At 44.9% G+C, this 57671-nt stretch carries 58 protein-coding genes, 4 pseudogenes and 1 other annotated feature (2 of these 63 cut by a window edge); of the genes and pseudogenes, 49 read left to right on the forward strand and 13 right to left on the reverse strand.

The genetic code is table 11. The annotated features are described in order from the left end of the window. From ACIFQN_RS00965 to ACIFQN_RS00975, 3 genes are all read right to left on the reverse strand, one after another. Positions 1 to 631: the beginning of an SLC13 family permease gene (locus ACIFQN_RS00965; RefSeq protein WP_429831149.1), read on the reverse strand. Its footprint begins 671 nt before the window's first position; the window shows 631 of its 1302 coding nt (coding positions 1-631); its start codon is at positions 629 to 631; its stop codon lies off the left edge, out of view. Between the two features lie 46 nt (positions 632 to 677). Then, on the reverse strand, positions 678 to 1091 hold the full coding sequence (gene mce / locus ACIFQN_RS00970) for a methylmalonyl-CoA epimerase (RefSeq protein WP_429831150.1): 414 nt from the start codon (positions 1089 to 1091) through the stop codon (positions 678 to 680). Between the two features lie 129 nt (positions 1092 to 1220). Beyond that, the gene (locus ACIFQN_RS00975) at positions 1221 to 2441 is read right to left on the reverse strand and encodes a CaiB/BaiF CoA transferase family protein (RefSeq protein WP_429831151.1); all 1221 of its coding nucleotides are present in this window, start codon (positions 2439 to 2441) and stop codon (positions 1221 to 1223) included. Between the two features lie 217 nt (positions 2442 to 2658). Between ACIFQN_RS00975 and ACIFQN_RS00980 the strand changes: the two genes are divergently transcribed. From ACIFQN_RS00980 to meaB, 4 genes are all read left to right on the forward strand, one after another. Next, the gene (locus tag ACIFQN_RS00980; protein WP_429831152.1) at positions 2659 to 3312 is read left to right on the forward strand and encodes a GntR family transcriptional regulator; all 654 of its coding nucleotides are present in this window, start codon (positions 2659 to 2661) and stop codon (positions 3310 to 3312) included. A 183-nt stretch (positions 3313 to 3495) separates the two neighbouring features. After that, positions 3496 to 5667, forward strand: a complete 2172-nt coding sequence (locus ACIFQN_RS00985; protein WP_429831153.1) for a methylmalonyl-CoA mutase family protein — start codon at positions 3496 to 3498, stop codon at positions 5665 to 5667. Beyond that, positions 5664 to 7856, forward strand: a complete 2193-nt coding sequence (gene scpA, locus ACIFQN_RS00990) for a methylmalonyl-CoA mutase (RefSeq protein ID WP_429831154.1) — start codon at positions 5664 to 5666, stop codon at positions 7854 to 7856. Before ACIFQN_RS00985 ends, scpA begins: the two co-directional genes overlap by 4 nt. After that, positions 7849 to 8850, forward strand: a complete 1002-nt coding sequence (meaB, locus tag ACIFQN_RS00995) for a methylmalonyl Co-A mutase-associated GTPase MeaB (RefSeq protein WP_429831155.1) — start codon at positions 7849 to 7851, stop codon at positions 8848 to 8850. Before scpA ends, meaB begins: the two co-directional genes overlap by 8 nt. Positions 8851 to 8919: 69 nt before the next feature. Here meaB and ACIFQN_RS01000 read toward each other — a convergent pair whose 3' ends face one another. After that, positions 8920 to 9450: an ECF transporter S component gene (locus ACIFQN_RS01000; RefSeq protein ID WP_429831156.1), complete on the reverse strand. Its 531-nt coding sequence runs from the start codon at positions 9448 to 9450 to the stop codon at positions 8920 to 8922. A 343-nt stretch (positions 9451 to 9793) separates the two neighbouring features. On the opposite strand from ACIFQN_RS01000, the gene ACIFQN_RS01005 reads away from it, so the two are divergent. The 4 genes from ACIFQN_RS01005 (at position 9794) to ACIFQN_RS01020 (ending at position 12437) form a co-directional block, all read left to right on the forward strand. Further along, positions 9794 to 10150, forward strand: a complete 357-nt coding sequence (locus ACIFQN_RS01005) for an SET domain-containing protein (RefSeq protein ID WP_429831157.1) — start codon at positions 9794 to 9796, stop codon at positions 10148 to 10150. A gap of 130 nt (positions 10151 to 10280) precedes the next feature. After that, positions 10281 to 10937, forward strand: coding sequence for a hypothetical protein (locus tag ACIFQN_RS01010; RefSeq protein WP_429831158.1), 657 nt, complete (start codon positions 10281 to 10283; stop codon positions 10935 to 10937). A 427-nt stretch (positions 10938 to 11364) separates the two neighbouring features. Then, positions 11365 to 11733: a DUF4180 domain-containing protein gene (locus tag ACIFQN_RS01015; RefSeq protein ID WP_429831159.1), complete on the forward strand. Its 369-nt coding sequence runs from the start codon at positions 11365 to 11367 to the stop codon at positions 11731 to 11733. Between the two features lie 59 nt (positions 11734 to 11792). Next, positions 11793 to 12437, forward strand: a complete 645-nt coding sequence (locus tag ACIFQN_RS01020) for a formylglycine-generating enzyme family protein (RefSeq protein WP_429831401.1) — start codon at positions 11793 to 11795, stop codon at positions 12435 to 12437. Between the two features lie 46 nt (positions 12438 to 12483). On the opposite strand, the gene ACIFQN_RS01025 is transcribed toward ACIFQN_RS01020, so the two are convergent. Continuing rightward, complete coding sequence (locus ACIFQN_RS01025) at positions 12484 to 12810, reverse strand: hypothetical protein (RefSeq protein ID WP_429831160.1); 327 nt, start codon at positions 12808 to 12810, stop codon at positions 12484 to 12486. 297 nt (positions 12811 to 13107) lie between these two features. After that, positions 13108 to 13539: pseudogene (locus tag ACIFQN_RS01030) on the reverse strand (exosporium protein C). Positions 13540 to 14201: 662 nt separating this feature from the next. Here ACIFQN_RS01030 and tyrS point away from each other — a divergent pair. After that, positions 14202 to 15461: a tyrosine--tRNA ligase gene (gene tyrS / locus ACIFQN_RS01035; RefSeq protein WP_429831161.1), complete on the forward strand. Its 1260-nt coding sequence runs from the start codon at positions 14202 to 14204 to the stop codon at positions 15459 to 15461. Positions 15462 to 15532: 71 nt separating this feature from the next. On the opposite strand, the gene ACIFQN_RS01040 is transcribed toward tyrS, so the two are convergent. After that, on the reverse strand, positions 15533 to 16744 hold the full coding sequence (locus ACIFQN_RS01040) for an MFS transporter (RefSeq protein WP_429831162.1): 1212 nt from the start codon (positions 16742 to 16744) through the stop codon (positions 15533 to 15535). Positions 16745 to 16854: 110 nt separating this feature from the next. Between ACIFQN_RS01040 and ACIFQN_RS01045 the strand changes: the two genes are divergently transcribed. The 13 genes and pseudogenes from ACIFQN_RS01045 to ACIFQN_RS01105 all read left to right on the forward strand — a co-directional run bounded on the left by ACIFQN_RS01045 (position 16855) and on the right by ACIFQN_RS01105 (position 28849). Next, entirely contained in the window at positions 16855 to 17208 is a 354-nt protein-coding gene (locus ACIFQN_RS01045; protein ID WP_429831163.1) for a winged helix-turn-helix transcriptional regulator, read from the forward strand. A 108-nt stretch (positions 17209 to 17316) separates the two neighbouring features. Next, on the forward strand, positions 17317 to 18081 hold the full coding sequence (locus ACIFQN_RS01050) for a DUF4253 domain-containing protein (RefSeq protein WP_429831164.1): 765 nt from the start codon (positions 17317 to 17319) through the stop codon (positions 18079 to 18081). A gap of 74 nt (positions 18082 to 18155) precedes the next feature. Then, positions 18156 to 18926 (forward strand): SDR family NAD(P)-dependent oxidoreductase, encoded by a 771-nt coding sequence (locus ACIFQN_RS01055; RefSeq protein WP_429831165.1) that lies wholly within the window; start codon positions 18156 to 18158, stop codon positions 18924 to 18926. Then, entirely contained in the window at positions 18923 to 20464 is a 1542-nt protein-coding gene (locus ACIFQN_RS01060; protein WP_429831166.1) for an AMP-binding protein, read from the forward strand. The genes ACIFQN_RS01055 and ACIFQN_RS01060 overlap by 4 nt, the downstream gene beginning before the upstream one ends. 46 nt (positions 20465 to 20510) lie before the next feature. Continuing rightward, a pseudogene (locus tag ACIFQN_RS01065) lies at positions 20511 to 21438 on the forward strand (NAD(P)-dependent alcohol dehydrogenase). Positions 21439 to 22023: 585 nt separating this feature from the next. Next, on the forward strand, positions 22024 to 23469 hold the full coding sequence (locus ACIFQN_RS01070) for an MFS transporter (RefSeq protein WP_429831167.1): 1446 nt from the start codon (positions 22024 to 22026) through the stop codon (positions 23467 to 23469). Between the two features lie 133 nt (positions 23470 to 23602). After that, positions 23603 to 23932: a metal-sensitive transcriptional regulator gene (locus ACIFQN_RS01075; RefSeq protein ID WP_429831402.1), complete on the forward strand. Its 330-nt coding sequence runs from the start codon at positions 23603 to 23605 to the stop codon at positions 23930 to 23932. A 134-nt stretch (positions 23933 to 24066) separates the two neighbouring features. Then, complete coding sequence (locus tag ACIFQN_RS01080; protein WP_429831168.1) at positions 24067 to 24375, forward strand: metal-sensitive transcriptional regulator; 309 nt, start codon at positions 24067 to 24069, stop codon at positions 24373 to 24375. Positions 24376 to 24385: 10 nt separating this feature from the next. Further along, on the forward strand, positions 24386 to 24589 hold the full coding sequence (locus ACIFQN_RS01085; RefSeq protein ID WP_429831169.1) for a cation transporter: 204 nt from the start codon (positions 24386 to 24388) through the stop codon (positions 24587 to 24589). Between the two features lie 33 nt (positions 24590 to 24622). Continuing rightward, positions 24623 to 27061, forward strand: coding sequence for a heavy metal translocating P-type ATPase (locus tag ACIFQN_RS01090; RefSeq protein WP_429831170.1), 2439 nt, complete (start codon positions 24623 to 24625; stop codon positions 27059 to 27061). 15 nt (positions 27062 to 27076) lie between these two features. Beyond that, a complete protein-coding gene (locus tag ACIFQN_RS01095; RefSeq protein WP_429831171.1) occupies positions 27077 to 27967 on the forward strand; it encodes a hypothetical protein in 891 nt (296 codons plus the stop codon). A gap of 27 nt (positions 27968 to 27994) precedes the next feature. Further along, positions 27995 to 28615 (forward strand): nitrite reductase, encoded by a 621-nt coding sequence (locus ACIFQN_RS01100; protein ID WP_429831172.1) that lies wholly within the window; start codon positions 27995 to 27997, stop codon positions 28613 to 28615. Between the two features lie 30 nt (positions 28616 to 28645). Next, positions 28646 to 28849 (forward strand): cation transporter, encoded by a 204-nt coding sequence (locus ACIFQN_RS01105; RefSeq protein ID WP_429831173.1) that lies wholly within the window; start codon positions 28646 to 28648, stop codon positions 28847 to 28849. A gap of 94 nt (positions 28850 to 28943) precedes the next feature. On the opposite strand, the pseudogene ACIFQN_RS01110 reads toward ACIFQN_RS01105, so the two are convergent. From ACIFQN_RS01110 to ACIFQN_RS01130, 5 genes and pseudogenes are all read right to left on the reverse strand, one after another. Further along, positions 28944 to 29069, reverse strand: a pseudogene (locus tag ACIFQN_RS01110) (aminopeptidase); the annotation flags it as partial. Between the two features lie 2 nt (positions 29070 to 29071). Then, positions 29072 to 29290: pseudogene (locus ACIFQN_RS01115) on the reverse strand (aminopeptidase); the annotation flags it as partial. Positions 29291 to 29398: 108 nt separating this feature from the next. Beyond that, the gene (locus ACIFQN_RS01120; RefSeq protein ID WP_429831174.1) at positions 29399 to 30256 is read right to left on the reverse strand and encodes an amidohydrolase family protein; all 858 of its coding nucleotides are present in this window, start codon (positions 30254 to 30256) and stop codon (positions 29399 to 29401) included. Then, positions 30243 to 33362 carry an N-acetyltransferase family protein gene (locus ACIFQN_RS01125; RefSeq protein ID WP_429831175.1) on the reverse strand — a complete coding sequence of 1040 codons (3120 nt, stop codon included), beginning with the start codon at positions 33360 to 33362 and terminating at the stop codon, positions 30243 to 30245. The genes ACIFQN_RS01120 and ACIFQN_RS01125 overlap by 14 nt, the downstream gene beginning before the upstream one ends. A gap of 311 nt (positions 33363 to 33673) precedes the next feature. Next, complete coding sequence (locus tag ACIFQN_RS01130) at positions 33674 to 34309, reverse strand: cysteine hydrolase family protein (RefSeq protein WP_429831176.1); 636 nt, start codon at positions 34307 to 34309, stop codon at positions 33674 to 33676. Between the two features lie 656 nt (positions 34310 to 34965). Here ACIFQN_RS01130 and ACIFQN_RS01135 point away from each other — a divergent pair. From ACIFQN_RS01135 to ACIFQN_RS01225, 19 genes are all read left to right on the forward strand, one after another. Beyond that, positions 34966 to 35742 carry a DeoR/GlpR family DNA-binding transcription regulator gene (locus tag ACIFQN_RS01135; protein WP_429831177.1) on the forward strand — a complete coding sequence of 259 codons (777 nt, stop codon included), beginning with the start codon at positions 34966 to 34968 and terminating at the stop codon, positions 35740 to 35742. A 51-nt stretch (positions 35743 to 35793) separates the two neighbouring features. Beyond that, positions 35794 to 37047 carry an aspartate aminotransferase family protein gene (locus ACIFQN_RS01140; protein WP_429831178.1) on the forward strand — a complete coding sequence of 418 codons (1254 nt, stop codon included), beginning with the start codon at positions 35794 to 35796 and terminating at the stop codon, positions 37045 to 37047. A 47-nt stretch (positions 37048 to 37094) separates the two neighbouring features. Then, entirely contained in the window at positions 37095 to 38120 is a 1026-nt protein-coding gene (locus ACIFQN_RS01145) for a phosphotransferase enzyme family protein (protein ID WP_429831179.1), read from the forward strand. A 61-nt stretch (positions 38121 to 38181) separates the two neighbouring features. Next, a complete protein-coding gene (gene eat / locus ACIFQN_RS01150; protein WP_429831180.1) occupies positions 38182 to 39555 on the forward strand; it encodes an ethanolamine permease in 1374 nt (457 codons plus the stop codon). Positions 39556 to 39597: 42 nt separating this feature from the next. Beyond that, on the forward strand, positions 39598 to 40344 hold the full coding sequence (locus ACIFQN_RS01155) for an HAD family hydrolase (protein WP_429831181.1): 747 nt from the start codon (positions 39598 to 39600) through the stop codon (positions 40342 to 40344). A gap of 4 nt (positions 40345 to 40348) precedes the next feature. Further along, entirely contained in the window at positions 40349 to 40612 is a 264-nt protein-coding gene (locus ACIFQN_RS01160) for a hypothetical protein (protein ID WP_429831182.1), read from the forward strand. A gap of 80 nt (positions 40613 to 40692) precedes the next feature. Then, positions 40693 to 42147 carry an aldehyde dehydrogenase family protein gene (locus ACIFQN_RS01165; RefSeq protein ID WP_429831403.1) on the forward strand — a complete coding sequence of 485 codons (1455 nt, stop codon included), beginning with the start codon at positions 40693 to 40695 and terminating at the stop codon, positions 42145 to 42147. A gap of 16 nt (positions 42148 to 42163) precedes the next feature. Continuing rightward, entirely contained in the window at positions 42164 to 42442 is a 279-nt protein-coding gene (locus ACIFQN_RS01170; RefSeq protein ID WP_429831183.1) for a BMC domain-containing protein, read from the forward strand. A 42-nt stretch (positions 42443 to 42484) separates the two neighbouring features. Further along, a complete protein-coding gene (locus tag ACIFQN_RS01175; protein WP_429831184.1) occupies positions 42485 to 42772 on the forward strand; it encodes a EutN/CcmL family microcompartment protein in 288 nt (95 codons plus the stop codon). Then, a complete protein-coding gene (locus ACIFQN_RS01180; RefSeq protein ID WP_429831185.1) occupies positions 42765 to 43061 on the forward strand; it encodes a BMC domain-containing protein in 297 nt (98 codons plus the stop codon). Before ACIFQN_RS01175 ends, ACIFQN_RS01180 begins: the two co-directional genes overlap by 8 nt. Positions 43062 to 43108: 47 nt before the next feature. Further along, positions 43109 to 43402 (forward strand): BMC domain-containing protein, encoded by a 294-nt coding sequence (locus ACIFQN_RS01185; protein ID WP_429831186.1) that lies wholly within the window; start codon positions 43109 to 43111, stop codon positions 43400 to 43402. Positions 43403 to 43433: 31 nt separating this feature from the next. Beyond that, a complete protein-coding gene (gene pduL / locus ACIFQN_RS01190; protein ID WP_429831187.1) occupies positions 43434 to 44087 on the forward strand; it encodes a phosphate propanoyltransferase in 654 nt (217 codons plus the stop codon). Next, positions 44084 to 44701: a hypothetical protein gene (locus ACIFQN_RS01195; RefSeq protein WP_429831188.1), complete on the forward strand. Its 618-nt coding sequence runs from the start codon at positions 44084 to 44086 to the stop codon at positions 44699 to 44701. The genes pduL and ACIFQN_RS01195 overlap by 4 nt, the downstream gene beginning before the upstream one ends. 25 nt (positions 44702 to 44726) lie before the next feature. After that, a complete protein-coding gene (locus ACIFQN_RS01200) occupies positions 44727 to 45134 on the forward strand; it encodes a BMC domain-containing protein (protein WP_429831189.1) in 408 nt (135 codons plus the stop codon). Between the two features lie 38 nt (positions 45135 to 45172). Then, positions 45173 to 46117, forward strand: a complete 945-nt coding sequence (gene mdh, locus ACIFQN_RS01205) for a malate dehydrogenase (RefSeq protein ID WP_429831190.1) — start codon at positions 45173 to 45175, stop codon at positions 46115 to 46117. A 194-nt stretch (positions 46118 to 46311) separates the two neighbouring features. Beyond that, a complete protein-coding gene (locus tag ACIFQN_RS01210) occupies positions 46312 to 46776 on the forward strand; it encodes a CoxG family protein (RefSeq protein WP_429831191.1) in 465 nt (154 codons plus the stop codon). A 98-nt stretch (positions 46777 to 46874) separates the two neighbouring features. Then, positions 46875 to 48223, forward strand: a protein-coding gene (locus tag ACIFQN_RS01215) for an IS3 family transposase (protein ID WP_429831192.1) whose coding sequence is annotated in 2 segments (ribosomal slippage) — positions 46875 to 47319 and positions 47319 to 48223 — 1350 coding nt in all. Because the reading frame shifts where the segments join, the coding sequence is not laid out codon by codon here. Between the two features lie 150 nt (positions 48224 to 48373). After that, complete coding sequence (locus ACIFQN_RS01220) at positions 48374 to 48610, forward strand: DUF2798 domain-containing protein (protein ID WP_429831193.1); 237 nt, start codon at positions 48374 to 48376, stop codon at positions 48608 to 48610. Positions 48611 to 48805: 195 nt separating this feature from the next. Further along, complete coding sequence (locus ACIFQN_RS01225) at positions 48806 to 49228, forward strand: VOC family protein (RefSeq protein WP_429831194.1); 423 nt, start codon at positions 48806 to 48808, stop codon at positions 49226 to 49228. Positions 49229 to 49296: 68 nt separating this feature from the next. Here the strand turns inward: ACIFQN_RS01225 and ACIFQN_RS01230 are convergent, their stop codons facing one another. Next, on the reverse strand, positions 49297 to 49497 hold the full coding sequence (locus tag ACIFQN_RS01230) for a cold-shock protein (protein ID WP_429831195.1): 201 nt from the start codon (positions 49495 to 49497) through the stop codon (positions 49297 to 49299). A gap of 347 nt (positions 49498 to 49844) precedes the next feature. Between ACIFQN_RS01230 and ACIFQN_RS01235 the strand changes: the two genes are divergently transcribed. From ACIFQN_RS01235 to ACIFQN_RS01270, 8 genes are all read left to right on the forward strand, one after another. Further along, complete coding sequence (locus ACIFQN_RS01235; RefSeq protein WP_429831196.1) at positions 49845 to 50411, forward strand: DUF1697 domain-containing protein; 567 nt, start codon at positions 49845 to 49847, stop codon at positions 50409 to 50411. Between the two features lie 30 nt (positions 50412 to 50441). After that, positions 50442 to 51338, forward strand: coding sequence for an aminoglycoside 6-adenylyltransferase (locus tag ACIFQN_RS01240; RefSeq protein WP_429831197.1), 897 nt, complete (start codon positions 50442 to 50444; stop codon positions 51336 to 51338). Positions 51339 to 51676: 338 nt separating this feature from the next. After that, a complete protein-coding gene (locus ACIFQN_RS01245) occupies positions 51677 to 51964 on the forward strand; it encodes a VOC family protein (protein WP_429831198.1) in 288 nt (95 codons plus the stop codon). Between the two features lie 43 nt (positions 51965 to 52007). Next, positions 52008 to 52237 (forward strand) — a binding site (T-box leader). Positions 52238 to 52330: 93 nt separating this feature from the next. Beyond that, complete coding sequence (locus ACIFQN_RS01250) at positions 52331 to 53884, forward strand: 2-isopropylmalate synthase (RefSeq protein ID WP_429831199.1); 1554 nt, start codon at positions 52331 to 52333, stop codon at positions 53882 to 53884. 226 nt (positions 53885 to 54110) lie between these two features. Continuing rightward, the gene (locus ACIFQN_RS01255; RefSeq protein WP_429831200.1) at positions 54111 to 54950 is read left to right on the forward strand and encodes a MurR/RpiR family transcriptional regulator; all 840 of its coding nucleotides are present in this window, start codon (positions 54111 to 54113) and stop codon (positions 54948 to 54950) included. 12 nt (positions 54951 to 54962) lie between these two features. Next, positions 54963 to 56081 carry an o-succinylbenzoate synthase gene (menC, locus tag ACIFQN_RS01260; RefSeq protein ID WP_429831201.1) on the forward strand — a complete coding sequence of 373 codons (1119 nt, stop codon included), beginning with the start codon at positions 54963 to 54965 and terminating at the stop codon, positions 56079 to 56081. Positions 56082 to 56141: 60 nt separating this feature from the next. Then, on the forward strand, positions 56142 to 57005 hold the full coding sequence (locus tag ACIFQN_RS01265; protein WP_429831202.1) for a transporter substrate-binding domain-containing protein: 864 nt from the start codon (positions 56142 to 56144) through the stop codon (positions 57003 to 57005). A gap of 21 nt (positions 57006 to 57026) precedes the next feature. After that, positions 57027 to 57671, forward strand: the 5' portion of a protein-coding gene (locus tag ACIFQN_RS01270) for an amino acid ABC transporter permease (protein WP_429831203.1). Its footprint extends 15 nt past the window's final position; only the first 645 of its 660 coding nucleotides appear in the window; it begins with the start codon at positions 57027 to 57029; the stop codon falls past the right edge of the window.

Here is a 57671-nt window from a genome sequence, read left to right on the forward strand (position 1 = left end):
TCTGCTGTTGCACCGAATGTTTTCCCGCAAAATGACGAAGTCCGCCAAAAACAATGAATAGGATAACCGCAACGATTACACAGAGGATAAAGGTGTTGAGGAAAAGTAAGCCTGGCGCATGCGGGATATGCTGTGAATTCATCATGCCATTCACAATTACGCCAAAAAGATTAAGTGGCGAGAAAGCACCCGAAGTCACTCCTACAAGAAGCATTAGGCCCATCATAAGCGGATTAATCCTGTACTCATACGCAATCCGTAAGGCAATCGGAATTAATATAGAGGCAGCAGCAATTGCAGATGTACCTATACTTGTCAAAATAAAGCCCAATACAAAAATAACCCAGGGGATAAAGCCGGTATTACCTCTAACCATGAGGAGTCCCCATCTACTAATTAAGTCGATCGTTCCATTTTTTTGAACAATAGCGAATAAAAATGTGACCCCTGCAAGTAGGATAAATAGATCTGCAGGAAAAGCACTAAAGATGTCGTTAACGCTCAGTCCACTGATAGCCACCCCCATGATAAAAGCAGCAACAAAACCAAATATACCGATGTTTATTGGAAGAATAGCTCCAACGACAAACATGAGTAAAAGTACAATAATAGCTCCAATTTCTATGCTCATAGATTACTCCTCCTAAGAGATGTTCATAGTAACGGTTCATTATTTTTTACTGAGGTTGACAAAATTCTACTAATACTCCATTGGCAGATTTAGGATGCAGGAAAGCAACTAAATTACCATGGGCTCCGTCTTTTGGTATTTCATTGATTAATTGAATGCCATATGCTTTCAAATAGGCTAAACGCTCCCCTATATTATCTACTTGAAATGCGATATGATGGATTCCTTCTCCTCTTCTTTCTATAAAAGAGTGGATCGAACTATCCAAACTTGTTGCCTCTAAGAGCTCCAACCGGGTTTCTCCTATTTCTAAAAAAGCAATCCTGACTTTTTCACTTTCTACCCGTTCGATGCCCAGCAATTCTAATCCCAGGCAATGGGTATAAAACTCAACCGATTGATTTAAGTTTTTCACTGCAATTCCAATATGCGCAATTTGTTTTGGAGGTTTTACCGACAATGTAAGTACTCCTTCCTATGCAAACGAATCCAATAATATTAAGTCGATTGTCGACAATAAAATTCTACAATCCGTTTTCTGAAAAGTCAATAAGTATGAATAGGTTAGAAACAGCATCTATCCTTTTATCTACGAATACCTTTTTGTACTTTGTAAAATCGAATCATTTCCACTAGAAACGCCATTGTGAAAAAGCTTTACAATATCCTCTTCCCTGTATCCAAGCCTTTGTAAAATTTCGCAGGAATGTTCTCCGAGTAAAGGAGGAGGAGTTTTTAATTCTCCGGGAGTTTCAGAAAGTTTAATTGGTATACCTACCTGTTTAATCTCACCAATGGTTGGATGATGTAGCGAAAGCAGCATCTCTCGCTCTGATACATGAGGGTCGGCATATAAATCAGAAAGCTGATACACAGGACCGGTTGGAATACCAGCTTCATCTAAAGCTTCAACCCAATATTTAGAGGGTTCTTTTTTAAATAAATTTTCTAGCATGGGAATCAATTGATCACGATTCTCTACTCTTTCTGAATTTGTAGAAAAACGGGGATCATTTGCTATATTTAGGTTCATAATTTCGCATAGCTTTTTCCATTGAGCTTCATTACCGACACCAACATTAAAGTAACCATCATTTGCCTGAAAAACTTGATAAGGACAAATACTAGGGTGAGCATTTCCCATAGGTTGTGGATTTTTTCCGGTTGCAAAGAAACCGGTTGCTAAATATGTTTGCCAGGAAATCATTGTATCCAATAGTGATGCATCAACCCATTGTCCCTTTCCTGTATGATTCCTTGCCTGCAATGCCATTAATATACCGATTAATGCCCACATTCCTGATCCTAAATCAGCAAATGAAAACCCTGCTTTAATAGGAGGACCACCAGGCTCACCGTTTACCGACATCAATCCTCCCATTCCTTGAGCGATGACATCATATCCAGGGCGTTTCGCATAAGGTCCATACTGTCCGAATCCAGAAATAGAGGCGAGGATAATCCGTTCGTTAATCTGTTTCAATACATCATAGTGAATCCCTAATTTATCGAGTGTACCTGGCCGGAAATTTTCTACTACGATGTCGGCTGACTTTACAAGATCTAGGAAAATTTTCTTTCCTTCCGAAGTTTTTAGGTTTAGTACGAGGCTTTTTTTGTTCCGATTCACACTAAGAAAATAACAACTTTCTGTTCCGATAAAAGGGGGACCCCAAGCACGGGTATCGTCACCTTGTGGAGATTCAATTTTAATGACCTCTGCGCCCATATCAGCAAGAATCATTGTACAGTAAGGGCCGCTCAATATACGTGATAAATCTAGGACCTGCAAGCCTTGAAGTGGTTTCATTTTTTTTAACCTCCTTGTTTTAGTTAGGAACGATAAAGTCGATTGTGGATTGTCGACAATTATTCTTTTTGTTATTTTAATTAAAGACAAAAAATTATGTCAATAACTTTTTTGAATTTTTATATTTTTCCTCTAGGCAAGCGTGCTAATTTTGTTTCGAATCATTACTAATTAGGCTATAATAAATACAAATAAATCGTAAAAGGAGAATTATATAGTGGTTGAAAAGAGAACGTTGGATAATGCTCTTCCCAAATTAATAAAAGATAGCATAATGGAAGATATCTTAAAAGGAAAACTTGAGGCTGGAGATAAATTAGTAGAATCAGAGTACTCTCAGCTTTTTGGTACGAGTAGGGCTCCCGTGCGAGAGGCTTTCTATCTTTTAACATTGGAAGGAATTGCAAAAAAAATTCCGAGAAAAGGAACAGTCGTTAGAGGCTTTTCGAGAGAAGAAATGTCTGATATATTGAAAATTAGAAATTTTCTTGAACAATTAGCGATTGATAAGCTAACGGTAAACATGAGAGAAAAATGTGTGCAGGAGATGAGTAAGATCATTTCCGAAATGGAAAATAATGAACAAGACGTAAGAGAGTATGCAAAACTTAATTTTGAATTTCATTTTCAGCTAATTGTGGCAAGCGAGAGTGAGATTTTGCGAAACATCTACTCAAATTTAGGATATTCGTTAATCTCATTGCAAACCTTTTCTTTAATGGGAAAAGAGAAGGTAGTTAAAAAGTCATTAGAGGAACACAAAGAATTTGTAAAATTTCTCTCATCAGGTGAGATCGAGAAAGCGAAGTTATTACTAAATTCCCATAATGATGCCGTATTTCCACGAGTGGAAGAATCACTTAAAGAATGATTTTTATTCTTGACTTTTAGTCGACAATCGACTTATTTTATTCAAAAGGAGGTGTTACCTTTCTTTAAAATACAATAAGATAATCAAAATCATAAGGCTTTTATATACTCGTATTTTGTCGACAATCGACCGTTTGTTATCGTGTCTTGTAAACAAAATATTTTAAAAAGGAGTAAGACGGCTATGGCAGATCAAAAAGAAGGCGTCAACATGATTGACGAGGAAACTTGCTTATTCAACGAGTTTCCGATTCCAACTTATCAACAGTGGAGACAAATCGTAGAGAAATCTCTCAAAGGAGCTTCATTCAACGAAAGGCTCGTAACACAAACCTATGAGGGAATAGAATTACAACCTATTTATCGGGAAGAAGACGCTGCGGACATTCCCCATCTTTCTTCTTTACCAGGTTTTTTTCCCTATGTTCGTGGAACAGAATTTCTCGGATATGTAAAAAAACCATGGGAAGTATGTCAGGAAATGATTTATCGTGATCCAGTGGAGTTTAATAAGGCCATCCGACAAGAGTTAGAACGAGGCCAGACGATGATCAATCTTCGGTTGGACAGGGCAGGATTACGAGGGGTAGATCCACATGAAGCCAAAAAGGAAGATATTGGTCAGGGCGGAGTATCTATTTCTTCGGTAAAGGATTTTGACGAAGCATTAAAAGGGATTTGTTTGGAAAAAACACCCGTATTCCTTCAAGTAGGCTCGGTTGGGTTACCTATCTATGCTTTCCTAATAGCGGCAATCCATAAACAGAATCAGGATATAAACGAACTTCGTGGTTGTATAGGGATGGACCCACTCGGAGAATTAGCGAAGGAAGGGACACTTCCATTTTCATTGAAAAAGGCTTATGGACACATGGCTCATATCCTGTCATGGGCGAAAGAGCATACGCCACGATTACAAACCATTTTGGTAAAAAGCGATCCCTATCATGATGCAGGTGGAAGTGCGGTTCATGAGTTAGCATTTGCACTATCAACAGGGGTTGAATATGTGAGAGAAATGCAGAAGCACGGATTTACCATTGAAGATATTGCATCGCGTATTCGATTTTCTTTTTCTATCGGCTCTCATGTATTCATGGAAATTGCCAAACTCCGGGCAGCACGAATGCTCTGGGCGACTATCGTAAAATCGTTTGGCGGGAGTGAGTCAGCTCAGAAAATGACCATACATGCCAGAACATCAGCCTGGAGCAAAACGGTTTACGATCCTTATGTAAACATGTTGCGCAGTACGGCAGAGGCTTTTGCTGCAATCATTGGTGGAGTAGACAGTCTTCACGTGACACCTTTCGATGAGTCGATCCGTCCGCCTGATGAGTTTTCCCGTCGTATTGCTCGAAATTCGCAGCTGATTTTACAACAAGAGGCCCATTTGTCGAAGGTAATTGATCCGGCTGGAGGATCTTGGTATGTAGAAGTTTTAACGGACTCCCTCGCTCAAAAGGTTTGGACTTTATTTCAGGAAGTTGAAAGGAATGGCGGTATGTTGAAAGCTTTGGAAAAAAGTTTTCCACAGACCCAGGTTGCTCAAGTCGCAGCACAGCGAGCTGAAAATATAAGCTATCGAAAAGATAAAATAGTAGGAACCAATATGTATACTAACAACGAAGAAACATCATTATCTGACTTACAGGCGGAAACAAGGTTGCTACAAGAAAAACGAATTGCCGATGCCAATGCTGACCGTTCATCAAGGGACGAAAATAACTGTCGGAAAATTATAAATGATCTCGGCGAGGTGTTTCACTCAGAATCCAACCATGCTGTGAATATAGCAATCCGTGCAGCAATGGCTGGTGTGACGATTGGAGAATTTGTAAAAACCATTGGTCAAAAAGAGGAGGGGCTTCCGTCAATAAAAGCTGTACCTGTTCATCGTGGAGCTGAGCTATTTGAGTCACTGCGAAAAGCAATGGAGCGACATAAAGAGAAAACAGGCAAAAAGCTGCAAGTTTTCTTGGCAAATCTGGGTCCAATTGCTGAGTATAAACGGCGTGTCGATTTCACAAAGGGATTTTTTGAGGTAGGAGGTTTTGAAGTTATCCAAAACCAAGGCTATGAAACAGTGGACGAAGCAGCACAATCGGCCATTGATTCTAGAGCCTCAATCGTGGTGATCTGTTCTACAGATGAAGCCTATATGACAAATGTACCGTTAGTAACCAAAAGAATCAAAGAAACGAATTCCGATACCACCATCATGTTAGCCGGTTATCCAACCGCTGAGAAACAGGAAATGTATAAGCGGGCAGGAGTAGATGATTTTCTGCATATCCAGACAAATTGTTATGAGATGCTTTTCAAACTGCAGAAAGAGAAGGGGATTTGGAAATGAGGATGCATCCGGATTTTACCAGAATACCTTATCATACAGAAAATCCTAGGGTGGATTTCAATGATTGGAAAGAGCGAGTTGAGCAAGAAACAGGGAAATCATGTAACGAATGGGTCTGGCACACGATGGAACAAATCGATGTACATCCATTATATGTAAGGGATCATATTCAAGGATTACAACATATCCCTTATCTTTCCGGAATCCCTCCCTATTTGAGGGGGCCCTATCCAGCTATGTATGTAACGCAGCCATGGACTGTTAGACAATATGCAGGCTTTTCAACAGCGGAAGAAAGTAATGCGTTTTATCGCCGAAATCTTGCTTCCGGACAAAAAGGTTTATCGATTGCTTTCGATTTAGCCACTCACCGGGGATATGATTCCGATCATCCACGGGTGGAAGGGGACGTCGGCAAAGCGGGGGTTGCGGTTGATTCCGTTCTTGACATGAGAACGTTATTTAACGGAATTCCACTTGATCAGATGTCGGTATCTATGACGATGAACGGAGCAGTTCTGCCCATTATGGCGTTCTATATCGTAGCAGCTGAAGAACAAGGAGTAAAGCAATCTCAACTAACTGGTACGATTCAGAATGATATTTTAAAGGAGTATATGGTTCGTAATACTTATATTTATCCGCCAGCAGCTTCTATGCGAATTATCGCTGATATTTTTTCCTACACCTCGCAGTATATGCCGAAATTCAATAGCATTAGTATTTCCGGTTATCATATGCAGGAGGCAGGGGCTAGTGCAGATATCGAGCTCGGTTATACGTTAGCAGATGGTCTTGAATATGTACGTACAGGTCTTAAAGCCGGGATTGATATCGATTCTTTTGCACCAAGGTTGTCCTTCTTCTGGGGGATAGGGATGAACTATTTTATGGAAGTGGCGAAAATGCGAGCGGGGCGGTTACTATGGGCGAAATTGATTAAACAATTTAACCCGAAAGATGAGAAATCGATGTCCTTGCGTACCCATTGTCAGACTTCTGGATGGAGTCTTACCGAACAAGATCCATTTAACAATGTCACCCGAACATGTATGGAAGCGATGGCAGCTGTACTTGGGCACACCCAATCCCTTCATACGAATGCCTTAGATGAAGCAATCGCATTGCCAACCGACTTCTCCGCAAGAATTGCCCGTAATACGCAACTATTTCTCCAAGATGAAACGGGGATTTGCAATGTAGTTGACCCGTGGGGCGGTTCTTATTATGTAGAATCATTAACCGATGAATTGTTGCGACGGGCATGGGGACATGTCCAAGAAATCGAATCACTTGGAGGTATGGCAAAAGCTATTGAGACTGGATTGCCAAAAATGCGGATTGAAGAAGCGGCAGCACGCCGTCAAGCGCATATCGATTCCTACAAGGAAACGATTATCGGCGTAAATAAGTATCGTCTGGACAAAGAAGATCCGTTGGAAATTTTAGAGGTAGATAACACTGTCGTTCGTGAAGCTCAGATCAGGCGTTTGGCTGAACTGCGTGCTAACCGTGATGAAGCCCGTGTCCAAGCCGCGCTGAATGCCATTACCAAAGCAGCTGAGACTGGTGAAGGAAACCTGTTATCTTTGGCAGTTGAAGCGGCAAGGGCAAGAGCAAGCCTTGGTGAGGTTTCTGATGCGTACGAAAAGGTTGTAGGGAGACACAAAGCAGTCATTCGTTCGATCTCTGGCGTATATAGCTCCGAATTTGGCAACGAAGAACAGGTCGTTCATATGCATAAGATCACGAATGAATTTGAACAGCGAGAAGGACGGCGTCCACGGATTATGATTGCCAAGATGGGTCAGGACGGACACGACCGAGGGGCCAAAGTGATTGCTACCGCTTTTGCTGATTTGGGTTTTGATGTCGATATCGGACCATTATTTCAAACGCCAGAGGAAACAGCGATGCAGGCTGTAGAAAATGATGTGCATGTCGTTGGCATAAGTTCTCTGGCTGCCGGACACAAAACACTTCTGCCTAAACTCGTTTCTGAATTAAAGCGACTTGGCCGCGAAGATATTATCGTTGTAGCGGGTGGTGTCATTCCTGCCCAAGATTATGAATTTCTTAGGCAAAATGGCGCTGCCGCTATATTTGGGCCCGGTACAGCAATCCCGTTTGCCGCAGAAAAAGTTCTGGAAGAGATCAACCGTCGTATGGGTGTGCCTACTCATGTGTAAAGAGGTAAACCGGAGGAATCGACTTCCCGTGGACGATTATGTGCAAGGAGTGTTAAAAAGAAATCGAGCGATATTTGCTCAAACCATTACTTTAGTAGAAAGTAATTCTTCAGCAGATATGGAAACGGCACAGGCTGTATTGAAGCAATTGCATCCTTATACGGGAAAGTCTATCCGAATTGGAATTACTGGGGTACCTGGTGTAGGAAAGAGCACTTTTATCGAAGGTTTCGGCAGTTTGCTATGTGAGCGAGGTCATCGTGTAGCAGTTCTTGCCATAGACCCAAGCAGTACCATTACACGCGGGAGTATTCTAGGAGACAAAACGCGGATGGAGAATTTATCAAAAAATCCGAATGCTTTTATCCGCCCTTCTGCTTCAGGTGGAATGTTAGGTGGTGTTGCCCGAAAGACACGAGAAACCATTTTCGTCTGTGAGGCGGCTGGATTTGACGTCATCCTTGTTGAAACGGTTGGTGTTGGACAAAGTGAGGTTACGGTTCGATCCATGGTCGATTTCTTTTTATTACTGCAAATTACTGGGGCGGGGGACGAACTTCAGGGAATGAAGAAGGGGGTTATGGAGCTAGTAGATGCCATCTTGATCAATAAAGCAGACGGGGTGAATAAACAGAAAGCATTAATAGCCCAATCTGAATATAATGGTATTCTCCATTATTTACAGCCTGCAACGAAAGGCTGGGAAACAAAAGCTTATACCTGCTCTTCTTTGACGGGAGAAGGCCTTGATGAAGTCTGGTCAATGATTCAGCTATTCCACAAAAAAACGAATGAGTCAGGCGTCTTTTCTAAACGACGTCAAAAACAAAACTTGGATTGGCTGCATTACATGGTGGAAGATTACTTGCGAATGAACTTCTATACTCATCCCAAAGTAACAAAAGTTCTACCGCAGATTGAACAGGCAGTTACTGAAGGGACATTATCTGCTACGATGGCAGCGAATGAATTAGTAAGAAACCGTAACCAGTAAGCAACTGATTTTCTAGAAGAGAAAAAATCGCTCAGGTGACTGATGATCCCCTGAGCGATTTTTTCGCGACTATAATTGTCCGACAATTTTCTTTAAGCGTTCTGCAAGTGGCAGTACAATGATACCGGCGACTACAACCTGAAGAAAGTTTCCGGGGATGGAGCCGAATGGCTGTATCCAGTTACTGTAAAGAATAACCTCGACAAAGTAGTAGCCCACGATTTTTATAATCAGGGCAGCGGCAATTGCCAGTGTGTATACAAGCACTCTTTTGCCAGGTAGCTTTTCGGCTATGAGGCCGGCTACATAGCCCATTGCACCCACGATGATGAATGTAAACGGTGCCCATGCTGTCCAACCAGAGATCAGATCGAAGAGACCCATTCCGAAGGCGCCTGCTATGGCTCCTGTTTTTCTGCCGTAAACAAAGGCTGCGATAAACAGAGGCACGTTGCCCAAATGGATTAGGCCTCCGTTACCCATTATGGGGAGCCTGATGTTGATGAACATTGTAGCTGCGAGGGTAAAAGCGATGAAAAGGGCATTGATGACGAGCATTTTTGTTCTCGATGTGCTTCTTGATGAGAATGTAGAATCCATATGATTGCCTCTTTCTTTTTTTCTATTATCATACTCGGAATCAGATACTTAATAAATATGCTTCCACCTATTTATTTTCGCTGGTACATTTAAGAGTTGGATTTAGGGAAGAACAATCCCATTAGTGAGACTACTAGAGATACGATGACGATCGTATTGATGACTTGGGTATTAAGTAAGGAACTATCATAGATATTAACTCCAAGTAGAGCGGCACCAAGACGCCTATTCCATTCAAAAACGATTGAGGAGGCGTTTTTTATTATGTTACATGTACGAAAACAATCCCAACATCAAAAGAATATGATATGTAGAATTGAATTTATGTGAGGAGAGTGAGGTTATGCTCAGGATAGATTACATTAAAGGAAAGGGAAGGGGAGTAATTGCCGCAAAGGATATTAAAAAAGGGGCAATCATTGAATGTTCACAGGTCATCGTGATTCCACCTGATGAATTAATGTACATTTTCAAAACCGTCTTAATAAATTACATCTTCAGCTGGGGAAGTAACAGTTCAGCGATTGCATTGGGGTACGGCTCCTTATATAACCATTCCTATCATCCAAATGCCACTTATTTCACGAGGATAAAAGACATGTGCATCGAATTTCAGGCATTAGAAAATATTCAAGAAGGTCAAGAGATTACGATAGATTACGAGTGGTTCCCAAATGGCCTATGTTTGCGCTATCCGTAATCCTACTTTACGAGCGAAATTAGACAAATACCCATTTCTTTTGCAGGCAAGCGCCTCTTTCTAGTTATCTGCATAGTTTAACACAGTACTTGATGGAAAGTAGTTAAAAATTGGAGGAGGAATTTCCAGGATGAACCAAGAAGAGGCGTTCAGCGACGAGTTTTATAGAACTGACGATTATATGCAAGATTTTGGGCCAGGACCTATAGGATTTTCATACCCTTCCGCATCTTTCCAGAATACTCAGCTTATGTCACCTTTTTACAGTTGGTATTATCCCCATGCCCCGTACTATCAACCGTATGGTTATGATCCCTTCCCGTATGAATATTATCCAACACAACCGGGACCTGGAAAGGGACCCGGAAAAGGGCCTGGAAAAGGCCCTGGAAAAGGGCCAGGAGCAAGACTGAGCGAAGAAGAGGCGTACAATATTTTGTACAACATTTTTTCCCAAATAGAAAATGATAATAGACAACGACCGGTTTACTATGATTATGTTTCAGGTGTACAAATACAACAAAGAGCACGTATTGCATGGTATTCCTTGAAGAGTGCTGTACGTATTATGAGAAGACTTCCATACCGATCCGCTATTCATGTTGCTGGTTTTTTGGAAGGCACAATTATGGCAAGAATCGGTGAAGCTGGAACAATTGCCGCTGCGGCTCTAGTAGTACGCCTTAGTGATTTTTTAGTCCATAACTTTGCTGCATATGCTTCGAATCCAGCATTAGCGACCTACCGAGCTGAACAAATTGTAGATCTTATTTCTCTTTTGTTGTAATTAATCAAAAATGAACACAATGTATATCTGAATGTGTTCACTCCTAGGATGCTGTTCAATTTAGCAGCATCCTTTTCATGCAGTTGGTCCCGATCCCGTCCATCCCATGCTGAATGGTAGTATGTATCTAAATAATGGTAAGTGATCAATTACTAATAACAGATAAGCGACTAACAGCATTGTTCTGTTCTCGGTATGTCCACGCGGATAACTGGACTACTTCCCTTCGAGCTTCAACACATTCGACTCCAGGTTTGACAAAATGGCAAACAATTAGTTACAGTTTTTTCTAAAGCTGTGTTTGATCACAATTTGCAGAAAGTAGTATCCAAGCGCGTTATGGCTGATCTCCATGGCATAGGAATTGTGAGGATTATGTCAGAAGATTCAATAATAGTGGACTATACGTTTAAATAGGAGGGCGATTATGAAGATAGCAAAGGTAGAAGCAGGCGGGGCAAATATTGCCGTCGTGAGCAGCAACGAGATACTAATTGTGGATGTTCAGACAGCATTGGATCTTATGGCAACCGTACAATATGAAACAGGCTGCGATCGTATCATCATAAACAAATCCCTGCTCAACGAAAGCTTTTTCGATTTGAAAACACGCCTTGCAGGCGAAATCCTTCAGAAGTTCATCAATTATCGCGTAAAGGTTGCCATCGTTGGTGATTTTTCCGTGTATTCAAGCAAAAGCTTAAAAGACTTCATCTATGAATCGAACAACGGAAACGCCATCTTCTTCTTGCCGACCGAACAACAAGCGATTGAAAAATTAAGCATGTTGAAGTAGTAGATTGAATGGGAGGAAGATAGGTGTCAAACGTACGGCGCAGTCATGCTGAGTATCCAATGGTGAAAATTCCCGCAGGTGAAGTTGAATTAAGGGACGATCGAAAAAAGACAACATGGACGGTAGATGTGAATTCTTTTTTGCTTGCACCGGTTCCCGTTACGAAAGAGCTATATTTTTCGATATTGCAAAAGACAGTTGGACCTAATGACAATCCACAGACTCCGGTTGTGGAAGTCTCATGGAATGATGCTATTCTTTTTTGTAATTTGCTATCTCAGCACTCAGGTCTGCAGGAATGCTACTTGGTAAGTGAAGATGGTGAGAGTGTCGACTGTAACTGGGGAGCGAATGGCTATCGTCTTCCTACAGAAGCGGAATGGCAGTATGCGTGCAAAGCGGGAACCACTGGCTATCGATATGGCGAGCTTGATGTGATCGCTTGGTATCATGAAAACTCTGAGGGTATGGTACATGAGGTAGGTAAAAAACTGCCGAATGTGTGGGGGCTCTACGATATGTTAGGGAATGTTTGGGAGTGGTGTTGGGATCTGTACGATGTGGAAGTGTACGGTTCCTATAGAGTTTTTCGCGGTGGAAGCTGGGCGGAAGAGGCAAGGGGCTGTGGGGTGACATGCCGTCGCCGCAGTCACCCTACCTTTCGAATTGATGATCTCGGCTTTCGTCTTGCCAGATCCCTGTAAAGTGGCGCAGAAAACCCCACCTAAAGGAGAAGAAATCCGACTCCAATCAACGAAAGGTTGCGTATAACGATAGGAGCGTCGATGCCGTAGTTTCCCTGCGCACGTTGGCATCAAAATAATAGTTGTAATAGGGATCTTCGGCATCGTCCAGCACCAGGATTTTATCTGCCCTAGATAGCCCGCACGTGTCCACCACATAAACGTCAGGTCCTTTAAAAGCATAGGCGAAACCATTAACGTGTGCTTTCCGTGTCAAAAGATCGAATTCGAATCTGCTAAGCCGTTTTTCAGGGCCCCATTCCATCATCATCTTATCACGGTCCTGCGCTTCGGAAGGCGCGCTGATGTTATATAAATAGACTCTGTGCGACATAGTTTGGCTTCTCCTTGATTCCAAATTCAACCACAAACAGTATCTTGTTAGAATTTTCCTGTCCATTATTATAGCATGTATATGTTCTAAACCCGAATTTCAAAGTAACTCCGATACTAAACTTTATGAATCAGGGTAAAACCGACTCGCGTAAAGCATATGTACTCTCGGGATTTTACCATAAACAGAAGGCTGCCGATAACAATGGAGCGGCTGCCTTCTGCAAAGGTGTGGAGTATTTTCATACCTTAGACCATGAGGAAACAGTAATAAATCTTGCTTAGGTGAGTGAGAAGCTCACTTCTTTCTCGTTTTAACGGCTAGACCGCTAAAAGAAACAGGACCAACAACATTAGCTCTGGTATTTGCGGTTCAATTTTCAGCGGTTAATGTGTAGGTGTGGTTTCCAGATCTAACATTTCTATCGATTGCCTGAAACGTGACGGAATAATTTCGTTCAGAACCAGCTGATTCAATACCTTGTACTGTATTGAAAATCTCTTTTCCGTCGCGGAAGATTCGAAAGAGAATTTGAGCGATACCAGTAATTCCTCGGACCCCAACAGTTGCTACTAATTCAACCCGATTCGGTCGAGCATTCATAGCAGGTATTCTGATTCGAATGGTTGCTAGGCGAGACCTTCCTGGAGAACGTCTGATAGTAAATGCCCTAGCTAAATTGAATTTACGTCGCGGCTGAACGGCAGCTTTATCGAGTACCCTTGCCAATAAAAAACAACTCCTCTTGTTTGATAATCTTAAGATATGTTGGACAAAGGGAGAGTGATTGGACGAGGATTCAACCATCTAGAATTTTTCCGTTTGCGGACGGCAAGGCTATGCTGGTGACTGATAAAAAGGAATTCAGCCAATGCGATCTTGCTACCAAGTAGCTGACAACAGTAGTTGCACCGAAGCCGAAGCTGGAAGGACGATTGCCTATGTCAAAAGGGATAAAGAAAAAAAGTCGGCACTGCATTTACTAAAAAATGAAGGCTCCTCAGCCTTTACACGCGAAGGCAGTTGACACTGATCCAGTAATTCACTATACTGTCTGTAATCTTATATGCGACATACGTTGAAAGAGCCCAGTAGCAGCTTGGTCCCTGTTCTAGAAAGCCGGTGGTGATGGAACCCGGTACACACGAAGCTAGCGAATTACAACTCTGGAGTATCTCGGGTAATGCTGAGCGGAATGGCGAACGATAACTCGCCGAGAGCGGCATGAATGGCGTGCAAAAAGCGCAATGGCCATTGGTGCAATCTGGGTGGTAACACGGTTATTCAATCGTCCCTATGTCTACAATAGACAAGGGGCGATTTTTTTATTTTTCAACGCGCAAAGATGATTTGGTATAGGATACCTAAGAACCAAAGGGAGTGGTATGGCTGTGAATATTATCGACGAACTGCAGTGGCGCGACGCCATCAATCAACAAACAGATGCTGATGGCCTTCGGGAATTAACGGAACAAAAAGCAATCTCGCTATACTGTGGTGTAGATCCGACGGGTGACAGTATGCATATTGGTCACTTGATCCCATTCATGGTACTGAAACGCTTTCAGCTTGCTGGGCATCGTCCGGTCATTCTGATTGGCGGAGCAACGGGTACGATCGGGGATCCGAGCGGTCGTCAAACAGAACGTTCCCTGCAAACGCTGGAACAAGTCCAAGCGAACGTGGACGCACTGACCGCACAAATGAAAAAGCTGTTCGTAACAGAAGGCGATAACCAAATTCGCATGGTCAACAATTATGACTGGACACATAAAATCAATGTTATCGAATTTTTGCGCGATTATGGGAAAAACTTCAGCATCAATACCATGCTGGCAAAGGATATTGTGTCGAGCAGGCTTGAAACGGGTATTTCCTTTACAGAATTCTCTTACCAAATCCTCCAGTCGCTCGACTACATGCATCTGTACCAGCATGAAGATGTACAATTGCAAATCGGCGGCTCGGACCAATGGGGGAACATTACAAGCGGTCTCGATCTGATTCGGAAAAAAGAAGGGCCAGAGGCAAAAGCATTCGGTCTCACGATCCCCCTCATGTTAAAAGCTGACGGTACGAAATTTGGAAAAACAGCTGGGGGAGCGATCTGGCTGGATCCGAACAAAACAACGCCGTTCGAATTTTATCAGTTCTGGGCAAACACCGATGACCGCGATGTTGTGAAATACTTGAAATACTTTACGTTCCTGTCCAAAGAACAAATTGATGAGCTGGCTGAAAAGGTGCAGACGGAACCGCACAAACGCGAAGCCCAAAAAATGCTGGCAGAGGAAATGACGAGATTCGTGCATGGCGAAGAACTGCTGGAGCAGGCCAAACGGATTACCGCCGCTTTGTTCAGCGGAGATATTAAATCGCTGACTGCCGATGAGATCGAGCAAGGCTTCAAAGAGATGCCGACGTATGAAGCAACGAAGGAATCCAAAAACATCGTCGACTGGCTGGTTGATCTAGGCATCGAGCCATCCAAGCGCCAGGCACGCGAGGATATTACAAAAGGCGCGATTTCGATGAATGGTGAGCGCGTCAGCGACCTTGGGCTCGAAGTGACAGCGGACCTCGCCATCGGTGGCCGTTTTATCATCATCCGCAAAGGCAAGAAAAATTACAGTCTGGTGAAAATGTCCTAGAAGACAGAACAACGAGAAGTCCCCCCTTGAATTTATGAGGGAGGCTTTTTCGTTTTTTCATTAATTCTGGATCAAACTGCTTTCTTTTTAAGTACATTATTGCTTTCGAAAACCTTACTCAAAATAGTGAGGATCAATCCAACCAATGTAACTAAAGCAGCCACCCATGGGAGGGACTGAAGATCTAAAGGACTTTCTAGCACAATGCCGCCTAACCAAGCACCGATGGCACCTCCAAGGTTAAAAGCTCCGATATTGAGAGCAGATGCTAGATTTGGAGCAGATTTTGCTTGCTCCAATACGCGCATCTGGAACCCGGGAACGGTGCCAAACGCAGCAATCCCCCAAATGAAAATGGTTACGATCGTCGCGAATTTATGATGAATCGTGAGAGAGAAGAGTCCTAAAATAGCAATCAGGAGGATGAGCATTCCGATTAAGGAAGGCATAAGCTTCCAATCGGATAGTTTGCCTCCCACGATGTTGCCAATGGTTAAGCCTGCACCAAGTAATAGAAGCAAGCTCGTCACCGTATCGTGGTGGAAGCCTGTAATATTGGTTAGCATGGGTGAAATATAGGTGAAAACGACAAACACGCCACCAAAACCGAAAACGGTCGTTAACAGTGTTAGTAATACTTGAGGTTGGCGAAGAACACTTATTTCTTTACGGAAACTAGGGATGTCCTGTTTGGGTAATTTTGGAACAAATATAGCTAATGCTAGTAATGAAAAAACGCCCAGGAACGAGACGACCCAGAATGTGGAACGCCATCCATATGCTTGTCCTATATAGGTTCCGAATGGAACACCAAGTATATTGGCCAAAGTTACTCCGATGAACATCATGGAAATCGCGCTTGCTTGTTTATCTGGGCTGACTAATTTTGCGGCAACTACAGATCCGACTCCAAACAGGGTGCCATGTGTAAAGGCTGATAGAATGCGAGCGATGAGTAAGAGCTTGTAGGTAGAGGCAGTAGCACTAAGGATGTTGGCGATTACAAATAATCCCATCAATAACATAAGCAATATTTTTCTCGGTAAACGAATTGTCATTACAGTTAGAAGAGGCCCACCAATTGCTACGCCTAGAGCGTAAACAGAAACCAATAATCCTGCTTTACTAATGGAAATGTCGAGATCTGTTGCGACTTCAGGTAGGAGTCCCATAATGACAAATTCTGTTGTACCAATAGCAAAGGCACTGATCATCAAAATATAGATCGCGATTGGGAAGCGTGATTTGATTTCTTTTTGAGTCAAAGTAGAATCGGGATTCATGTTTCTTGCTCCTGTCTTTTGATTTTGATTGCACAGTCGATTATGCTTGATAGGGAGAATGGTGAGAAGTACGCACAATCATTCGCGTTAGTTTCTTCAAAGTAAGTATCATGGGGGGAGAAAAATTGAGACCAGCAGAATCTGATTATGCTGCGAATGTGACTCTTGGAATCATCGAAGGAAAATGGAAGTTGCTGCTTCTTTGTCATTTACGAAATGGAACCAAACGATTTTGTGATTTTACCCGTCTAATTCCAGGTCTAACGCAAAAAGTACTAACCTATCAACTAAGAGACTTGGAGTCTCATGGGTTAGTAAAAAGAGTGGTATATCCTGAAATCCCGCCGAAAGTGGAATATTCTTTGACCGCTTATGGGGAAAGTTTAATCCCGTTAATGGATTTAATGAATCACTGGGGAGAAGAACACCAAAAACATATAAACCGCTCTGAGTTCATTTGTTAATAAATGTAAGTAGATGTATTGCGGCTCAAAATGAAACGTCCTTTTTCGGTGTGCGTTCGCCCAAATGGGAATATTCCGAAAAGGGGCGATTTAAAAAGAGGTGTAAATATGGTAGAAGAGCTAGCCAATTATTTAAAGGAATGTGACATTGAAGTTGTTGCAGTAAAAAATTTATTGCTACCTGCCACAACGGAAGGGAAGCACAACATTTTGGTCGTACCTGGTTACAATCTGGTAGAAATGATGGAGGAAGTACAGGACGAAGAAGACTCACTCTCTGCCTATGTTCATACACAGCTGGAGGAGGTCCAGCGCTTATCTGTGGAGGATGCATTTCGAAAAATTGCAGAGTCTCAGCTTGTGTATACGGATCTTTCACCCGAGCAGAAAAGCTTGGAAGGAAAAGACTTTGAAGATATTTATCGGGCGTACGCTTTATTATGGGAAGGCAACGAGCTTATGAACGAACAGCATTGTGAAACCAAGACAATGCCTTTTGCGTTTCATACAGGATGGGTAGAGAGAAAAATGGGTGAAGATGAGGAGCTTATTGTCCTGACACTGCCGTTGGAAGCGGGATACGAAGCACCGTTGTGGGTACCAATGGGAGGCTTCAATGAATGTCCTTTGCCCGTATATCAGTCGGTGATCTTTAGACATTTTCAAGAGAGTTATGGAGTCACGCTTCTCGCAGTGTCTGACGATACGTGGATTTTACAGACAGGAAGACGACCGCAGACGTATGAGGAGGCATTAACACTGGCGAAAGAGCACTTTATTTTTTGTCAGTATGTCTTAGAAGATCAGCCAACGATAGGACATTACGTCGATTATTTAATGAAGAATGACGTGTGGTATTTTTGGTGGGATTAAATGCATACCTATAACCTTTTGGAAAAAGTGTTGTTTTTACCTGCTAAATTAGATAAGAAGAGCTGGCAGACTCCGTGCAGGGCAAGACCATTGTGATAACGGGGGCAAGCTCCGGGATTGGGGAGCAGGTCGCTTATCTCCTGGCCGATTTCCAGGTTCAGATGATCCTCGTGGCCAGAAGAGAGGAAAAGCTGCAAAATATGAAACGGGAAATCGAAAAGAAGGCTGCCAAGGTGAGCTTCTATCGGGCAGATCTGAGAGATTCGGATGAGATGGAAGCGTTCCTCTCGTTTTTGCATCAACAGCCTGACGGAGTGGATATTGTGGTGAACAACGCAGGTCTATCCATCAGACGTTCGATTGCGGACTCTTTGGATCGGTATCACGATTTTACCCGAACGATGGCGATTAATTATTTTGCCCCTGTCAGATTGCTCTTGTCTGTCATTCCCATGCTTAAACAAAATCAAGGTCAGGTGATCAACGTTTCTACCATAAACACTTCGTTAATCCCTATTCCTTTTTGGGCTGCGTATCAGGCCTCTAAGTCAGCTTTTGATACATGGTTTCGGTCTGCAGCACCCGAATTGAATGCAATGGGGATCTCCACGACGTCTATTTACCTTCCACTTGTGAAAACACCAATGATCCTGCCCACTGCTGCTTATCAAAACATGCCCGCTATGAGCTCGGAGCACGCAGCTCAAATGATTGCTAAATCGATGTATACAAAACGTAAAAACATGAAGCCGTGGTGGTTGATCTTTGGACAATTGGCCTCCCTTTTTGGCAGAGGACTTTGGGAGTGGACAATCCCGGGAAGGCTGCAGAGAGGGGGGAAATGACATTGCCGATCGTTCATCTATTCGTGGTGCTCTACAAAATGAGAATGCTTTCGCCAGTGGGGTTGTATAGGCTGGTCGCTGCCATATTTCAGTATGGAATCAATTTAATGATGCTTGTGAGGGTAGCTGAGCGAGCGTACGGTTCCAAGGTGGCTTTGGTGGATGAGCAGGAGACAATCAGCTTTCAACAGTTATTGTCCCAATCGGAGCACCTCTCTATCATTTTGAAGCAAAGATACGGGCTTACCAGCGGCCAGAAGGTTGGTTTCTTATGCCAAAACCATGCTTCTTTGGTGAAATCTATTTTTGCTGCTTCATTTACAGGATCAACAATTTATTTGCTCAACACCGGAATGAGCAACGAACAGTTCAATCAACTCCTGGACATGTATGATTTCGATTTTCTTGTCTTTGATGAGGAGCTGACTTCATTTATTGAACAATCGAAGTATACTAGAGACAAGGTATTGAGTTACCACGATCATTTGCCCGCCATCAATAATCTGCTGGATACATTCGTTCATGAGAAACATAAGCGACGCAGAACGTCTTCAAGCCAGATCATACTGCTGACAGGCGGTACTACGGGAAAGGCGAAAAATGCCGCACACAAGCCATCCCTGTTCAATTATTTGCCTCCGTTTTCAGTACTGCTTACCCGACTTCAACTCATGCGTCATCATACGGCTTATATCGCCACTCCCATCTATCATGGATACGGGATAGCCATATTACTGTTGTTTATCGCATTGGGAAAGAAAATAGTCGTTACATCCGGATTTGACGCTGAAAAGGCATGTGACCTCATACAAAAACATAAGGTTGAAGTTGTAACCGTCGTCCCTCTGATGGTCAGTAAAATGATGAAACATAATGTCGAGTCTTTGAAATCGCTTCGTTGCATCGCATCAGGTGGAGCAGAGCTGGGTCCGAAACTTGTAGCCGAGGTGTTCAGCAAATTAGGTAATGTCTTATACAATCTGTACGGTACTTCGGAAGCTGGCCTGAATATCATTGCCACACCGCTGGATTTAAAATATTCGGCGAATACGATTGGCCAAAAAATAAAAAACGCCAGAATACACGTGGTGGATCCCACTAAGAAAAAATGTAGAGCGGGCGCCATAGGTGAATTTTGCATAAAAAATAGATGGTCCATGCGAAATAGAAATGGAACGTGGATCTCGACTGGCGATTTAGGTTACCGGGATGAAAGAGGGTATTATTTTTTATGCGGAAGAACGGATGATATGGTCGTTTCTGGCGGTGTAAATGTTTATCCGATCGAGCTAGAACAAATACTGATCCATCACCCCGCGGTACAAGACGTAGCGGTAATAGGGATTCGTGATGAAACGTATGGGCAACGGTTGAAAGCGGTCGTTCAGCCCGTTCAAAATGTGGATCTTACAAAAGAGGCACTACTAGAATGGTTGCGCCCTAAAGTTGCAAGGTATCACTTGCCCAAAGAGATCGTCTTCGTTGACCAGATTGCCTACACGCATTTGGGGAAGCTCGATAAGAAGCAGCTTACATAAACGACAGGCTATACTCATTGCAAATTGAATTGCAGGGGGAAAACCAATGCGAGCGATTGTATGCACGAGATATGGATCACCGGATGTTTTGGAGCTTACTGAGGTAGATAAACCTGTCCCTCGGGATAATGAAGTGCTGGTTAAAATTCATGCGACAACTGTAACATCTGGGGATTGTAGAGTGAGGAGCTTCCAAAGCCCTTTTCTTGTACTGGATCCCCATGCGAATATTTTTAGGCCTCAGCAAACCAAGAAAACCGATTTTGGGTGTGGAGCTAGCCGGGGAAATAGAAGCCATAGGCAAAAATGTAAAGCGGTTTAAGAAAGGCGACCAGATCTATGCATTAAACGGGATGCATTTTGGTGCTCATGCCGAGTACATCTGTCTGCCTGAAGACGGTACCATGACCTTAAAACCTGCGAATGCAACCTATGAGGAAGCGGCAGCCGTTCCGTTTGGAGGAACGACCGCCTTGCATTTTCTGAGAAAAGGAAATATCCAGCCCGGACAAAGAGTCCTTATCTATGGAGCTTCAGGAGCGGTAGGGACTTCTGCCATGCAGCTTGCCAAGTATTTTGGGGCAGAGGTTACCGGGGTATGCAGCACCGCGAATTTCGAAATGGTGAAATCTCTGGGAGCCGATAAGCTCATCGATTACACGAAAGAGGATTTTGCGAGGACAGGAGAGCGTTATGATATCGTCTTTGATGCCGTTGGGAAAAGCTCGAAATCCAATTGCAGGAAAGCACTGACGACGAACGGGACTTACTTGACAGTGGATGGTCAGGGCATCGCAAAGGTTCGCACGGAAGATTTGCTTTTCCTCAAAGAGCTTATGGAAATGGGGAAATTAAAAGCGGTTATAGATAGACGCTACCCGCTGGAGCAAATCCCTGAAGCGCACAAATATGTAGAACAAGGGCACAAAAAGGGAAATGTAGTCATCACCGTGGTACATGATGACAAAGCCTAGCAGGTTCCATCCCGAGGTTGTAAGGAAGGCTGTTTCTCAGTCTTCTTTTTTTATTGACTTGTAGGGGCAAGTGCTTTACTTTGGAGCGGCTTTCCCTTTTTTCACATAGGAAAAAGAATACCCGGTAATGAAGACGCTAATGAGCAAGAAGGAAGCACCAGATTGGTGAAATAAGTAATGAGATCCAGACGGCTCCGGCCATCATGGCCACTATTGTCCCAATGTAGGTGACATTATTCATCATCTTCCTAACAAACTTCCTAACAAACAATTTTGCAGCATCAGAAAAGTATGCGAGGGATCGGACACCTGGTCAATGTCACCAACCAAAAAACGAAGATTTTACAAGGTTATGTTAATCAAAAGAGTTGCCGGTTTTACACACGGTTTTTAGTTGGGTTATTCAAGTTGAGAAGAAGTTACAATACTCCTATTGACAATATAGGGTAGGGGGCTATACTATAAAAGCGTCGAACTCCGGTAAATTATGGGATTGTATTGGCGTCGATATAAGACGGCCGTCACGAGCGTCAATCACTTTTCCGGGATCAACCGAGTGATTCGAAAGTAAAGGAGGGTACGTTCATGGGAAATCAAGCACAGGCCGTTTTTCTGCCGGATCCGAGACGTTGGAAAGCACTTGCATTATTATGCTTGGCCAATTTTATGGTGATCATGGACACATCGATTATCGGGGTTGCACTGCCGGCGATAAAAGAAGCACTTGGATACACGCAAGCGAATTTACAGTGGGTTTTCAACGCTTATGTCATTTTCTTTGGCGGCTTACTCTTATTGGGTGGTAGATTGTCCGACCTTTTTGGTCAAAGACGCATGTTCATGTGGGGATTTTCGATCCTTACTCTCGCCTCATTACTTGCTGGTGTTGCCTGGAACGAAGAGTCGCTTAACATCGGCCGGGCGTTGCAAGGTATTGGTTCTGCATTCATTGCGCCGGCAGCCTTAACGATTGTCATGATGTTATTTGGTGGCAATGCGAAAGAACTGGGGAAAGCATTCGGCTTTTGGGGAGCTTCAGCGGCGGCAGGAGGAACTGCCGGGGTATTTCTCGGGGGTGTCATTACCGAGTGGCTTAGCTGGCAGTGGACATTTCTGATTAATATTCCGGTTGGACTCTTTGTCCTTTTCCTTTCACCAGCTATCCTTTCAAAAGGGATGGTCAGAAAAGGAAGTGTCGATATTTTGGGCGCTCTTTCCGTCACTGCGGCCCTTGTCCTAGCCGTTTATGGGATTGTGGCAGCAGAACATAACGGGTGGAGTTCAACCACTACGATATGGACCCTCATTTCCGCCGTTATACTGTTCGTTCTATTCCTTATTGTTCAGACGTTCAAAAGAGAACCATTGGTCCCACTGCGAATATTCTCCGCACCAAATCTGGCAGCAGGCAACATTGCTTTGATCATGCTCTCCGGCGCATGGATTCCGCTTTGGTTTTTTCTGAATCTGTACTTGCAGCAAATTTTGAAATTCAATGCTTTTGCAGGCGGTCTTGGGATGCTTCCCATGACAATCCTCATTATGGTCTTCATGGTTTTCATCACAGGGAAACTCATCGGGAGGTTTGGAATAAAGGCGAACTTAGTCATTGGTTTGATTGCCTTAGGTGGATCTTTGCTCCTGTTTGCTGAAAACACTCCCATTGACGGTAACTTCCTGGTAAACGTCCTTCCTGCTTCCTTACTAGGGGCTTTAGGTATGTCACTTGCCTATATCCCGGCAACCATGTCTGCGATGTCTGGAGCAAAACCGGAGGAGGCCGGACTTGCTTCTGGCATTGCGAATACGAGTTACCAGATCGGTTCTGCCATCGGACTCGCTGCTATGGTAGCGATTGCTGCTGCAACCACGGGATCACAAACAGGTACGGAACAGGTTGTCGCACTCAACGCAGGGTTTCACCAAGCCTTCTTTTGGTCAGGCATCGTTGCTCTCGTGGGTGCGGTCTTGGCGCTCTTTTTTATCCAATCACCTAAGCAGGGAGAGTCTAAGGGACCTTCGGCAATGTAAAGATTCCTCTCCAGCCGGCCAAAAGCGGTTTGGCTGGAGCCTCTTTTTATCTCATTGCTTGGAATAGGGGGAGGGAGTATACTATAATTAATGTAAAAAGGAGATGATGGGAATGAGTACGGAAGCAGAACAAATGGTTCAAACAACTTTTGGAGAGTCGACTTGTTGTTCTCCTGGAGAAACTGGGCGCAAGAGCCATCATTCCGATAAGATTAAAAATGGTTTGATCAGCCGCTTAAACCGGATTGAAGGTCAGGTTCGCGGTATTAAAGGGATGATTGAAAAAGATGCATACTGCGATGATGTTCTGAATCAAATCTCTTCGATCCAATCTGCGCTGAATGGGGTGGGAAAGCTCCTACTCGAACATCACATGAAAAGCTGTGTGATCGAGCGGATCCAGGAAGGCGATACGGAAGTGTTGACAGAACTCATAACAACCATGAATAAACTGATGAAGTAACGGGAAGATAAAGAGAAGGCAGCTGTCGTGCTGCTATTTTCTTGGTTTAAAATATAGGGTACATGGGTATCGTAAAATTATTGTTGACACCATATACCATAGGGGAGTATATTATAACCAAGGGGTCGATGGAAATGAAACCCAATGAGTCAACTGATTTACATCAACCAAAGAGCCACCTGAATTCAAAAGAGAAATCAGCTATCAAAACCAGACTAAATCGGATTGAAGGCCAAATTCGCGGTGTACAGGGACAGGTGGAACGAAATGAATATTGTGATCACGTCTTGAATCAATTGGCTGCCATCCACTCCGCACTTAACGCAGTAGGTAAACTGCTTTTGGAGAATCATTTAAAAACGCACGTGGTAAGCCGTATTCAACAGAAGGATGAAGCGATTCTCGAAGAAACGATCCAAACATTAAAAATTTTGATGAAATAAAGGAGAGAGCATGATGAAAAATCTTATATTGCAAGTAGAAGGCATGAGCTGCCAACACTGCGTCATTTCCATCGAAGGGGCGCTTAAAGAAATCGGGGCGAACGGAAAAGTCGATCTCGCGAGCAATACGGTGGATGTAACGTATGATGAAAACCAAATTTCTCTTGAGACCGTAAAAGAAGCGATTGAGGAGCAAGGTTACGAAGTCTTATGAACAATTATGAAACAAGGAAAGGAGTAATTGGTTATGGAAGCAACGGCTTCGACCGCAAACAAACAAGTCAACTTGCAAATCACAGGCATGACGTGCGCTGCATGTGCGCTCCGAATCGAAAAGGGTTTGAATAAACTGGAAGGCATCTCGACGGCAAATGTAAACTTCGCCATGGAAAAAGCAAGTGTTGTCTTTGATTCGACCAAAGTCGATGTAAAACGCATCGAAGAAAGCATCAAGAAACTGGGATACGGCATGGCGAAAGAAGTCGTCGATTTCCAACTGGAAGGGATGACATGCGCCGCATGTGCGAACCGAATTGAAAAAGGCCTGAATAAGCTCCCTGGCGTTACGAATGCAACGGTCAACTTTGCCATGGAAACGGCGCACGTCGAGTATTCCCCGAGCGAGGTTTCCGTAAGCGATATGCAGAAAAAGGTGCAGCAGCTCGGATATAAAGCTATTTTGAAAACAGAGAATGAACCTGCGCACGATCACCGTTCGAAAGAAGTGCAGAATCAAAAACGGAAATTGCTCCTTTCGGCGATTCTCTCGTTCCCACTCTTGTGGGCCATGGTTAGCCACTTTTCGTTTACTTCCTGGATCTACATGCCGGAAATTCTCATGAATCCATGGTTGCAACTGATTCTGGCCACCCCAGTTCAATTTTACGTAGGCAGACAATTTTATGTGGGTGCATACAAAGCCCTGCGTAATGGCAGTGCCAACATGGATGTATTAGTCTCGCTCGGTACATCAGCGGCGTACTTTTACAGCTTATATCTGACAATCATTTGGTTCACAAGCGGTGGAGGAGCGCACCACGGTCCGTCCCTCTACTACGAGACGAGTGCCGTTCTTATCACACTCGTGATCATGGGCAAATTGTTCGAGTCGCTCGCCAAAGGACGTTCGTCGGAAGCCATCAAGTCCTTGATGGGACTGCAAGCCAAGACTGCTTTGGTAGTGCGCAACGGTCAAGAGCTGTCCATTCCGGTTGATGAAGTGATTGCCGGGGATCTCGTTCTGGTCCGTCCTGGAGATAAAGTGCCTGTCGATGGGGAAGTCATGGAAGGCATTTCGTCCGTGGACGAATCCATGCTCACCGGAGAAAGCATTCCTGTAGAAAAGAAACCCGGTGACGCAGTAATCGGCGCAACTATCAACAAAAACGGGATGTTACAAATAAAAGCAACCAAGGTTGGCAAAGAGACGGCGCTTGCCCAAATCATTAAAGTCGTGGAAGAAGCGCAGGGCTCGAAAGCACCAATTCAAAGGGTTGCAGACGTGATTTCTGGAATCTTTGTTCCCATCGTTGTCGGAATCGCGATTGTCTCGTTCTTGGTTTGGTACTTCTTCGTGACTCCAGGCGATTTTGCTGGGGCTTTGGAAATAGCGATTGCGATCCTGGTTATTGCTTGCCCTTGCGCATTGGGATTGGCAACACCAACCTCTATTATGGCAGGATCCGGACGCGCAGCCGAGCTCGGCATCCTTTTCAAAGGCGGCGAGCATCTGGAGCAAACCCATAAAATTGACGCGATTATTTTAGACAAAACTGGCACAGTCACAAAAGGGAAACCCGAGTTGACAGATGTTCTCGTCGACGGTGACGAAACGGACTTTCTCAGACTCGTTGGGGCAGCCGAGAAAAATTCGGAGCATCCACTTGCAGAAGCGATTGTGGCGGGCATTCGGGAAAAAGGCATCTCACTGCCAGGAACGGAAGGGTTTGAAGCGATTCCGGGCTTTGGAATCAAGGCCGTGGTGGAAGGGAAAGAGCTCCTTATCGGCACACGCCGGTTGATGGAAAAATTTGAAGTGGACGCCAAGGATTCGTATGCCACGATGTCTCTCCTTGAAGAAGCCGGTAAAACGGCCATGCTTGTCGCTATCAATAAACAGTACGCCGGTATAGTAGCGGTAGCAGATACGATTAAAGAAACCTCCAAGGATGCTGTCAGTCGTCTGAAACAAATGGGCATCCAGGTCATCATGATCACCGGAGACAACGAACGGACGGCAAAGGCCATCGCAGCCCAAGTCGGCATCGAGCATGTGCTTGCGGAAGTCCTTCCAGAGGGCAAAGCAGAGGAAGTTAAGAAACTGCAAGCCGGGGGCAAAAAAGTAGCGATGGTCGGGGATGGCATAAATGATGCGCCTGCTCTCGCAACAGCGGACATTGGAATGGCAATCGGCACAGGCACGGACGTCGCCATGGAAGCAGCGGATGTAACTCTCATGCGTGGTGACCTTTCCAGCATTCCGGATGCGATCTTTATGAGTCGGAAAACCATGAGTAACATCAAACAAAATTTGTTCTGGGCACTCGGATACAACACGCTCGGGATTCCGATTGCGGCCATTGGTTTATTAGCACCGTGGGTAGCAGGGGCGGCCATGGCGTTAAGTTCAGTATCCGTCGTTCTCAATGCACTGCGGCTGCAGCGAGTCAAGGTACCACAAAAATGAATGGAGAGAACGGTTATGAATAAGAAGATGATGATTCTTTCGACTTTACTCACCTTCAGTTTATTGGCCGGATGCGGCAATGCCAACGAAAATGCGCCTGCCAACGAGAATAACCACACTTCTGGTCATGGAGCAAGTCACGATCAAGCAGGCAATCAAGCGGAAAATCAAGCAGACAATCACGGCGGACATGGCGCTGAACAAATACCGGTGTCAGATAACCTGAAAGCTTCGTTTGCTTTCGCCTCGGGCAGCGCAAAAGCAAACGAAGAAACGGAAATAACCGTTCAAATCACCAATAAGGATGGCTCGCCGGTAAACGATTTCGAGGTCAATCATGAGAAATTGCTTCATCTGATCATCGTTAATCACGATCTGTCATACTTTGCCCATATCCATCCCGATTTCAAGGGAGACGGTAAATTTACCATAAACAATGCTTTTCCTGCCGGTGGCAAATACAAGATGTTTGCGGATTTCAAACCTGTCGGCGGGTCCACCACGACTTTGAGCGAATGGATGGATGTGGAAGGGAAAGAAGGGGAACATGCTGCCGTCACACCTGATTCCAAGCTAGTCAAAGAAGTCAACGATAAAGAAATCGAGCTCGCCTTGACCAGCACGAAAGCAAAAGAAGATGTCACGTTGACGTTCGACATCCGCGATGCGAAGACGAAGCAAGGAATTAACAACCTGGAGCCTTATTTGGGTGCGGTGGGCCATGTGGTCATTCTTTCAGAAGATGCGGGACAGTACCTCCATGTACATCCGCTTGATGAAAAAGCAACCGGGCCAAAAGCACAGTTCGCAACATCTTTTCCGAAAAGCGGCACCTATAAGATTTGGGGACAATTTCAGCATAGAGGCGAAGTCATTACCGTTCCTTTTGTAGTTGAAGTGAAATAATCGGCAACGGGAGAGAGGAGATGGATCATGGGAGAAAAAATAAAAATAGCCGTCAGCCCTGCGATTCAAATCGGAGGAAGTTTATTTACAGCGGAGCAGCTCGCCAAGATCGGTACCGTGGCAGGGCAGGATACCAAAATTGAAATGACGACTTTCAAACAGCTGTATGTGGAGGTTCCCCTTGAGCAGCATGATGCGATCAAGGAAGAGCTTCAACGCTTTGGACTTGAGGTGTATCCGGCGGGTTTTGTCACCAAAAGCTTGATCGCTTGCAATTTTTGCAAAGGTACCGAAGAGGCCGGTCTGGAAACCGCGCGAATGGTCAATCAGGCCATTGCTGGAATTGAAACACCTACACCAATCAAAATTGGGTATGCGGGCTGTGCGCTCGGCACCAGCGAGCCCCTGTTAAAAGATATTGGTATCGTTAAAATGCGGGACTCCTTTGACATTTACGTAGGGGGAGAACCCAAAGGTCTGAAAGCAGCCCTAGCCAAACAGCTTGTATCCGGATTATCGGAAGTACAACTGGTGCCGGCAATTAAGAAGATCATCGATTTTTATAAGGAAAATGCAAAAGGGAAAGAAAAATTCAGTAAATTCGTCGATCGTATCTCATTGGAACAATTGAAACAGATTGCCGGATAATGAACTAAAATAGAGAGGGGGTGAAGATAGATGCAACCGGCAACCATTAAAGTGGAGGGCATGTCTTGCCGTTCTTGTATCGGATCCATTGAGAGTGCGATCCGTGTGATCGGCGTTGAAGGTCACGTAAACTTTGAGCAAGGCACCGTTCAGGTTCAATATAATGAATCTGAAGTGGAACTATCTAACATACATGAAGCAATCAGAGCCAAAGGTTATAAAGTTGTGGAATAGTCTTAGGGAAGGTGTAGCGCAAAGCTACATCTTTTTTATTGAGTAAAGTTAGTAAACAGGAGAGGAATGACCACTCTCGCTTTGTTTTGTTATATTAAAACGCCCAATTTCCGTCTCGGATCAAGGTCTCTCTTTTTCCATCTGCTGTTTCCCCGTCAATATTCATTTCCGACGTACCGATCATGAAATCCACATGTGTAAGGCTGCGGTTTATACCCTGCGTGCCAGATCATATTTTATTCGGGTTAGATCATCATCGCTCCAATCAACATAAACGTTTTTAGCTCCGGATTCATAAGCTTTTCTTGCAATCCTTCGAACAAAATCTGCTGACGAGAGAGAAGCAAAGACAATCAAAGTTTGTCCAAGCTGAATATTGATGCCGACTTTAACGACCAAATGGGCGTAACGATCAAGTAAACGAAGAATGGGAAAAATCATTATAACATATGCCAACTCAGGTAAAGCTTTGAAAAATCCCATGACCTTCACACCTTACACGTGAAGAGACATGGGATTTGAATAGCGGCAATCTAGCAGACGGCAGGTCTATTCAACCAATGGCTTGATCTTTGGAAACACTTTCAATGCTGTGTTGTAAAACACATCCTCGTGATACTCCTCTGGAATCAGCCCCGAAACGAACTCGATATATGCCTTCACCGGAGCAAGCGGCCAGTCTGTTCCAAACAAAAACTTGTCATAGTGATCACAATACGTGATTGCTTGACGCAGATGGGCGAAAAAGAGCGGGGAGTCCGCAAGCCGCTGACAATTGGCCGAGTCACCTACCATCAAGCCGGAGAGATCTGCAAACATGTTACGGTTTTTATAAACGACTTCTGCTCCATCCAGCACCCACGGATCACCAAAGTGGGCCATCATGAAGGTAACGCCGCGATGCTTCACAGCGACCTCGTCCAACGTGAGAGGGTGGGAGTACTTTAACAGCCCTCGCTCCGAGTACGTATCCCCGGTGTGAAAGACAACAGGCACTTGATATTTGGCAGCCAGCTCATATACCGGATCATAGACACTATCGTAGGCAAAGAAGGGATAGTAGCCGAGATAGATTTTTAATCCGACTACATTTGGCTTTTGCAGGTCGGCTTCGAGTCGTGCCATCGCATCTGCGTCCAGCTTGAAGGGATTGATTCCCAGGCAGTAGACGAGCTGCGGCGGTAGTGTATCTGTCAGATCGAGTCCCATTGGAGTGACAGCCTCCGTATCGGGGAAGCCGCCCTGCTGCGTCTCTGTAAGTCCCATGCCGATCCCGAGCACGACTCCATTTTCCGCGTATTCCTGCAGGATTCCCGTGACCGAGTAATCGACGAACGACTTTTCCGCCGCTGTCCGCTTGAACTCTTCAATGTGGGATAAATGCATATGAGCATCAATGATTTTCATCCGGAAGTCCCCCTTGGCTATGAAAACGTATCGCCCGTAAGGCAGACAAGGAATCGGATGGAATCATCTTGTCAGCAAACAGGAAAAAGACAGGTGGGGTAAATGTCGTGCTATTGTTTGGCAGATTCAGTTCGCGTACGACCGAGGCGACGGCCACTTCCTTATTGGAGTAGGCATGCAGTTCTGCCGTATCGAGGTCTGTCACGATCTGCATCTGATCTTTACGAGATGCCCGACCAACTACATAGTCGGAGTCTTCGATAACGAACAGCTCACCTTGTGCCAGCTTGTAGGTTAGTTCCTCCCCAAAGGTCCCAGCAGTTTTCAGCCAAACGGCTTCATCTGCATCCTCTGTTTGCAAAAAGATGTCAGTCGTGAAGCTCTTGCCAGCAAAATACGTTCCGGTATTTTGCACGATCTCTACGGTATGGCACAGAACAGGTACACCCGGCAGAAGCAAGTAGTACTGATGACACGTCAGGCCGCGATATTTTTCCTGCTTTTTCACATGGTAGCTCAGCTTAATTCCCTGCCAGACATTTTGCTTGTTGTCTTGCAGTTCGACAAATGCGGCACTTCGGTCTTCCTTAACCAGTGAAAATGCGCTCAGTTCTTCCACATGGTTGCCAATTCCGCCCGTCCACGGATTCCACCATGATTTGGGCTGTCGCTCGGGGAAGGAGCTAGCCAGCCATTCCTGGCCATTGCTTGTGAGCGAGTAGAGTGTCGGGTAAAAGTCGGGAGCTGCTTTGATCCGCAATAGACCGTTATCCGCGATAAAGACGTGCTGTCCTTCTTCCACAGAGGACTCTAGTGTCACCTCGCCTTGTCCAGTCGGGAAAACGGCACTGCGCAAAAGAGTTTCATGCGTGGCAAACCGTCCTTCTACCTGCAGGAGTTCATAGGATTTTTGCGGAGTAGCAAAGGAGAAGACGGATGTCGTTTCTTCCTGATCCTCTGTATAATGCTGTGCTTGCCCGGAAGCAGGCTCGCTCGCTAGGGACGCAGTCAATTCCCCTTCCAGATACAGATGTTTGTACTCTTTTACCTGCACGCCCAGTTCCTGGCTGCCGACAAACGGGTTCTGTTCATTGGCAACAAGCTCCATATGAGCTGTCAGGGACAAGTCCGCTGGCAAAGCTTCTTTTTGGGCAAATGCACGAAACTCCTTCCAATCGGTGAAACCGCCATGCGTGAGGTGGATGGGTCCGTATGTTCTTTTGCCATGCGGCTCCAGAACACCAAGACTGGTTTCCAACATCGTATACCAGCCTTGAAAATCAAGGCGGTACTCCTGCGGCCAGCACATTCCCCAGGTAGTCGTTTCATCTCTAGAGTATAGCCAGTTTTCACTGATCAGTTCACCGTCCCAATAATCCATATCGCTGCCATAGGAGGCTGGTGTTTCGACATAACGACCTTGATACGGGAGAATGGGGCGCTGTAAATCATGAGCGAAGCCTTGGCTTAGCCAGAGCTCAGCAGCTGTCTTGTCAGCAGAGAGATTTTCCAACTCCAGCAGGTGTTCTACCATGCCATCCCCGAACAGGAGAGTCTTTCCGATCAGCTTTAGCTGAGGATATGCACCGGAGTGATAGGTGACGCGGATACCAATCGCTCCTTTTTCTACGATATACTCTACTTGCTCCGCACGTCTTTTGGAAAACTCGCTGGAATACGGTTTGCCGATCTTGGGATAGGTGAGATAGGTTGGCTCTCCACCAGAACCACTGACAACGGTCATCTCATTATCATCCTTGTTCAAATAAAGCGAGTGACGGCCATGGTGAACCTGCCAGGTTTGTTCCGTTTCCCCCGACAGCATTGCCCCCAGTCCTGTAAAGGCAGCACCAATCTTTTTGATAAAAGATAGAACGGTCCCATCTGCAAGCCTCGCCGCCACCTGCACATTGACCTCATAAAAACCGTGTTCATACAGGTCGGCAGTAAGGGGAAGCGAGGTTCGTTCTTTGCCAAGCAGCCGGAGTGTACGGGACTGCTCCTGAATGCTCAAAAAGGAAGACGAGGGCAGCTCGAATGAAAATTCTGCTTCTTCTGCGAAGTTATTCTCCACATCCAGATAAAAAAGCACTGTCTGCCCCGGAAAGGAGAGACCAGGTACATGCAGGGATAGGGAAGCAGGAAACTTGGGGAGAATCCCCACCTGAAACAGAGCTTTCTTGCCGTTAATCAGGATGTGTGTGCAGACACGTGGATGCGTGCGCCAGACGCTTTGCTCTTCCGTGATCTCATCCACAAAAAAGCTCGCTGACAGCGTCGTGTCCCCCGCAACATCAACCTCCTGCTGATAATCAAAGCGGATCGTTTCGTTTGACTCCCCTTGCAAGGAAAGCTGAAGCGGCTTGCCTGATTTGTTGACGATCCGGTAGTGAATCTGGTACTGGCGGCCAAAGACCAGCTCTAGCTTTTCCACCTCGGCAGACAGCAAATAATCCTCTGTCTCGATTAGGCGCATGCCTCGACCGAGTCGCTCAAACTCCACGCGCAAGTTCTTTTCTTCTTTTGCCCAGGAGTAGGTGAAATAATCAAAGCCGTTCTCCTTGCGTCCGTCTGGCTCCACCACAATCTCCCGTGTAGAGTCCTGGTACCAGTCAAGCTCCTCAAAATAATGGGCGATGGCCTCTGTGCGCAATACAGTAGGAATCATGTTCATCAGATGCGTGGAATCGTCCCGGTCTTCCCAGAAAAAACCGAATTTTTTATACAGCGGAACGGCCTTCGTGTTCCCTGCCCACGTATACAGATCGAGCCTGGGCCAGCCGAGCTGAACAGTGTGTTCCAGTGCGCTCGCAAGCAGCATGCGGCCCACTTTTTTTCCGTGATAGTCAGGACGCACATTGAGCAGCGGGATATAGAGGGCACCGGTATCCTCCCGGTATTCTGCCAGGCTGCAATAGCCAACCACGTTTTCACCATCGAGCGCCAGGTAAACAGCGAGGGCATCAGAGCTGGCTTCTTCCTGTCTGATTTGTTCCGCTGTCGTAATTGAGTTTCCTCCTCCCCAGCTATCCCGGCTGGCATTCCACATATCAGCGACTGCTGCGGCCAACTCGGGGCGGTAGGCAACGATTGAGATTGATTGCATGTTTGCTTGCACCTCAATTTCGGTGTAAATTTTTGTATATTACTAGAAATACGATTGAGAGAGAGGAACGGTTTCTTGTTTTGTCACCTTCTTTCTTCTTTCTGCTTGCGGTACCGTTTGGCTCTGGCGACAGAGCTTAGGGATAATGTATTGTGGAAGCATCTGGAATAATCGGTTAAAATGAGTCTATCAAAATGCAATTTCACGGATCAACATGATTTCGCGGGAAAAAACCAAGCGGTGAACGTGAGCCGCTTGGTTTTTTCCATTCGGTATGGTGGTAGTCCTCTGATTGCCTAGGTGATCACTTGTTATTTGATGGCATCCAGGACATCATCCCACCCGCAAACATGCACACCAATATTGCTCATTTCCTGGATACCTTTATCGTAGACTTGCGACATGGTGTCAGCCACCATAACTACCCGGAAGTCGCGTTCGCTTGCTTCATACATGGAGGTTCGTGGGCAATTTGGGAAGTTGCAGCCCGTAAACACGAGGGTGTCGATTCGGCGTCCCCGTAGAAACTGTTCCAGGTCGGTTTGATAGAATGCTCCCCAACGCGGCTTATACATCACCCACTCATTCTCTCCTGCGGACTGAAATTCACCGTTCAACAGCTTGTCTGTATCCAGGGAAGAATAGCTAGACGAACGTATGTCGCTGACTAATTCTGCTCCGTCCGTATAGGGAGCGGCTATTTTTGCCCCGTTTTCAATGACTTCCCTGCGGCAGAGATCGACGTTTGAACCGTCTTCTTTATACAGACGAATGACATGGATAATCGGCAGACCTTTTGTGCGGTACGCTTCCAGCACACTTTTCATATTCGGCAGCACGTCAGAAGTACCAATAATTTCGGCCGGGGCGTTAGGCAAAGTAAAGTCGTTTTGGGTATCAATCGTGATTAGTACGGATGTGTTCCAATTTGGACTCGTATAGCTCATGGCAGGTCCCCCTTTTTGGATTGGATTTCCTGTCTCTTATTTTACTTTGAAGGAGTGGCAGGGACAGTAATAAATGTAAATAAAATGGACGCTCGGGCGCCAAATTCTTGAAATATCCAGCATCTTGGGTGATATGTCACAAAAAACCACTTCAACCAATGTAGATTGAAGTGGTTTTTTGCATGTGCGAAATTGGAATCATGTTATTGTTTCTTCCGTTGTGTTATGAATGGATTCACATATTTTGAATAGATTTTTAATTTTCTAAAAATATTGACTACAAAAAACAAGCATGATATTATCATGTCAAAACCACATAAATAATCAACATACAACATTGAAATGCAGGTATTTTCGGTTGCTTCTTGTGGAATCATTTTCTTCTGTAGGGAAGTAATCCAAAAAACTTTAGAGGGAGAGATCGGGGATGAACCGAACTGGGTGAGGGAAGACAATCGTTGCTGCGATGCTAATGAAGTCGTTGTTACACAAAGTTTTGCAGTTGAACAAGCTACGAGCAGCACAAAAGCCAGAAACATTGACTGTAATAAATCGACAATGTTATCATCAATACAATTCCACATTAATCAACAAAGAATAAAGGTATTCATACATCTGAGTAGCGTGTGGAAAAAAACGTGATAGGTGATGAAAACATGTCTTTATCGTTTGAAGATCGCAAAAAAACAATTTTGGAAACGTTGGAAAGAGACGAGAAAGTACAAGTGAGAGAATTATCGGAAATTTTCCAAGTCTCTGGCGAAACGATTCGTCGTGATTTAGATAAGCTCGAAAAAGAAGGCATGCTGAGAAAAGTTTATGGTGGCGCTGTAAAAGAGAAAACCTCTTCTTGGGATACCCCTTTTGATCAGCGAGCAACCATCAATGAAAAAGAAAAACGCTCCCTTTGCAAGGCTGCAGCAGAGCTTGTGGAGGACGGCGACAGTATCATGATCGGTTATGGAACAACTACATTAGAAATGGTCCGTTTTTTGGCGGATAAAAAAAATGTAACGATCATCACCCAATCAACTCCTGTCCTGCTCCTTGCCATGGAAGTATTTAAGGGACGGATTATTTTCATCGGTGGTGAAGTGGAACGCGTTCAAAAATCGACTGTCGGTCCCCTCGCAGAAAGAATGCTTGAGCGATTGAAGACCAACAAAGTATTTATCTCCGCGAGCGGGATTTCGATGATCGACGGAATTACTGACTACGATTTGGATGGAGCCAATATTTCTCGTAAAATGATGGAACGCGCTGAGGAGGTCATTGTTTTAGCTGACCATACGAAGTTTGGAAAAACCGATTTTGCATACATCTGTCCGCTAGTTGATGCGTCCATGGTCATAACAGACAAGAATTGCTCGGAAGAATGGAGAAAAATATTAGCCGAGAAAGAAATCGAACTTTTGATTGCCGATGATTTGTAAGAGACAACAGCTTTTGTCGTAAAAAAATTGCCGAAAATGGGGAGAAGACAAATGCTTACATTCAGTGATAAAGACTCTGTGCTCAAAAAATCTGTAAATTGGTGGAATCCAGGGAAAACAAAACAATGGCAAAAAGACGGGATAGACTTAGTCATCGGGAAACGGGAAGGTTACTATTTGTACGATATGAACGGGAAAGAATTAATGGATCTTCATTTAAATGGAGGAACATATAATCTCGGTCATCGGAATCCAGAAATTATTTCAACACTAAAAAGCGCTTTGGACGAATTTGATATCGGAAATCATCATTTTCCGGCGATAACCCGTGCGCATCTTGCCGAAGCTCTCGGTTTATGCACACCGGACAGTCTGAAATATTCCATCTTTTCGAGCGGAGGCGGTGAAGCGATCGATGTAGCCTTAAAATGTGCCAGATATGCTACGAAACGAAAAAAAATAGTCTCCGTCAAATTTGCCTATCATGGTCATACGGGCTTAGCGGTATCGCTTGGGAATGAGCGCTATTCCCGGCCGTTTCTAAGTGAAGGGGGTCCAGGAGAGTTTATCCATGTTCTGTACAACGATGTGGAGGCAATGGAGGCCGCACTCTCGAAGGAGGATGTTGCTTGCGTCATTATTGAAACCATTCCGGCAACCTATGGATTTCCGCTTCCGGAAAAAGGATATCTTTCCACTGTGAAAAAAATCTGCGAAAAATATGGCTCCTTGTACATAGCGGACGAGGTGCAGACGGGCTTGTTGCGTACTGGAAAGTTGTGGGGAATTGAACATTATGGAGTAGAGCCAGATATTTTGGTTACGGCAAAAGGCTTTGGTGGCGGTATTTACCCGATTGGAGCCACAGTAGTGAGTGAAAAAGCAGGGCAATGGATGAACGAAGACGGCTTTGCCCATATTTCAACATTCGGCGGTTCAGAGTTAGGGTGTATCGTTGCGATGAAAGTATTGGAGATATCTGGGCGGAAAGAAGTCATCGAAAATGTTGATTACGTATCTCGTTATTTACGTGCAGGGCTTGAAACGATAAAGAAACAAAACGCTGATTTTTTTGTAGGGATTCGTCAATTAGGGGTTGTGATGGGTTTGGAGTTTAGTCAGCCAGAGGGAGCAAAACATGTCATGCGCGCTCTTTATAAAAATGGCGTATGGGCTATTTATTCGATGCTAGACACGAAAGTGCTGCAATTTAAGCCAGGTCTTTTGTGTGATCAAAAGTATTGCGATGAATTGCTGTCACGCTGTGAGCTCAGTATTAGACAAGCTACGCGCGCTTTGGTGTGAATGTTTGTGACTTTCAACCCATTACAGAAAAGGGGTAGTGTAGTAAGATGAGCCATTCAAGTACAGAACTTTGGAAAGATCATGTGGAAGTTTTTAATCAAGTTGCAAAGCATGTCGTTCATTCCTATTCCAATTTATCGCAAGCAACGGTTGATCTTTTGAACTACTCTGAAAACGCTACCTACCTAGTAACAAATGCCTCCAATGCTGAAAAATTCATATTGAGGGTATGTCGTCCCGGATACCACACAAAAACAGAGATCGAGGGTGAAGTTCATTGGATCAGCTCGATTTATAAAGATACATCTGTGGAAGTATCATTGCCGGTTGCAGGAAAAAACGGTGAATATATTCAGACGGTACAGTTGGAAAACGACCCCAAGGAATATTGCTGCGTACTGTTCACCTATCTAGAAGGCGTGACACCAGACGCCAATAACGAGAGAGAACTGGTCAAGCAGTTTGAGCTGATTGGTGAAATCTCAGCTCACTTTCATCAACACGCTATTGACAACTGGGATACATTCAATGAGATCAAACGTCCTACGTGGGACTATGAAACCATTCTGGGAGAACAACCGATCTGGGGAAGATGGCAGGATGGAGTAGCGATTACACCAGAAAGAATTGAACTGTTTCAGAAAGTAGCAGATACGATTAAACCCCGATTAGAACGTTTTGGAAAAGACCCCCATCACTTCGGTTTAATTCATGCAGATTTACGCAATACGAATTTGCTTGTCAAGGATGAACAAGTAAAAGTGATTGATTTCGATGACAGCGGGTTTGGGTGGTACCTTTTCGATCTGGCATCTTCCTTAACGTTTATCGAGCATAAACCGTATGTTCCCGATCTCGTTCAAGCTTGGATCAAAGGTTATCGTAAAGTTCGTAAACTGATCAAAGAGGAAGAACAAGAAATCCCTACCTTTATCATGATGAGAAGACTGCAGCTCATCGCTTGGATTGGCAGTCGGGAAAATGAAACGACCAGGGAATTGGGAGGTGAATACACCGTACAGACGGACTTTTTGGCGAGACAATATTTGGAATATTCAAAAAGATTTTCATAATTTCTGAGTCACATATACCTTGCGACAGCTTCGGTAACAAGTATGTAAGGGAGATGACTTTATGAGCAATCAATTGGAATTGAAAAAGACGTTGTCCTCTTTTCATCTATGGGTAATTGGCGTTGGGATCGTCATTTCAGGAAACTATTTCGGATGGAATTTTGGTCTGGCGAATTCGGGATACGTGGGAATGTTAATCGCCATTGGATTTATGGCCATTATGTATTTGTTTATGTGTTTTGGTATATCTGAGTTATCCGCAGCTTTGCCATATGCAGGCGGTCCTTATTCGTTTGCCAGGCGTGCAATGGGACCCTTCGCTGGATTTTTGACCGGTATTGGTGTGATTTTGGAGTATTTTATTGCGGCGCCAGTCGTAGCCATCGGGATTGGTGCTTACATCAACTTCTTGTTTCCAACGATCAATCCGATTTTGGCCGCAGCTTTCATGTACTTATTTTTTATGATTGTTCACATTGTCGGGGTAAAAGAATACGCCAGCCTGGAAACGATCCTCGTCTTTATTGCTCTCGGCTTGATAGTCTTAATGTATTTTGTTGGCTTGCCGCAGATATCGATGGAAAACTTGTTAGGCGCTCGGGGTACACCGTTGATTCCTGGAGGGATAAAAGGAGTTTGGGCAGCCTTGCCGTATGCGATGTGGCTGTTTCTCGCGATAGAAATGCTTCCTATGCTGTCTGAGGAATGTCGCGATGCCAAGAAGGATATGCCGAAAGGGATTTTATCAGGAATTGTTACCTTGTTGATTTTATCGGTTTTAACGACAACAGTAGCTATAGGATTGAGCGGGATTGACCGATTGAGCACCGCGAGTGATCCGTTGCCGACTGCTGTTGCAGCAACCTTCGGCAATACGTATTGGTTGGCGCAAATTTTAGCATCCATTGGATTGGTTGGATTAATCGCAAGCTTTTCGGGCGTCATTCTAGCGTATTCCCGCCAAATTTTTGCCCTGTCGAGAGCGGGATATCTTCCACGTTTTCTATCTCACTTGCACCCTACACGCAGGACGCCGTACGCAGCGATCATTCTGCCAGGTGTTGTCGGATTACTGTTGGTTGTCTTGTTCAATCCGGATGATTTGATTCTCATCGCCACCTTTGGAGCGCTTGTGTCTTATATTTCCATGAATCTGTCTGTGATCCTTTTACGCAAAAAAGAGCCTGATCTCGCTCGTCCGTACAAAACTCCTTTGTACCCATTCATTCCGATCGTCTCGTTAATACTTGCGGTCATTGCCTTATTTGCCAGCTTCTTTGCGAATTTGACGTTCTTCTGGGTCAGTATTTCGGTTTTTGGAATAGCGATTATTTATTACTTTGTTTGGGCCAGAAATCATATCAACGTGGACGCACCAGAAGAACAGTTTAGTCAGGAAAGCAGACATATAGCGAATGTGGGAGCTGTTGAGTAGTGCAGCGATTCCGTTTTAAAAAAGGAAGGGAGGGTGGTGACGATGCAGATTTTCGGGCAAGACATACAGACTGTTTTATTTGATAAAGATGGGACCTTGATAGACTTGCCGTCCATATGGATTCCTTGGGCCCACGATATCCATAAGCATCTTGCGGAGGTGGTACCCGGTTGCCAGTTTGATCTGGGCGAATTCGGAGTGGCTTTGGGAATCCGGGGAGAGGATGAGGTTGACCCGAAAAGCCCGCTCGCGATTGCGAGTTTGGATGAAATGCAAGCGGTCATCGCGTTTCTCCTCTATGGGCAGGGCGTACCTTGGGATTCGGCAATGATTTTTGCCAGAGAAAGTATTCAGTATGCGGATGAAAAACAGAATAACTCGGCAGCGATCAGACCCATCGCTGGAATCCACGAGCTATTGATAGAACTGAAGGAAAAAAAGCTTGTGCTTGGAGTAGTGACGGCAGATGACACCGAAAAAGCATGGGTGCAGCTGGAGAAGGTAGAGTTGGCGAAATATTTTGATTTTGTGATTGGCAGCGATCAAGTTCAGAATGGAAAGCCGTATCCTGACATGGCTTATTTAGCGAGAGATCGTCATGGCATCACCCTTTGCAACACGGTGATCGTAGGGGATACAAATGCCGACATGCAAATGGGAAAAAGCGCGGGAGTAAAAGCAACGATCGGAATTGTTTTGAACCCTCAAAACGAAATCACTCATTTGGCAGACGCTGATTTGATCATTAAAAGCTACAGCGAGTTGCTGGAGATGGGTACGAGGAGGTGAGAATATGGATTCGGTTTTGGTAGAAAAGATCACCAGATTGGTTCTCGCGAAGCTAGAAGAGCGCCCCAGCGTCCATCATCTTTCTGCTGAAGAGATCAAACACTGGAATGACATCACACTCTCCATACAGGGAGCAAAGATTGCCAACACTTCCTTCGACTCAGCTGCGCTTCCCCTTTCTAATGCAGAGATCAAACGCTGGAATGAGATTACAGCTTCCATGCAAGGTACCAGAGAGAGAGGACAGGTTACCTTTAATTACAACTAGCAAGACGTGTTCGCAAAAATGAATAGAAGGGAGCGTTTCCTATTATCGAATTTGATCATGATTTGACATCGATTCAAGAGATGCGGGTAGCTGTGAAGCGGGCAAAAGAAGCACAAGCCAAGTTTCGCGAGTTTTCACAGGAACAGATTGATCGGATCGTGAAACACGTAGCAGAAGCGGCCTATAAAGAAGCTGCGCTATTAGCCCGATTAGCAGTGGAAGAAACAGGGATCGGCGTTGTAGAACATAAAAAGATCAAAAATGAATTAGGCTCCATGGGTGTCTACGAGTCGATTAAGGATGAGAAAACGGTCGGAGTCATCAGGAAAAACACCAAGGACAAAGTCATTGAAATCGCTTATCCATTCGGAGTCATTGCGGCTATTTGTCCAACGACAAACCCTACCTCTACTGCGATTTTTAAAACATTGATTGCCCTAAAAGCACAAAACGGAATCGTGGCGAGTCCACATCCTACAGCAGCAGCGTGTACAATCCAAGCGCTGCAAATCTGTCACGATGCTGCTGTCGAGGCTGGTGCTCCAGAAGGTTTAATCGGCTGGATTCCACGCCCATCGATAGAAACCACGATTCAACTCATGAAGCACCGAGATATCGACTTGATTTTAGCAACAGGAGGAGGGGCTTTAGTCAGAGCTGCTTATAGCTCTGGAAAGCCTGCATATGGTGTAGGACCTGGAAATGGCCCGGTCTATCTCGAGAAGACAGCCAATGTGAAGCAGGCAGTCAAGATGATTGTGGATTCCAAAACGTTTGATAATGGCACCCTTTGTTCTTCAGAACAAGCCATGGTGGTTCATCGGAATATCAAGGAGATGACGATTCGAGAACTGCTGCATAACGGCGGGTACATCTTGAACAAATCGGAAAAAACCATGGTCGAGAATGTCATTTCGCCGATAAAAGGGAGACTGAACCCGGCGATCGTAGGGCGCTCAGCGGAGGCCATCGCTGAAATGGCCGGTATTCATGTGCCAGCAGGAACCCGGTTGCTCATCACAGAGGAAGACCGGATTGGCAGAGACGTTCCTTTTTCAATTGAGAAGCTCGCTCCTATCTTACCTTTCTATACAGTAAACAGCGAAGCAGAAGCGAAGCAGATTTGTATACAATTATTGAATCTTGGGGGAAGGGGCCATAGTTGTTCGATTCACACAAACGATGAAGAGGCAACTTACAGGTTTGGACTTGAAATGCCGGTGTCTCGTATCATGGTGAACACGCTTGCTTCCATCGGGGCGGCAGGAGCGACAACGGGTTTAATCCCATCGCTAACACTGGGATGTGGCTCATATGGCGGAAATATTTCCTCCGACAACATTACGGCTCATCACTTGTTCAATATCAAGCGAATTGCGTACGGGATCAAGGATGTGGCTATTCCAAGGCCAAAGCCATTACGGAATCAGGAACTTGAGGAGCAATCGGACGAGCGAAATCCCTACACAATCGATCGGGATGAAGTTTCCAGAATTGTCGAAAATATAATCGGACAATACCTGACTAAACAATGAACTGGAGGAGTAGAACATGGCTGGAGCAATCAATGGTGCACTCGGAATGATCGAAACGAAAGGATTAGTAGCTTCACTGGAAGCGGCGGATGCGATGGTAAAGGCCGCAAGCGTTACCTTGGTAGGGAAAGTCCATGTCGGTGGAGGGATTGTAACCGTGTTGGTCACGGGTGATGTCGGGGCTGTGAAGGCAGCGACTGAAGCGGGCAGTGCAGCTGCACAACGTGTTGGCGAGCTCCTATCTGCCCATGTCATTCCACGCCCTCATAACGAACTGGAAATCATCTTGCCATAGGAAACACTTGTATTCGCGAAAACATCAGGGAGGGTATAAGAAATGCTGGTTGGCACGGTGATTGGAAACATTTGGGCGACACGTAAAGAGGATGGGTTAACTGGATTGAAGCTCTTGATTGTGCAACCCGGATTCGTCGAAACAGAGAAACCGAGTCAACCATCATTTGTTGCAGTTGATCGGATAGGCGCGGGGGTGGGGGATAAAGTAATGGTTACTACTGGCAGCCCGGCCTCTTCTATTCTGGAAGAAAAACGATTACCGATTGATGCGCTGATTATCGGGATTATCGATTCGATCGATACAGGAAGTGGGAAATCCGGTGACTAAAGCATTGGGGATGATTGAAACGCGGGGATTGGCGACCTCGTTTGCAGTAGCCGATGCCATGGTAAAGGCAGCGAATGTACGTCTAGTCAATCAGGAAACAGTTGATATGGCGCTTGTTACTGTTGTCATCGAAGGGGATAGCAGCGCAGTCCAAATCGCAGTTGAAACTGGTGCACAGGTGGCAGAGCAAAAGGGAGCACTGATCGCGTTTGCTGTCATTCCCCGTCCGGATATCGATACAAAGAGACTGGCAGAGATAAGAGTGAAAAATTGGCGAATGTCCGGGTGACAAGCGCGGCGCAGGTACATGCAAGAAGGACATGGGAGGAATCGCGAATGGCAATGGAACTTACTGCTTTAGGAATGATTGAAACAAAAGGCTTGGTTGCTTCTGTTGAGGCGGCGGATGCCATGGTGAAGGCGGCTAATGTTCATCTGGTAGGGAAAGTCCACGTTGGTGGAGGAATTGTCACGGTTTTGGTTCGCGGTGACGTTGGAGCTGTCAAAGCAGCGACAGATTCCGGAGCAGCAGCCGCCCAGCGTGTAGGGGAACTGATTTCTGTACACGTTATCCCGCGCCCGCATAGCGAAATCGAAAGCATCTTGCCGCAAATAAATCCAAAACTTTAATCAACGGATTGTTAAAGTGAGGGATACCAACATGAATCAGAAAGTGATCCAATCCATCGTGGAAGAAGTGGTCAGCCAGTTTTCGATACAGTCGACACCTGAAAAAGGAATTCCGATTGCCGTTTCTGCACGGCATTGTCATCTAAGTAGACATGACCTAGAAACGTTGTTTGGAAAAGGGTATGAATTAGCACACAAAAAAGCGCTATCCCAGCCAGGGCAATTTGCCGCGCAAGAAACGGTTTCGATTGTAGGACCGAGGGGAGGCATAGAAAATGTGCGGATTCTTGGTCCAGCAAGAAACCTGACGCAAGTGGAAGTCAGCAAAACCGACTCCATCAAATTGGGATTACATCCTCCACTACGGAAATCGGGCGATGTGAAAGGATCTTCCCCGGTCACGATCATCGGTCCACAAGGAAGTATTTATTTGCTGGAAGGGCTGATCATCGCACAAGCACATGTGCATATGAGCCCAGCAGATGCGGCTCGTTTTCAAGTGAGTGACGGTGAATATGTGCGAATTGCAGTAGAGAATGAACGCTCCATTTTGTTTGAGAAGGTGCTTATTCGTGTCTCACCCGACTACAAACTGGATATGCATATTGATACCGATGAAGCAAACGCCGGCTTGATCGCTACGGGAACAACAGGAAAATTATCAAAGTACGCAGGTCCATCATGATTGATCGTACAGAGATCGAAGCCGTCGTCAGAGAAATTCTGCAAAAATTGAAGCTGGAATCTTCCATCAGACCCAACCTTGTCGTGCTGAATGCTGCTACTGATTTTGAAGTGGAGCAGTTGGAACAACATTGGAATGTTATAAGCATGCCGCCTACTTCTAACAACTTTCCGGCGAATGTTCAAGATGCTGTCTTCTTGAATGTCACGCAAGATTTGCTCGTAAAAGGGGCATTGGGGATTGTCGATACGCCGGAGTGCAAAATGCTGTCCCAACTTCTCTTAAAAGGTGTACGGATCAGCTTTATCCCTTCTGTGGATTTGGAGTGGATACTGGATTTTACGGGAAAAGAAGTCGCGAATTCAGCATATGGCAATCATCTGGCAAGCTATAAAAAAATGCTGGAAGGCTTTGGTGTCCAGGTTATTCCCTTGGTCAAGCTCGTTCCAAAAGCCTCTCATGACCGGATTACATTCCACGGAAAACTAGTAACCCAAAGAGAGATCGAGCATATAAAGGACGAGAAAATCTGGATCCACAAATCTACCATTGTCACCCCTTTGGCCCGTGACGCCGCACGAGAAAAGGGAAAGAGCATCTGTGTGATTGATTGAATTGATGAAAAAAGAGGTGAAGAGCTTGGCCAAGGCACTGGGAATGATCGAAACACGGGGACTGATCGGTTCAGTGGAAGCAGCGGATGCAATGCTGAAAGCCGCCGATGTTCGCTTAGTGAAACAGGAGATGGCAGATGCAGCACTGGTCACCGTATATGTCGAAGGCGATGTCGGCGCTGTTCAAGCAGCCGTCGAAGCCGGGCGGGAAGCGGCGGCTAGAGTGGGTGAATTGATTGCGTCCCATGTCATTCCGCATCCGGATGAAGGAATAAAAAGTCTTTTGCAAAAGGAAGAAAGCAAGAAAAGAGTATTGCCATTGGACAAACCAGTAAAAGAGGAAGCCAAAGAAAAAGCGACGGTAAAAAAGGGACCCAGCAACCCTCATACGGTAAAGGAACCGGAAGACCCGCCAGCGGAATCGAGTAAATAGTAGTATTTTGGCCAGATCGGTAGGTGGGAGGAAAAGAAATGACTTTTCGACGACGAAAAATTGCGGTCATTGGAGCTGGTTTTACTGGTGCGACGACTGCTCTCATGCTTGCTCAAAAGGAGCTTGGCGATATTGTTATCGTGGATATCCCAGCCATGGCCAATCTGGCAAAAGGAAAAGCGCTTGACATGCTGCAAGCAAGTCCGGTGCAGGCACTGAACGTCAGCATCACAGGCACCTCTGATTATGAAGAGATACAAGCTGCCGATTTGGTGATCATTACTGCGGGGATTGCCAGAAAACCGGGTATGTCGAGAGAGGATCTAGTCGCAACGAATGCGAGCATCATCCGCGAAGTATCAGAAAAGATAGCCCGTTATGCAGCAAACAGCTATGTCATTGTCTTGAGCAACCCGGTTGATGCCATGACGTATGTTTGCTATCAAACAACAGGCTTTACGAAAAATCGCGTTATTGGTCAGTCGGGAGTCTTGGACACGGCGCGATTCCAGACTTTTGTTGCCCAAGAGTTGAATGTATCCGCCCAGGACATATCCGGATTTGTTCTGGGGGGACACGGGGATGAGATGGTTCCCTTAATCCAGTATTCCTCTGCAGGTGGCATTCCGCTTGAAAAAATCATTTCTGCTGACCGGCTCGAGGCAATTGTAGAGCGCACGCGAAAAGGCGGCGGCGAAATTGTCGAGTTGCTTGGAACCGGAAGCGCATACTACGCCCCTGCTGCTTCCGTCGTTCAAATGGCAGAAGCGATCCTGAAAGACAAAAAACGCATCCTCCCATCCATTGCCTACTTGGAAGGGGAATACGGCTACAGGGACATGTATCTCGGTGTTCCCACCATTCTTGGCGGCAATGGCATCGAGTGTATTATTGAATTGCCGCTCTCTGCAAAAGAAAAAGCTGCATTAGACCGATCCGCTCAATCCGTGAAAAGGACGTTGAACTTACTTTCGGGGCTGTAAGAAACTGATTTGCTTAACGATAAGAATTATTGTGGGGGCTGTCCCGTAAAAATGGGACAGCGTCTTTTGTTTTTGGGGGAGAAATTTTGGGTGTTGTCTATGGTTGAGTGAATATGATTCTTGAAATATCCTGCATCTTGGCATAATACATATAACAGGATAGATAAAGAATAATGGGAAAGGAATGAGCAGCCATGCCTCAAGGCGTACATGATATTGAACTGGATCTGGGCATAGGAGAGATATGGCAGTTTGTAAGTGTATTGGAAAACTGGATTCCATTAGTACCTGGCTATATCAGTCACGAGATCATCAACGATCGCCAAGTAAACTGGACCTTTATCGGAGACATTGGCATCATGAAGAAAACGATAAGTCTTCAAGCGGATATTACCGAATGGAACGAGCCGACCGAGGTGAAGTTTACACTGACTGGTCTCAATGAGAATTTTACGGGGGAAGGTTATTTCAAAGCGGAGGTATTGGGAAACCAGCGCACGAAAATGACCGGTTTTCTCGACATCACAGCAAAAGGCTTAAAGGCACCAATGATCAACCCGGTACTGAAAACCCGTGTTCCACAGTTAACGACAGAATTGGTAGAAGCCATCGCGAGCCGGATGAACGAGAAAGCCTCAAATCCCCCAACAGGGAAATGATCCTGTAATGCTCCTCTAGGGAACGTTGTCAAACGCTTGGGTTTTGAACTGCACCCCATTTGTTAGACATACCTAACATTTGGGGGTGCAGTTTTTCTATGGCTAAATTTACTCCGGACGATAAATTATCAGCAGTTCAACGCTATTTAGATGGGGCAGGGAGTTTTGAATCGATTGCTGTGTCCATTGGTACAACTGATAGTGTCGTTCGAAATTGGGTGATGCAATACGAGCACAATGGTGTTGAGGCATTTAGAAAATCCTATACAAGTTATTCGGCACACTTTAAACTGGACGTACTCAATTATATGAATGATTTTGGGACGTCTCCGAATGAAACAGCTGCCATTTTCCAGATCACCTCTCCTGCTTTAATCCGAAAATGGAGAATACAGTTCCATTCACTAGGAATAGACGCCCTACTACCAAAGAAAAAGGGGCGTCCAACCATGAAAAAGGAAACCAAGAAAGTACCACCCGTTGAAGGATCAGTCGAGGCACTACAAGAAGAAGTAGAGCGTTTACGTATGGAGAATGCTTATCTAAAAAAGTTGAATGCCTTAGTTCAAAGCAAGGAAAAATTACAAAGCAAGACAAAGCGCAAGTAGTCTTTGAGCTAAGGACTGAATTTCCTATAAAAGCGTTACTTAAACTCGCTGGCATTCCACGCAGTACCTATTATTACTATGTAAAAACGATCGGTCGTCCAGACAAACATGCCGAATTAAAAGCATTGATTCAGGCTATTTACCATGAGCATAAAGGACGCTATGGATACCGTCGTATTACGGATGAATTAAAGAATCTGGGGCATCAGGTGAATCATAAAAAAGTACAGCGATTAATGAAACAGTTAGGCTTAAAAAGCATGGTTCGAATGAAAAAATATCGCTCGTATAAGGGGAAAGTTGGCAAGACAGCACCGAATATTTTGGATCGCAACTTCCAGGCAGAAAAGCCAAATGAGAAATGGGTAACGGATATCACTGAGTTTAAATTATTTGGTGAAAAGCTTTATTTATCACCCATGCTAGATTTATTTAACGGGGAAATTGTCGCCTATACGATTGGTTCCAGACCAAGATATTCTCTTGTAGCTAACATGCTGGAACAAGCATGTAAACGACTAACAAAAGAAGACAAGCTGCTTATTCACTCGGATCAAGGCTGGCATTACCAAATGAGCAAGTACCAACATGCATTAAAAGAAAATAACATCACGCAGAGTATGTCGCGAAAAGGAAACTGTTACGACAACGCTGTCATTGAGAACTTCTTTGGTATCTTAAAATCGGAATTTTTATATATACAGGAGTTTGATAGTGTTGAACATTTTAAATGCGAACTAGCGAAGTATATCGATTACTATAACAACAAGCGAATAAAGGCAAAATTAAAAGGCTTGAGTCCGGTGCAATACCGAACTCAAACCCTAAAAGCTGCTTAAATAAATAACCTGTCTAACTTTTCGGGGTCACTTCAGTTTCCGAGCGTTTTTTGTTTTGGGGAAATGCTGCACTTAAGCGGTTGACGTCTTTTTCATTTTGCTGTAAGCTCATATTCTGGAAAATGAGGAACAGAAATAAGGAGAATTCTTTTGAAAATCAATAAAAAATACGAACAAATCCTGTTTACCTTTTTCATGGCTCTCGGTATGTCTTGCCTCATTTCATTCTTCATGATGGCAGTAAACTTCGGCTTTAATTCTATGCTGTTAGAAAAATGGCTCAGAGCTTGGCCGATGGCATTTGCGTTAGCTTTTCCATCAGCCTATTTTTTGCCAAAAGGAATCAGGAAGGTAATGAAAAAAATTACTTTTGTGGAAAGTGACTGATTGAAAATTCGAGGTCATTAGCCGCAAGAGAACCATGTCACCAGGCATGGTTTTTTGTTTTGTGTATGGATTCGACAGCTAGGGATGCGACATGTCCGTTTTTTACAATCGAAAATATCGACAATGTGCAATCATAGTTGGTAAGCCGGATGAATGGAGAGACACTGTCACAGTACAAGGAGGTCATTTTCTATTATGAAACCACGTATTTCGGTATTAACGTTAGGAGTAGATGATTTGGAAAGATCGCTGAAATTTTATCGTGACGGTCTGGGGCTGCCGACACAAGGAATTGTAGGAAGAGAATTTGAACATGGTGCTGTTGCCTTTTTCGATTTGCAAGCAGGAGTAAAGCTTGCCATATGGAATCGCAAAGATCTCGCTTATGAGGCAAAGGTACAGCACACAGTATCTAGTCCTACCGAATTTACGATTGGTCACAATGTAGGGAGTAAAGCGGAAGTGGATCAGGTTATGGAAGAGGCTAGAAAGGCTGGGGCTATCATAACAGACCCCGCTCATGACGCCTTTTGGGGTGGATATTCTGGCCACTTCCAAGACCCGGATGGTCATTTGTGGGAAATAGTCTGGAACCCGGAATGGGAGATCAACGAGTAACATATCTATTTCGAAGCCAATAAAAAAGCAGACTCCTGAATGAGAGTCTGCTTATATTTATTTCTTGCTTATACTTTTTGAACGTTAGTAGCTTGCGGTCCGCGTTGCCCTTTTTCTACGTCAAAAGTAACTTTTTGACCTTCGTCAAGAGATTTGAAGCCATCGCCTTGAATAGCAGAGAAGTGAACGAATACGTCTTCTGCGCCTTCACGCTCGATAAAACCAAAACCTTTTTCTGCGTTAAACCATTTTACTGTACCTTGTTCCATTGTTGTTGCCTCCTAGTGTGATATCCACACATGTATTACTATCCTTGCTCTCAGGACTATCAAGACGTAAAAACTGTTACCTGTGCTATCCTTTACCTCGAACAAAAATAATTCTCTACTAGCATAACAGGAAATTGAACAGATAGCAATTTATTCGAGGCGTTTATCAAAAATAAAGTCTTTTTGTGTTACGAATGGATCGGATCGGCATGTGATTTCACGTTGGGACGGTATATATACCTGTTTGGTAAATCACGACGTGCTTTTTTAGCGCGAATAAGTAACAATGATAGGAATGAATGAAACGATGATGAAAGCTGAATAGGAAAAAGAGAGGGGCTGGAAGGATGACGATCTATATTGCGCTGCTACGAGGGATTAACGTAGGTGGGAAGAACATGATCAAAATGGCTGAATTGAAGCGTACGTTTGAACAGATGGGACTCGGCCCCGTTCAGACGTACATTCAAAGCGGGAATGTTTTGTTTGCCTCAGATGAGGAGGAAGAACCGCTGCGCAAGCGAATCGAAAGGGAGATCGAGGCGAGTGTCGGCTTTTCGGTACCCGTCATTCTGAGAACGGCTGAACAGTTGAAAGTTATTGCCGCGAATTGTCCGTTTTCCGAGGAGGAAGTTGAAAAGGCCCAGGCTTTATCTGAAGGAGAGAGCCTTTACGTGTCTTTATTGCTTGCGGAGCCTTCGCAGGAAAGAGTGGAGAGACTGAGTGCTTACCGTAGTGAAAGTGAGGACTATCGAATCGAGGGCCGAGATGTCTACCTATTATTCCGTCAGAGTGTACGCAATTCCAAGCTGGCGAACAACCTGCAGAAGTTGGATGTCCCGTCAACCGTGCGGAACTGGAAAACGATAAACAAGCTTGTTGCGCTGGCAAATGCAATGGCGTCAAAAGGGTAATTCACAAGAGCGTGCAGGAGGTGAGTATTCATGAGAAATGAAAAAGAAATGTTTGATTTGATCCTGGGTATCGCCCAAAGGGACGAGCGAATAAGGGCAGTCTACATGAATGGTTCCAGAACGAATCTACATGTACCCAAAGATATGTTTCAAGACTATGACATTGTTTATGTCGTGACGGAAACGGCCTCTTTTATAAAAGATGAACAATGGATCAAACAATTTGGCGATTTGATCATGATCCAAGAGCCTGATAAAAATGATCAATCTGTCGGTATAGAGATGGATTTTGATCGGTCGTACGGCTATTTGATGCTATTTACCGATGGAAATCGAATCGACCTGCACATTGAAACAAAAGAAGCGATGATCGAGGGGTACGGCGTAGATAAACTAACGATGCCCCTACTGGATAAGGACAGCTGCCTCCCTCTCATCCCTCCGCCTACAGATATCGACTACCATGTGAAAAAGCCAACCGAACCGCAGTTCATGAGCTGTTGCAATGATTTTTGGTGGTGTCTGCAAAACGTAGCCAAAGGAATTTGGCGAGACGAACTGCCTTATGCCAAGCGAATGTTTGAAGAAACCTCCAGAGCTCAGTTGGATGAAATGGTGTCGTGGTGGATTGGGACAAAACATGATTTCCGTGTTTCTGTAGGAAAGATGGGAAAATACTATCAACAATATCTTCCAGCTACTCACTGGGAAATGTATAAAAAAACGTATTCTGACGGTAGCTATGGCAATGTGTGGGCGTCTCTCTTTGTCACCTGCGAATTGTTTCGAGCGTTAGCGAGGGAAGTAGCGGAGTCTCTTACGTATCGCTATCCAGCAGAAGATGACACAAACATGACGGCATACTTGAAGCATGTGGGAAATTTACCTGCTGAGGCTAAGGAAATATACGACTCACACGACAAGTAATAAACCATAGTCCGCCTGAGCTCGGTACTGAACCGGGCTCTCCACATTGCGGGTAACGAATAAAATGGGGATGGGACACTTGCAAAGATTGGCGGCTGCGTGCTTCATTCGCAGCGATTAGCTGCAAGGGGCAAAGTAACGTACATGAGCACTTTTGCAGGAGAAACGATGTGCTCTATTTAATACTTCAAGTAATGCTACGCGTTGGGAGGAAATGTCGATGCCAAAAGAGTTTTGGATCAATTTACCTGTGAAAGACCTCGCCAAATCAAGAGAGTTTCGCCGCACTTGGGTTTTCTTTTCATCCGCGCCATGAAAATAGTGACGATGCAGCAGGATTGGTCATCGGAGATCATCAAGTGATCGTGATGCTTTTTCCGGAGTCCACATTCAAAAGCTTTACGAGAAACGAGCTGGCAGACACGAAGCAAGGCACCGAGGTATTGCTTTCTATTGACGCACAGAGCAGAGCAGAAGTAGATGAAATGGTGCACAGGGCGGTAGAGGCAGGTGGTACGGTCTTCGCTGAGCCTCATGATCAAGGCTGGATGTATGGAGCCGGGTTCACTGATGTAGACGGTCATCGCTGGAATGTGCTGTATATGGATATCGTTTTCGACGCTTGACAATACAAATGGTATGCCATATAATTTCCAATAATTAAGAAAACCAAATGTTACGATTAGAAATAGTAGAAGTGTAATGATCTTTCAGAGAGCCGTTGGTTGGTGCGAAACGGTAGCAGAATTCACTTCGAACTCGTCTATGAACAGCTGCCTGACAATGTAGGGTAAGCCGGAATTCCACCGTTACAGGGATAGATGGTGATGGCCATCGAATGAGCTCATTTCTTAGGAAATGAATTAGAGTGGTACCGCGGGTTCAACCTCGTCTCTATACGTAGAGACGGGGTTTTTTTGTTGGTTAAATTCCGGGTTTAACCGACCCCGCTTGATATATAGACAAAAACGATCGTATAGGAGGAACTGAAGATGAACCGTAAAATTATCGTATTGGATACGACACTGCGCGACGGAGAGCAGGTTCCGGGCGCCAAATTGAATGTTCAGCAAAAAGTGGAGTTTGCCCAGCAATTGAAGCGACTTCGTGTAGATATGATCGAAGCTGGTTTTCCGGCATCATCCGAAGGTGATTTTAAAGCCGTCCAGGAAATTGCTCGCAGTGTAGGGGACACCGTTTCGATTACCGCACTTGCCCGGGCGGTGAAAGGCGACATTGACAGCGTGTACCAAAGCATCAAGCTGGCGCAAAACCCGTTTATCCATATCGTTCTGGGTACCTCAAACATCCATGTGGAGAAGAAGTTTAATCGTTCCAAGGATGCCGTCATGCAGCAAGGGGTTGACGCGGTTAAATATGCGAAAACATTGCTGCCTCACGTGCAATACTCGACAGAGGATGCCGCACGGTCGGAGTTTGAATACTTGTGGAAGACGATCGAAGCAGTCGTCAAGGCAGGCGCAACGATTATCAACGTGCCAGATACGGTCGGCTATGCCGTTCCAGAAGAATTCGGAGATCTGATTCGACGCATCAATGATCGTTTGAAAAACTTGAATCCTGACGTCATCCTCAGTGTCCATTGCCATAATGACCTCGGGCTGGCAACGGCAAATACGCTGAGTGCCATTAAAAATGGTGCCGAGAAGGTCGAAGTTACCATCAACGGATTAGGTGAGAGGGCTGGCAACACATCACTGGAGGAAGTAGTGATGGGGCTCAAGGTGAGAGAGAATTACTTCAATTGCGGAACCAACATCAAGACGACCGAGCTGCTTAGAACTTCCCGCCTGCTGACCTACTTGACCGGACTGGATGTACAGGTGAACAAAGCGATTACGGGTGAGAACGCCTTTGCGCATTCTTCCGGTATCCATCAGGATGGACTTTTGAAGGATAAGCAGGTATACGAAATCATCTCGCCAGAAGAAGTCGGGGCCGAGAGCATGGAGTTGATTCTGACTGCTCGATCTGGACGCCACGCCTTCAAGAATGCAGTTGAAAAGATGGGCTTTGACACGGGCGATGCCGAGGACTTTGAGGTGCTGTTCGACAAGTTCCTTACTTTGGCTGACTCCAAAAAAGAAGTGTATGACCACGATGTATTTTACTTGGTGACGAATCACCGTATGATGGATGCAAACAGCGGTCATCTGTATGAGCTGGAATCATTCCAGGTAGTAACGAATGATGTTTATCCGACGGCAACGGTCAAATTAAAAAAAGGCGCAGAGAGCTTTAAGGGCAGTGCTGTTGGTGATGGTCCGATTGATGCCCTGTACAGCGTCATCAAATCGCTGGTGGGACTGGATGTAGAATTGAAAGATTACAAAATCAACAGCTTATCCAGAGGTAAGGAAGCGATTGGCCGGGTCAACATCCGAATCGCGTATCAAGACAAAATTTACTCTGGCCGTGCGATGGACACGGATATTATCAAAGCGAGTGCAATGGCCTTTTTGAACGGGATTAATGCCGTCTTGTTGGATGTTGCAAATGATACCCTCGCCACAGTGAAACAATAAGGGATCAAACGAGTTCTATCGAGATGTTCCGGAATCCGGGGGAAAGACAAACAGTTGTCGCAGGCACCATTTGCGATGACTGTTTGTCCTTTTTTGTACCCTTCAATTTTTTTGACGACAAAATATTTTGAATCTTGTTGCATGATATCCTGCACGTATGTATAATGTGAAGCATATCCTGCATAAGGGTAGGATGTGTTCCAGGGGGTGGAAAGAAATCGTAGACTTGGTAGCCAAATTAAAAGAGCAATATGAATCTTTATCGGACGGGCAAAAAAAGGTAGCAAAAATCATTTTTGAAAATCCGAGCTCGGTCGCTTTTTCTTCGGCTTTGGAGATTGGGAAGCAAACTGGGGTTAGTGAATCGACGGTTATTCGATTGACCCAAACGCTTGGTTACAAAGGCTACGCAGAATTGCAAGAGATGATTAAGCACGAATTAAAAAAAGGCAGAACGCTCTCGCAATATCAAGAGATTTCGAGTATGAAAGCGGAGCAATCGTTTGTGAAACAACTCATGAGCGAAGACATTCACAGTATTCAACGGACGATGGACAGCCTTCACGAGGAAGAGATCAAACGTGCGGTGGAGATGATCTCGAAAGCAGAGAGAATTTTTATTACGGCCAGTTTATATACCTCAGGCTTAGCCCATCTTTTTTCCGACTGGATGAATGTTATGCTGCAAAACACCGAGTTAATGATCCCTCATAGTTCGCAATTCTACTCACAGCTTTCTCGGGTGAATCAGAACACGCTGGTCATTCCGGTTACATTTCCCCGCTATACGCAAAGTACCGTTGATGTAGTGAAATATGTAAAAGAGCGGGGCGCAAAAGTAATTTCGATCACGGATTCGGAATTGTCTCCGGTAGCCAATTACTCAGATATTGTCTTGATCAGTGTGATTAACTCGGAGATTAAGAGCGATTCGTACGTGTCTTGCTTATCCCTGATCACTTCCTTGATTCGAGCAGTCACGGTGGAGAATACCGAGAAAGTAGAAAAGAATTTGCTAGAGCTTGAGAAGATTTATAAGGATAATCATGTTTTTTATCATGAGTAGAGGAGCGCGAGGATGAAGATCGATAGAGTGGTTTTGCGGAAAGTGGTCATGCCGTTAATAAATCCTTTTCAAACAAGCTTTGGAACCATAAAGGACCATAGCTTTCTAGTCGTCGAAGTGCATAGTGAGGGAATTACCGGCTATGCAGAAGTTACAACAGAAGTGGCTCCTCTCTACAATGAAGAGTCGGTAGGATCATCCTGGCATGTCATTTCGGAGTTTTTGTTGCCGATGCTGTTTGCGAATCAGCATGTGATAGAGCATCCTTCGCAAGTAAGCCAGCTTTTCAAGGCGATTAGACGGAATAATCTGGCAAAATCAGGTGTGGAAAGCGCGATTTGGGATTTGTATGCCAAACAGAACAACCTCACATTGGCCAAGCTCTTGTCAGGGGAGAAAAAGGAGATCGAGGTTGGAGTAAGCATTGGGATCCAAAAGGACGTCCCCACGTTGCTGTCCGTCATTGAACAGCATGTGGACGAGGGATACAAGCGAATCAAAATCAAAATCAAGCCAGGATGGGACTTGGACGTTGTGAGGCAGATGCGTGAACGATTCCCTGATCTTCCGCTAATGGCAGATGCCAACTCTGCATACACCCTAAATGATATTGCGTTATTCAAAGAAATGGATCAATTTGAGTTAATGATGATTGAGCAGCCGCTAGCTCATGATGATATTGTTGACCACAGTATTTTGCAGCAGGAAATTCGCACGCCGCTCTGTTTGGATGAGAGCATCCATCATGTAGACGATGTTCGGAAAGCACTATATCTGGGAAGCTGCCGGATTATCAACATTAAAATCGGACGTGTCGGCGGATTACATGAAGCTAAAAAAATTCACGATTACTGTTTAGAGCATCAGGTTCCCGTATGGTGTGGAGGAATGCTCGAATCAGGAATCGGACGGGCCCATAACATTGCGATTACGACATTGTCCAATTTTACTTTACCAGGGGATACGGCTGCCTCGTCACGGTACTGGGAGCAGGATATTATCGAGCCTGAAGTTGAGGTTACTTCGAGAGGAACGATTATCGTTCCTGAAAAGCCAGGGATTGGGTACGACATCATCCCATCTATGCTGGAAAAATATACAGAGTACTCTCAAGTCTTTAAGCCGGAATAACCACCATAGCCAGAATTACGAAATAACATCAGACTCTTTCATATGAAAAGGGGAGCGAACATGAAGAAATCAATGAAGACCGTGTCTATGATCGTGCTTTTGGTTGGTAGTTTGCTAGTAGGTTGTGGCAATCAAACAACAACAGGGGCTGCCCCAGCAGAAAACAAAGAGGGAGCAAGCGCGACGGTAGCAGCAGAGTCGGGGCAGTTCAAATTACTGGAAACAGGGAAGCTGACCTTTGCCATGAGTGGAATGTATAAGCCGTTTAATTACAAGGACGGCGGCGAGCTAAAGGGATTTGACGTGGAGATTGGCAAAGCGCTAAGCAAGAAGATGGGTCTTGAGCCAAATCCAGTGGCTACCCCATGGGAAACCATTCTTCAGGGCTTAAAGGCGAATAAGTTTGATACCATTATCGGCAGCATGGCCTATACCGAAGAGAGAGCAAAGCAAGTCAATTTTACAAAGCCCTACTATTTGTCAGGGGGACAAATATTTGTTTCCTCCGATAATGACTCCATCAAGACGGCAGATGACTTGAAAGGAAAGAAAATTGGAGTGGTTGCCCAAAGTACGTATTATGAAGCCGCTCAAAAGTATACGAAAGATGTCAAAAACTATACCAGTGATGTAACTGCACTCAAGGATTTAACCGTGCCGGGCCGTCTGGATGCTGTCATTACGGCGCCAGTTGTCGGATATGAAGCCATTAAAGCAGGCCTTGCTGTCAAAGAAGCGGGCGATCCGCTCTGGATCGAACAAGCCTGCATCGCTGTTCCAAAAGAGAACGAAGCGTTGCTCAATGCCTTGAACAAAGCGATTGACGAAATGATTGCGGATGGCACGTATGAAGAAATTTCCAACTCGATGTTTGGTACCAATCTATTGAAATTGAAAACGGAAGGCATTCCAGTATACAAGTAATGTAGCGGGTGGGTGAAATTCATGGTAGCCAATATTGTGGATCTTTTCTTGCGAACAATTCCAGGATTTTTTTCGGCGGCTTTTCTTACATTGGAACTGACTTTTGTCGGCTTGTTGTTTGGTTCCGTTTTGGGAATTGTTTTCGCCTTCTTTAAGATTTCCAAACTTGGATTCCTGCAAAAAATAGCTGGCCTGTATATTACGGTTGTCCGCGGTACGCCCTTGATCGTGCAGATCTCGTTCTTGTATTTTGGTATATCGTCCGTCTTTATCTTATCCGATTTTTGGGCGGGAGCTTTTGCACTAGCGATCCATAATGGGGCCTATATTGCTGAGATATTCCGCGGAGCTATTCAGAGCGTGGACAAAGGGCAGATGGAGGCAGCTAAATCGCTCGGGATGAATAATGGGCAAGCCATGCGCAGGATCATCATGCCGCAGGCGTTCAAGTTTTCCATTCCCTCGTTGGGTAATCAATTTATCATTGGGTTAAAGGATTCCTCGCTCGTTTATGTCATTGGTGTAGCGGAGATTTACTCGGTCGCGAATGCGGAAGCGGCTCAGTCGTTCCAACAATTTGAAGCATTCTTTGTGGCAGGTCTCTACTATTTGGTGCTGGTCATCATTTTCACTCAACTTGTACAGCGTTTGGAAAAAAGGCTGAAT

This window comes from Brevibacillus sp. NRS-1366, from assembly GCF_050467985.1.

What these genes read in the sequence shown, in the direction of transcription:
- ACIFQN_RS01230 (WP_429831195.1), bottom strand. Translation starts at nt 49,497, where the DNA reads ATGGAACAAGGTACAGTAAAATGGTTTAACGCAGAAAAAGGTTTTGGT.
- ACIFQN_RS01040 (WP_429831162.1), bottom strand. Translation starts at nt 16,744, where the DNA reads ATGAATCCCGATTCTACTTTGACTCAAAAAGAAATCAAATCACGCTTC.
- ACIFQN_RS01050 (WP_429831164.1), top strand. Translation starts at nt 17,317, where the DNA reads ATGGTAGAAGAGCTAGCCAATTATTTAAAGGAATGTGACATTGAAGTT.
- ACIFQN_RS01125 (WP_429831175.1), bottom strand. Translation starts at nt 33,362, where the DNA reads ATGCAATCAATCTCAATCGTTGCCTACCGCCCCGAGTTGGCCGCAGCA.
- ACIFQN_RS01175 (WP_429831184.1), top strand. Translation starts at nt 42,485, where the DNA reads ATGCTGGTTGGCACGGTGATTGGAAACATTTGGGCGACACGTAAAGAG.
- ACIFQN_RS01240 (WP_429831197.1), top strand. Translation starts at nt 50,442, where the DNA reads ATGAGAAATGAAAAAGAAATGTTTGATTTGATCCTGGGTATCGCCCAA.
- ACIFQN_RS01135 (WP_429831177.1), top strand. Translation starts at nt 34,966, where the DNA reads ATGTCTTTATCGTTTGAAGATCGCAAAAAAACAATTTTGGAAACGTTG.
- ACIFQN_RS00985 (WP_429831153.1), top strand. Translation starts at nt 3,496, where the DNA reads ATGGCAGATCAAAAAGAAGGCGTCAACATGATTGACGAGGAAACTTGC.
- ACIFQN_RS01145 (WP_429831179.1), top strand. Translation starts at nt 37,095, where the DNA reads ATGAGCCATTCAAGTACAGAACTTTGGAAAGATCATGTGGAAGTTTTT.
- ACIFQN_RS01025 (WP_429831160.1), bottom strand. Translation starts at nt 12,810, where the DNA reads ATGTCGCACAGAGTCTATTTATATAACATCAGCGCGCCTTCCGAAGCG.
- ACIFQN_RS01165 (WP_429831403.1), top strand. Translation starts at nt 40,693, where the DNA reads ATGCGGGTAGCTGTGAAGCGGGCAAAAGAAGCACAAGCCAAGTTTCGC.
- ACIFQN_RS01160 (WP_429831182.1), top strand. Translation starts at nt 40,349, where the DNA reads ATGGATTCGGTTTTGGTAGAAAAGATCACCAGATTGGTTCTCGCGAAG.
- ACIFQN_RS01235 (WP_429831196.1), top strand. Translation starts at nt 49,845, where the DNA reads ATGACGATCTATATTGCGCTGCTACGAGGGATTAACGTAGGTGGGAAG.
- ACIFQN_RS01010 (WP_429831158.1), top strand. Translation starts at nt 10,281, where the DNA reads ATGAACCAAGAAGAGGCGTTCAGCGACGAGTTTTATAGAACTGACGAT.
- ACIFQN_RS01085 (WP_429831169.1), top strand. Translation starts at nt 24,386, where the DNA reads ATGATGAAAAATCTTATATTGCAAGTAGAAGGCATGAGCTGCCAACAC.
- ACIFQN_RS01005 (WP_429831157.1), top strand. Translation starts at nt 9,794, where the DNA reads ATGCTCAGGATAGATTACATTAAAGGAAAGGGAAGGGGAGTAATTGCC.
- ACIFQN_RS01070 (WP_429831167.1), top strand. Translation starts at nt 22,024, where the DNA reads ATGGGAAATCAAGCACAGGCCGTTTTTCTGCCGGATCCGAGACGTTGG.
- ACIFQN_RS01210 (WP_429831191.1), top strand. Translation starts at nt 46,312, where the DNA reads ATGCCTCAAGGCGTACATGATATTGAACTGGATCTGGGCATAGGAGAG.
- ACIFQN_RS01045 (WP_429831163.1), top strand. Translation starts at nt 16,855, where the DNA reads ATGGGGGGAGAAAAATTGAGACCAGCAGAATCTGATTATGCTGCGAAT.
- ACIFQN_RS01250 (WP_429831199.1), top strand. Translation starts at nt 52,331, where the DNA reads ATGAACCGTAAAATTATCGTATTGGATACGACACTGCGCGACGGAGAG.
- ACIFQN_RS01100 (WP_429831172.1), top strand. Translation starts at nt 27,995, where the DNA reads ATGGGAGAAAAAATAAAAATAGCCGTCAGCCCTGCGATTCAAATCGGA.
- ACIFQN_RS01015 (WP_429831159.1), top strand. Translation starts at nt 11,365, where the DNA reads ATGAAGATAGCAAAGGTAGAAGCAGGCGGGGCAAATATTGCCGTCGTG.
- ACIFQN_RS01130 (WP_429831176.1), bottom strand. Translation starts at nt 34,309, where the DNA reads ATGAGCTATACGAGTCCAAATTGGAACACATCCGTACTAATCACGATT.
- meaB (WP_429831155.1), top strand. Translation starts at nt 7,849, where the DNA reads ATGTGTAAAGAGGTAAACCGGAGGAATCGACTTCCCGTGGACGATTAT.
- scpA (WP_429831154.1), top strand. Translation starts at nt 5,664, where the DNA reads ATGAGGATGCATCCGGATTTTACCAGAATACCTTATCATACAGAAAAT.
- ACIFQN_RS01095 (WP_429831171.1), top strand. Translation starts at nt 27,077, where the DNA reads ATGAATAAGAAGATGATGATTCTTTCGACTTTACTCACCTTCAGTTTA.
- ACIFQN_RS01075 (WP_429831402.1), top strand. Translation starts at nt 23,603, where the DNA reads ATGGTTCAAACAACTTTTGGAGAGTCGACTTGTTGTTCTCCTGGAGAA.
- ACIFQN_RS01155 (WP_429831181.1), top strand. Translation starts at nt 39,598, where the DNA reads ATGCAGATTTTCGGGCAAGACATACAGACTGTTTTATTTGATAAAGAT.
- ACIFQN_RS01060 (WP_429831166.1), top strand. Translation starts at nt 18,923, where the DNA reads ATGACATTGCCGATCGTTCATCTATTCGTGGTGCTCTACAAAATGAGA.
- ACIFQN_RS01225 (WP_429831194.1), top strand. Translation starts at nt 48,806, where the DNA reads ATGAAACCACGTATTTCGGTATTAACGTTAGGAGTAGATGATTTGGAA.
- ACIFQN_RS01000 (WP_429831156.1), bottom strand. Translation starts at nt 9,450, where the DNA reads ATGGATTCTACATTCTCATCAAGAAGCACATCGAGAACAAAAATGCTC.
- eat (WP_429831180.1), top strand. Translation starts at nt 38,182, where the DNA reads ATGAGCAATCAATTGGAATTGAAAAAGACGTTGTCCTCTTTTCATCTA.
- ACIFQN_RS01120 (WP_429831174.1), bottom strand. Translation starts at nt 30,256, where the DNA reads ATGAAAATCATTGATGCTCATATGCATTTATCCCACATTGAAGAGTTC.
- ACIFQN_RS01195 (WP_429831188.1), top strand. Translation starts at nt 44,084, where the DNA reads ATGATTGATCGTACAGAGATCGAAGCCGTCGTCAGAGAAATTCTGCAA.
- ACIFQN_RS01020 (WP_429831401.1), top strand. Translation starts at nt 11,793, where the DNA reads ATGGTGAAAATTCCCGCAGGTGAAGTTGAATTAAGGGACGATCGAAAA.
- ACIFQN_RS01080 (WP_429831168.1), top strand. Translation starts at nt 24,067, where the DNA reads ATGAAACCCAATGAGTCAACTGATTTACATCAACCAAAGAGCCACCTG.
- ACIFQN_RS01185 (WP_429831186.1), top strand. Translation starts at nt 43,109, where the DNA reads ATGGCAATGGAACTTACTGCTTTAGGAATGATTGAAACAAAAGGCTTG.
- mdh (WP_429831190.1), top strand. Translation starts at nt 45,173, where the DNA reads ATGACTTTTCGACGACGAAAAATTGCGGTCATTGGAGCTGGTTTTACT.
- ACIFQN_RS01105 (WP_429831173.1), top strand. Translation starts at nt 28,646, where the DNA reads ATGCAACCGGCAACCATTAAAGTGGAGGGCATGTCTTGCCGTTCTTGT.
- ACIFQN_RS01170 (WP_429831183.1), top strand. Translation starts at nt 42,164, where the DNA reads ATGGCTGGAGCAATCAATGGTGCACTCGGAATGATCGAAACGAAAGGA.
- ACIFQN_RS01140 (WP_429831178.1), top strand. Translation starts at nt 35,794, where the DNA reads ATGCTTACATTCAGTGATAAAGACTCTGTGCTCAAAAAATCTGTAAAT.
- ACIFQN_RS01265 (WP_429831202.1), top strand. Translation starts at nt 56,142, where the DNA reads ATGAAGAAATCAATGAAGACCGTGTCTATGATCGTGCTTTTGGTTGGT.
- ACIFQN_RS00975 (WP_429831151.1), bottom strand. Translation starts at nt 2,441, where the DNA reads ATGAAACCACTTCAAGGCTTGCAGGTCCTAGATTTATCACGTATATTG.
- ACIFQN_RS01090 (WP_429831170.1), top strand. Translation starts at nt 24,623, where the DNA reads ATGGAAGCAACGGCTTCGACCGCAAACAAACAAGTCAACTTGCAAATC.
- menC (WP_429831201.1), top strand. Translation starts at nt 54,963, where the DNA reads ATGAAGATCGATAGAGTGGTTTTGCGGAAAGTGGTCATGCCGTTAATA.
- pduL (WP_429831187.1), top strand. Translation starts at nt 43,434, where the DNA reads ATGAATCAGAAAGTGATCCAATCCATCGTGGAAGAAGTGGTCAGCCAG.